The 55,561-nt window shown below is 62.5% G+C and carries 57 protein-coding genes and 3 tRNA genes (1 of these 60 cut by a window edge); 30 read left to right on the top strand and 30 right to left on the bottom strand.

The genetic code is table 11. The features are described from left to right. Positions 1–243, top strand: the 3' portion of a protein-coding gene (locus tag EN990_RS35485; RefSeq protein WP_164753443.1) for a hypothetical protein. The gene continues 105 nt to the left of window position 1, outside the view; the window shows 243 of its 348 coding nt (coding positions 106–348); its start codon lies off the left edge, out of view; the stop codon is at positions 241–243. 89 nt (positions 244–332) lie between these two features. Here the strand turns inward: EN990_RS35485 and EN990_RS13210 are convergent, their stop codons facing one another. Continuing rightward, a complete protein-coding gene (locus EN990_RS13210; protein WP_027162415.1) occupies positions 333–947 on the bottom strand; it encodes a hypothetical protein in 615 nt (204 codons plus the stop codon). Here EN990_RS13210 and EN990_RS36120 point away from each other — a divergent pair. The 4 genes from EN990_RS36120 to EN990_RS13190 all read left to right on the top strand — a co-directional run bounded on the left by EN990_RS36120 (position 928) and on the right by EN990_RS13190 (position 3,910). After that, the gene (locus EN990_RS36120) at positions 928–1,512 is read left to right on the top strand and encodes a helix-turn-helix transcriptional regulator (protein ID WP_245460911.1); all 585 of its coding nucleotides are present in this window, start codon (positions 928–930) and stop codon (positions 1,510–1,512) included. The two genes, EN990_RS13210 and EN990_RS36120, sit on opposite strands and share 20 nt — an antisense overlap. A gap of 187 nt (positions 1,513–1,699) precedes the next feature. Continuing rightward, positions 1,700–2,161 (top strand): YbaK/EbsC family protein, encoded by a 462-nt coding sequence (locus EN990_RS13200; protein WP_127368450.1) that lies wholly within the window; start codon positions 1,700–1,702, stop codon positions 2,159–2,161. A 223-nt stretch (positions 2,162–2,384) separates the two neighbouring features. Continuing rightward, on the top strand, positions 2,385–3,317 hold the full coding sequence (locus EN990_RS13195; protein WP_127368451.1) for a hypothetical protein: 933 nt from the start codon (positions 2,385–2,387) through the stop codon (positions 3,315–3,317). 134 nt (positions 3,318–3,451) lie between these two features. After that, a complete protein-coding gene (locus EN990_RS13190; RefSeq protein WP_127368452.1) occupies positions 3,452–3,910 on the top strand; it encodes a hypothetical protein in 459 nt (152 codons plus the stop codon). A gap of 281 nt (positions 3,911–4,191) precedes the next feature. Here EN990_RS13190 and EN990_RS13185 read toward each other — a convergent pair. The 5 genes from EN990_RS13185 to EN990_RS13165 form a co-directional block, all read right to left on the bottom strand. After that, positions 4,192–4,268 (bottom strand) — tRNA-Pro (locus tag EN990_RS13185). A gap of 56 nt (positions 4,269–4,324) precedes the next feature. Continuing rightward, positions 4,325–5,593 (bottom strand): O-antigen ligase family protein, encoded by a 1,269-nt coding sequence (locus tag EN990_RS13180; protein WP_127368453.1) that lies wholly within the window; start codon positions 5,591–5,593, stop codon positions 4,325–4,327. Next, a complete protein-coding gene (locus EN990_RS13175) occupies positions 5,590–7,125 on the bottom strand; it encodes an undecaprenyl-phosphate glucose phosphotransferase (RefSeq protein ID WP_013532222.1) in 1,536 nt (511 codons plus the stop codon). Before EN990_RS13175 ends, EN990_RS13180 begins: the two co-directional genes overlap by 4 nt. A gap of 94 nt (positions 7,126–7,219) precedes the next feature. Continuing rightward, a complete protein-coding gene (locus EN990_RS13170) occupies positions 7,220–8,350 on the bottom strand; it encodes a glycosyltransferase family 4 protein (RefSeq protein WP_127368454.1) in 1,131 nt (376 codons plus the stop codon). Between the two features lie 10 nt (positions 8,351–8,360). After that, positions 8,361–8,924: a polysaccharide biosynthesis/export family protein gene (locus EN990_RS13165; RefSeq protein WP_013532220.1), complete on the bottom strand. Its 564-nt coding sequence runs from the start codon at positions 8,922–8,924 to the stop codon at positions 8,361–8,363. Positions 8,925–9,184: 260 nt separating this feature from the next. Between EN990_RS13165 and EN990_RS13160 the strand changes: the two genes are divergently transcribed. After that, the gene (locus tag EN990_RS13160; RefSeq protein WP_127388310.1) at positions 9,185–11,455 is read left to right on the top strand and encodes an exopolysaccharide transport family protein; all 2,271 of its coding nucleotides are present in this window, start codon (positions 9,185–9,187) and stop codon (positions 11,453–11,455) included. Between the two features lie 46 nt (positions 11,456–11,501). Here the strand turns inward: EN990_RS13160 and EN990_RS13155 are convergent, their stop codons facing one another. Further along, a complete protein-coding gene (locus EN990_RS13155; RefSeq protein WP_027162411.1) occupies positions 11,502–12,338 on the bottom strand; it encodes a GNAT family N-acetyltransferase in 837 nt (278 codons plus the stop codon). A 4-nt stretch (positions 12,339–12,342) separates the two neighbouring features. Next, positions 12,343–13,566: a GNAT family N-acetyltransferase gene (locus tag EN990_RS13150; RefSeq protein WP_064995436.1), complete on the bottom strand. Its 1,224-nt coding sequence runs from the start codon at positions 13,564–13,566 to the stop codon at positions 12,343–12,345. Positions 13,567–13,657: 91 nt separating this feature from the next. On the opposite strand from EN990_RS13150, the gene EN990_RS13145 reads away from it, so the two are divergent. Continuing rightward, the gene (locus tag EN990_RS13145) at positions 13,658–14,716 is read left to right on the top strand and encodes a polysaccharide deacetylase family protein (RefSeq protein ID WP_064995435.1); all 1,059 of its coding nucleotides are present in this window, start codon (positions 13,658–13,660) and stop codon (positions 14,714–14,716) included. 15 nt (positions 14,717–14,731) lie between these two features. Here EN990_RS13145 and EN990_RS13140 read toward each other — a convergent pair whose 3' ends face one another. Next, the gene (locus EN990_RS13140) at positions 14,732–14,947 is read right to left on the bottom strand and encodes a DUF2842 domain-containing protein (RefSeq protein ID WP_013532215.1); all 216 of its coding nucleotides are present in this window, start codon (positions 14,945–14,947) and stop codon (positions 14,732–14,734) included. Positions 14,948–15,145: 198 nt separating this feature from the next. On the opposite strand from EN990_RS13140, the gene EN990_RS13135 reads away from it, so the two are divergent. Further along, positions 15,146–16,237, top strand: coding sequence for a COX15/CtaA family protein (locus EN990_RS13135; RefSeq protein ID WP_082826667.1), 1,092 nt, complete (start codon positions 15,146–15,148; stop codon positions 16,235–16,237). A 25-nt stretch (positions 16,238–16,262) separates the two neighbouring features. Here the strand turns inward: EN990_RS13135 and EN990_RS13130 are convergent, their stop codons facing one another. The 3 genes from EN990_RS13130 to speB are packed head-to-tail and all read right to left on the bottom strand — an operon-like array spanning position 16,263 to position 19,066. Further along, positions 16,263–17,105 (bottom strand): aminoglycoside phosphotransferase family protein, encoded by an 843-nt coding sequence (locus EN990_RS13130; RefSeq protein WP_198327658.1) that lies wholly within the window; start codon positions 17,103–17,105, stop codon positions 16,263–16,265. Beyond that, positions 17,102–18,028 carry an N-acetyl-gamma-glutamyl-phosphate reductase gene (gene argC / locus EN990_RS13125; RefSeq protein WP_013532212.1) on the bottom strand — a complete coding sequence of 309 codons (927 nt, stop codon included), beginning with the start codon at positions 18,026–18,028 and terminating at the stop codon, positions 17,102–17,104. Before argC ends, EN990_RS13130 begins: the two co-directional genes overlap by 4 nt. A gap of 24 nt (positions 18,029–18,052) precedes the next feature. Then, positions 18,053–19,066 carry an agmatinase gene (gene speB / locus EN990_RS13120; protein WP_127369127.1) on the bottom strand — a complete coding sequence of 338 codons (1,014 nt, stop codon included), beginning with the start codon at positions 19,064–19,066 and terminating at the stop codon, positions 18,053–18,055. A gap of 123 nt (positions 19,067–19,189) precedes the next feature. On the opposite strand from speB, the gene EN990_RS13115 reads away from it, so the two are divergent. Continuing rightward, positions 19,190–20,398, top strand: a complete 1,209-nt coding sequence (locus EN990_RS13115; protein ID WP_024504663.1) for an acyltransferase — start codon at positions 19,190–19,192, stop codon at positions 20,396–20,398. A gap of 96 nt (positions 20,399–20,494) precedes the next feature. Continuing rightward, positions 20,495–21,553 carry a glycerophosphodiester phosphodiesterase family protein gene (locus tag EN990_RS13110; RefSeq protein ID WP_013532209.1) on the top strand — a complete coding sequence of 353 codons (1,059 nt, stop codon included), beginning with the start codon at positions 20,495–20,497 and terminating at the stop codon, positions 21,551–21,553. A gap of 51 nt (positions 21,554–21,604) precedes the next feature. Here the strand turns inward: EN990_RS13110 and EN990_RS13105 are convergent, their stop codons facing one another. Further along, positions 21,605–22,492: an aldo/keto reductase family oxidoreductase gene (locus EN990_RS13105; protein WP_127369050.1), complete on the bottom strand. Its 888-nt coding sequence runs from the start codon at positions 22,490–22,492 to the stop codon at positions 21,605–21,607. Positions 22,493–22,583: 91 nt separating this feature from the next. On the opposite strand from EN990_RS13105, the gene EN990_RS13100 reads away from it, so the two are divergent. Then, positions 22,584–23,483: a LysR family transcriptional regulator gene (locus tag EN990_RS13100; RefSeq protein ID WP_127366943.1), complete on the top strand. Its 900-nt coding sequence runs from the start codon at positions 22,584–22,586 to the stop codon at positions 23,481–23,483. A 191-nt stretch (positions 23,484–23,674) separates the two neighbouring features. Here the strand turns inward: EN990_RS13100 and rpsI are convergent, their stop codons facing one another. The 3 genes from rpsI to EN990_RS13085 all read right to left on the bottom strand — a co-directional run bounded on the left by rpsI (position 23,675) and on the right by EN990_RS13085 (position 25,303). Next, positions 23,675–24,157: a 30S ribosomal protein S9 gene (gene rpsI / locus EN990_RS13095; RefSeq protein WP_023810272.1), complete on the bottom strand. Its 483-nt coding sequence runs from the start codon at positions 24,155–24,157 to the stop codon at positions 23,675–23,677. Between the two features lies 1 nt (position 24,158). Continuing rightward, positions 24,159–24,623 (bottom strand): 50S ribosomal protein L13, encoded by a 465-nt coding sequence (rplM, locus tag EN990_RS13090; RefSeq protein WP_013532205.1) that lies wholly within the window; start codon positions 24,621–24,623, stop codon positions 24,159–24,161. A gap of 215 nt (positions 24,624–24,838) precedes the next feature. Next, complete coding sequence (locus EN990_RS13085; protein ID WP_127369051.1) at positions 24,839–25,303, bottom strand: PaaI family thioesterase; 465 nt, start codon at positions 25,301–25,303, stop codon at positions 24,839–24,841. 154 nt (positions 25,304–25,457) lie between these two features. Here EN990_RS13085 and EN990_RS13080 point away from each other — a divergent pair, with 154 nt between their 5' ends. From EN990_RS13080 to EN990_RS13050, 8 genes are all read left to right on the top strand, one after another. Next, complete coding sequence (locus EN990_RS13080) at positions 25,458–26,279, top strand: enoyl-CoA hydratase (protein ID WP_127369052.1); 822 nt, start codon at positions 25,458–25,460, stop codon at positions 26,277–26,279. 10 nt (positions 26,280–26,289) lie between these two features. Then, positions 26,290–26,712: a VOC family protein gene (locus EN990_RS13075; protein WP_027162400.1), complete on the top strand. Its 423-nt coding sequence runs from the start codon at positions 26,290–26,292 to the stop codon at positions 26,710–26,712. Next, entirely contained in the window at positions 26,712–27,494 is a 783-nt protein-coding gene (locus EN990_RS13070; RefSeq protein ID WP_013532201.1) for an AAA family ATPase, read from the top strand. Before EN990_RS13075 ends, EN990_RS13070 begins: the two co-directional genes overlap by 1 nt. Then, the gene (locus tag EN990_RS36115; protein WP_245460971.1) at positions 27,491–27,946 is read left to right on the top strand and encodes a hypothetical protein; all 456 of its coding nucleotides are present in this window, start codon (positions 27,491–27,493) and stop codon (positions 27,944–27,946) included. The genes EN990_RS13070 and EN990_RS36115 overlap by 4 nt, the downstream gene beginning before the upstream one ends. Positions 27,947–27,966: 20 nt before the next feature. Beyond that, positions 27,967–28,254 carry a GNAT family N-acetyltransferase gene (locus EN990_RS36110; protein ID WP_245465106.1) on the top strand — a complete coding sequence of 96 codons (288 nt, stop codon included), beginning with the start codon at positions 27,967–27,969 and terminating at the stop codon, positions 28,252–28,254. After that, on the top strand, positions 28,241–28,762 hold the full coding sequence (locus EN990_RS13060; protein WP_127385281.1) for a CoA-binding protein: 522 nt from the start codon (positions 28,241–28,243) through the stop codon (positions 28,760–28,762). Before EN990_RS36110 ends, EN990_RS13060 begins: the two co-directional genes overlap by 14 nt. Before the next feature lie 226 nt (positions 28,763–28,988). Beyond that, the gene (locus EN990_RS13055; protein ID WP_024504598.1) at positions 28,989–30,269 is read left to right on the top strand and encodes an O-acetylhomoserine aminocarboxypropyltransferase; all 1,281 of its coding nucleotides are present in this window, start codon (positions 28,989–28,991) and stop codon (positions 30,267–30,269) included. Positions 30,270–30,363: 94 nt separating this feature from the next. Beyond that, positions 30,364–30,711: a cupin domain-containing protein gene (locus EN990_RS13050; protein WP_127369502.1), complete on the top strand. Its 348-nt coding sequence runs from the start codon at positions 30,364–30,366 to the stop codon at positions 30,709–30,711. 397 nt (positions 30,712–31,108) lie between these two features. On the opposite strand, the gene EN990_RS13045 is transcribed toward EN990_RS13050, so the two are convergent. From EN990_RS13045 to EN990_RS13040, 3 genes are read right to left on the bottom strand one after another with little or no spacing between them, the layout of a single operon-like run. Continuing rightward, positions 31,109–31,831 (bottom strand): hypothetical protein, encoded by a 723-nt coding sequence (locus EN990_RS13045; RefSeq protein WP_245461032.1) that lies wholly within the window; start codon positions 31,829–31,831, stop codon positions 31,109–31,111. Next, on the bottom strand, positions 31,779–32,150 hold the full coding sequence (locus EN990_RS36105) for a hypothetical protein (protein WP_245461033.1): 372 nt from the start codon (positions 32,148–32,150) through the stop codon (positions 31,779–31,781). Before EN990_RS36105 ends, EN990_RS13045 begins: the two co-directional genes overlap by 53 nt. Before the next feature lie 51 nt (positions 32,151–32,201). Continuing rightward, positions 32,202–33,452 carry a cytochrome P450 gene (locus EN990_RS13040; RefSeq protein WP_127369503.1) on the bottom strand — a complete coding sequence of 417 codons (1,251 nt, stop codon included), beginning with the start codon at positions 33,450–33,452 and terminating at the stop codon, positions 32,202–32,204. A gap of 103 nt (positions 33,453–33,555) precedes the next feature. On the opposite strand from EN990_RS13040, the gene EN990_RS13035 reads away from it, so the two are divergent. Then, a complete protein-coding gene (locus tag EN990_RS13035; RefSeq protein WP_063167788.1) occupies positions 33,556–34,659 on the top strand; it encodes an FAD-dependent oxidoreductase in 1,104 nt (367 codons plus the stop codon). Positions 34,660–34,684: 25 nt separating this feature from the next. Here EN990_RS13035 and EN990_RS13030 read toward each other — a convergent pair whose 3' ends face one another. Continuing rightward, the gene (locus tag EN990_RS13030) at positions 34,685–36,064 is read right to left on the bottom strand and encodes a pyridoxal-dependent decarboxylase (protein ID WP_127368766.1); all 1,380 of its coding nucleotides are present in this window, start codon (positions 36,062–36,064) and stop codon (positions 34,685–34,687) included. Between the two features lie 49 nt (positions 36,065–36,113). Further along, positions 36,114–36,701 carry a hypothetical protein gene (locus EN990_RS13025; protein ID WP_127368767.1) on the bottom strand — a complete coding sequence of 196 codons (588 nt, stop codon included), beginning with the start codon at positions 36,699–36,701 and terminating at the stop codon, positions 36,114–36,116. Positions 36,702–37,039: 338 nt separating this feature from the next. On the opposite strand from EN990_RS13025, the gene clpP reads away from it, so the two are divergent. From clpP to EN990_RS13005, 4 genes are all read left to right on the top strand, one after another. Next, a complete protein-coding gene (gene clpP / locus EN990_RS13020; RefSeq protein WP_013532191.1) occupies positions 37,040–37,669 on the top strand; it encodes an ATP-dependent Clp endopeptidase proteolytic subunit ClpP in 630 nt (209 codons plus the stop codon). Positions 37,670–37,966: 297 nt separating this feature from the next. Beyond that, on the top strand, positions 37,967–39,241 hold the full coding sequence (gene clpX, locus EN990_RS13015) for an ATP-dependent Clp protease ATP-binding subunit ClpX (protein WP_013532190.1): 1,275 nt from the start codon (positions 37,967–37,969) through the stop codon (positions 39,239–39,241). A 306-nt stretch (positions 39,242–39,547) separates the two neighbouring features. Continuing rightward, a complete protein-coding gene (lon, locus tag EN990_RS13010; protein WP_013532189.1) occupies positions 39,548–41,959 on the top strand; it encodes an endopeptidase La in 2,412 nt (803 codons plus the stop codon). A 298-nt stretch (positions 41,960–42,257) separates the two neighbouring features. Then, on the top strand, positions 42,258–42,530 hold the full coding sequence (locus tag EN990_RS13005; RefSeq protein ID WP_006201846.1) for an HU family DNA-binding protein: 273 nt from the start codon (positions 42,258–42,260) through the stop codon (positions 42,528–42,530). 260 nt (positions 42,531–42,790) lie between these two features. Here EN990_RS13005 and EN990_RS13000 read toward each other — a convergent pair whose 3' ends face one another. Continuing rightward, complete coding sequence (locus EN990_RS13000; RefSeq protein WP_127368769.1) at positions 42,791–43,813, bottom strand: aldo/keto reductase; 1,023 nt, start codon at positions 43,811–43,813, stop codon at positions 42,791–42,793. 177 nt (positions 43,814–43,990) lie between these two features. Here EN990_RS13000 and EN990_RS12995 point away from each other — a divergent pair, with 177 nt between their 5' ends. Both EN990_RS12995 and EN990_RS12990 read left to right on the top strand, forming a co-directional pair. Continuing rightward, complete coding sequence (locus EN990_RS12995; RefSeq protein WP_127385498.1) at positions 43,991–44,557, top strand: SIS domain-containing protein; 567 nt, start codon at positions 43,991–43,993, stop codon at positions 44,555–44,557. Between the two features lie 3 nt (positions 44,558–44,560). After that, on the top strand, positions 44,561–45,304 hold the full coding sequence (locus EN990_RS12990; protein ID WP_063167792.1) for a creatininase family protein: 744 nt from the start codon (positions 44,561–44,563) through the stop codon (positions 45,302–45,304). A 50-nt stretch (positions 45,305–45,354) separates the two neighbouring features. On the opposite strand, the gene EN990_RS12985 is transcribed toward EN990_RS12990, so the two are convergent. From EN990_RS12985 to EN990_RS12975, 3 genes are all read right to left on the bottom strand, one after another. Then, a complete protein-coding gene (locus EN990_RS12985; RefSeq protein WP_013532185.1) occupies positions 45,355–46,272 on the bottom strand; it encodes a carbohydrate ABC transporter permease in 918 nt (305 codons plus the stop codon). A gap of 26 nt (positions 46,273–46,298) precedes the next feature. Beyond that, positions 46,299–47,420, bottom strand: a complete 1,122-nt coding sequence (locus EN990_RS12980) for a sugar ABC transporter permease (RefSeq protein WP_127369901.1) — start codon at positions 47,418–47,420, stop codon at positions 46,299–46,301. 88 nt (positions 47,421–47,508) lie between these two features. Then, complete coding sequence (locus EN990_RS12975) at positions 47,509–49,173, bottom strand: sugar ABC transporter substrate-binding protein (RefSeq protein WP_013532183.1); 1,665 nt, start codon at positions 49,171–49,173, stop codon at positions 47,509–47,511. 290 nt (positions 49,174–49,463) lie between these two features. On the opposite strand from EN990_RS12975, the gene ugpC reads away from it, so the two are divergent. From ugpC to rbsK, 3 genes are read left to right on the top strand one after another with little or no spacing between them, the layout of a single operon-like run. Then, positions 49,464–50,522, top strand: coding sequence for a sn-glycerol-3-phosphate ABC transporter ATP-binding protein UgpC (ugpC, locus tag EN990_RS12970; protein ID WP_127385500.1), 1,059 nt, complete (start codon positions 49,464–49,466; stop codon positions 50,520–50,522). 21 nt (positions 50,523–50,543) lie between these two features. Beyond that, positions 50,544–50,996, top strand: coding sequence for an RbsD/FucU family protein (locus EN990_RS12965; protein ID WP_064995418.1), 453 nt, complete (start codon positions 50,544–50,546; stop codon positions 50,994–50,996). 4 nt (positions 50,997–51,000) lie between these two features. Further along, the gene (rbsK, locus tag EN990_RS12960) at positions 51,001–51,930 is read left to right on the top strand and encodes a ribokinase (protein WP_063171949.1); all 930 of its coding nucleotides are present in this window, start codon (positions 51,001–51,003) and stop codon (positions 51,928–51,930) included. Positions 51,931–52,075: 145 nt separating this feature from the next. On the opposite strand, the gene EN990_RS12955 is transcribed toward rbsK, so the two are convergent. Further along, a tRNA-Asp gene (locus EN990_RS12955) sits at positions 52,076–52,152 on the bottom strand. Positions 52,153–52,368: 216 nt separating this feature from the next. Between EN990_RS12955 and EN990_RS12950 the strand changes: the two genes are divergently transcribed. Then, positions 52,369–52,444: transfer RNA gene (locus tag EN990_RS12950), tRNA-Val, on the top strand. Between the two features lies 1 nt (position 52,445). Here EN990_RS12950 and EN990_RS12945 read toward each other — a convergent pair. The 4 genes from EN990_RS12945 to EN990_RS12930 all read right to left on the bottom strand — a co-directional run. Then, positions 52,446–53,099: a GNAT family N-acetyltransferase gene (locus tag EN990_RS12945; RefSeq protein ID WP_127368910.1), complete on the bottom strand. Its 654-nt coding sequence runs from the start codon at positions 53,097–53,099 to the stop codon at positions 52,446–52,448. Beyond that, positions 53,096–53,866, bottom strand: coding sequence for an SDR family NAD(P)-dependent oxidoreductase (locus EN990_RS12940; protein WP_013532178.1), 771 nt, complete (start codon positions 53,864–53,866; stop codon positions 53,096–53,098). The genes EN990_RS12945 and EN990_RS12940 overlap by 4 nt, the downstream gene beginning before the upstream one ends. A gap of 13 nt (positions 53,867–53,879) precedes the next feature. Further along, positions 53,880–54,875 carry an ABC transporter permease gene (locus EN990_RS12935; protein ID WP_013532177.1) on the bottom strand — a complete coding sequence of 332 codons (996 nt, stop codon included), beginning with the start codon at positions 54,873–54,875 and terminating at the stop codon, positions 53,880–53,882. A gap of 145 nt (positions 54,876–55,020) precedes the next feature. Then, on the bottom strand, positions 55,021–55,561 hold a 541-nt coding region (locus EN990_RS12930), incomplete at its 5' end, for a substrate-binding domain-containing protein (RefSeq protein ID WP_164766113.1).

The following is a 55,561-nucleotide window of genomic DNA, read 5'->3' as shown; positions in this document are numbered from 1 at the left end:
ATGGTGGCGATGATGATGGTGGTGACGATGATGCTTTGCCATCGGCGCCGCATCCGCACTCGTCGCACCGATGACGGGCACCGTGAAAGCCAATGCAACTGCAAGCCCGAGGGCCGAGAGGAGGGACTTCTTCATGGATCGTTTCCTTTTGTTTCGCGGGCGCATATGGATCGGGGCGATAGCCCGCCCGCCGCGAATGGAATTACGCGCCTGAATTTTTTCGTCAGTATTTCCCGATTGTAGAATTTTGTTTCTGGACTGTTTCTGCCCAATCCAGCCTCCCGCCACCATGCACGGCAAGATCGAGAGGCGGCCATTGGCCGCCTGTCCGACTACATCGGCGGCACGACGCCGTTGGTTCCGACCACGACGCGGCTGGCGCTGAGTGCGCCGTCACTGCCCCGCTCAGCGGTGACAAAGACCGTCGCACCCGGCTTGAGGTCGGTCGGCGTCGCCGGCGCGAAGGTGACGACAGGGGTGGTGTCGGGAATCGAAATCTTCTTGGTCTGGCCATTGTCATAGGTCAGCGTGACGGATCGCCCGCTTATATCGGTAACATCGGCGACGGTGCCGTTGGTCATCCGGCTGTTTGGCTGCAGGTCCCAGGGGCGGTCACCCTCGCCAGTGCCTTTCAGCGCGGCCGGGAAGACCACCACCTCCAGGGCGCCGCTGCCGCCATCCGCTTTCGATACGGAGGCAATGCCGAGGAAATCGCCCTGCTTGATGTCCGTTGCCGAGGCGTTGGCGACGCCCGAGATCTTCCAGCCGGCCTTGAGCTTGATCGCGTCGGTATCGCCCTGGCGGGTTTTCACGGTGAGCAGCGTGGGCTTAAAACTGACCACCGTGCCGCGCACACGAAGCGCGCCTGCGGCTTGGGCGGCGCCCGCGCCGGCGACGGAAAGGCTGGAAATCGTGCCGAGCACGACCATGACTGTCTTCAAGTTCATTGCAAAAAATCCTTCCGGGAGAGAACTGGCTGGAACCGGATGGTTTCGCGCCAGCGACCCGGAGATAACGAATGGGCGCGGCGAAACTGCCGGCAAAAGGCCAATCAGGCCTTCAAAACAACTTGATCGCGACGTGTGCGCCAGAGGCCGCGCCAGGCACCCGGTTCACGATCCCGTGACGGCCATTTTGGCCCTTGGCAAATCACCAGTGAGAGGGCATCTTCCCGACCGTCTCAGGCAACACTCCTCATTTGATCAAACTCTTTCAGTCATGGAGTTGCCAATGCCCCATAATGCGAAAAGCGAACCCCACTCCGAACCGGCAACCAACGGGAGCGGGCCAGATTACAACACCCTCAGAGCGATGCGGGAGACCCGCGGTTACAGCGTGGAAGAGCTCTCCCTGACATGCGGCCTGGCGGTGGACGAGATTGAGGATATCGAAAGCGGCAGAGTGACCGATCCGTCGAAGCTGCGTCGTATTGTGTCCGCGCTTCACCTTCCCCAGGAAGCTCTGATCACCCCGGCTGCGCCGCCGGCGGCGCAAGGTCGATCGCTGGCGTAGACCCGCACCAGGCATTCCAGAGAACCCGCCAAGGCCCTCTTGGCGGGTTTCTTTGTACCTGCCGCAGCGTCTGCTTCAGCCTGGCGCTTGCCGATTTGTATGCCGCGCGTGCTTATATGCGCGGCGGCCCCGGCTGCTGGACAGCAATCCGCCGTCCTTCAAGTTTTTGAACCATGGGTTTTTCGATATGAGCCTGGACTCCGTTCGTGCGTTCTTCGCCGCCCACGCGCCTGACATCGACGTCATCGTCACGGAGGCGAGCTCGGCGACGGTGACCCTGGCGGCCGAGGCGCATGGCGTGCTGCCGGCGCAGATCGCCAAGACGATCTGCCTGCGCGTCGGCGACCGCACCATGCTGGTGGTGACCAGCGGCATCGCCAGGCTGGACAACCGCAAGTTCAAGGACCAGTTCGGCGGCAAGCCGCGCATGCTCGACGCGGCGGAAGTTGTCGAAGCGACGAGCCACCCGGTCGGCGGCGTCTGCCCGTTCGGCCTGCCGGCGCCGCTGCCGGTCTATTGCGACGTATCGCTGCGCGAATTTGACGAGGTCGTGCCCGCGGCAGGCGCCACCAATGCGGCGGTGCGGATCAGCCCGCAGCGCATGGTTGAGCTAATCGGCGCCGAATGGGTCGATGTGTGCCAGGGGTAGCCCCTCGACGCTTTGGGATGGAAAGTTCACGACGCATCTCGCGTCATTAACTTGGAGGATACGCCGCCCGGCGCATTGACATCACGGTATCCTGCAGCCAGCAGGGCGGCCGCGACATCGGCGGCTTCTATCCCATCAAGCAGACCCCGATGCTTGATCGATCTGGACTTAGGCTTTGCTTTCCTGCGAGCACAGCTGAGGATCGCGCTGAGGCGCGTTGGGTATGGTCCCTGTTGCGGGGACCCTGTGGAAAGCGTGCGCCCATGACGAATCTCGTCATGTCAGCCAAGTGAATCGGCTATTTGTATTGGTGATTGCCGGCGGCAATCCACCAAAGGATGCGCAGTTCAAGGATTCTTCCGTGGTAAACAGCATTTCGAGGGCGATAATTTTGACGGCCGCAGTCTTTCTTGCTGTTAGCGCCATCTGGCAAGGTGCACATGATGCTTGCAGTCCTGTTGCGCATTACGGACTCTGCCAGTTCTCCTCCAATTTCCACTGGGAGTGGCTGTATGACTACCAAACACTAATCGCGGGCTTGGTTGCTTTGGCTGGCGCCTGGTGGGGCGTGCGCGCAATCAATATGCAAATGAGGCAGGAGATTTGTCTTGAAGCCGAGAGGCTGGCAAGCCGCAGAGCGGCAGCCCGCGCCACTCTGCCGCTATCGCTAAGCCTCCTTTCCGAATACGCCGAAGAGTGCGCCTCGATACTAAGAAGCCTGCTAGACAGGTGTGTTGATGGATCGCTTCCACGATCAGTCAAAGTAAAAGATTTTCCTACGCCTCCGGCCGAAGCAATTCAGGCTTTTAAGGAAATGACGGAGGTGTCGCTTCCGACCGACAGGGAAACATTGGCGGCCACTCTGACGAAAATACAGATTCAGAGGTCGAGGATAAGCTCGATAGTCCCCAAAAGGCGCCCGGAGCGAATGATCGTGGCGGCCGCCAATTTGGAAGAATACATTCTCGACGCTGCCGAAATTTACGCGCGGTCCGCTGCGCTGTACGATTACGCGAGGCGTAAAACCGAAAAAATTCCAGATGCAGTAGTTACCATAGATTCGCAGATCAGCGCGCTCAATAACCTTGGGATTTTTGACGAACTGCGAGAGAGGCTGGTGGCTACGCTGAGAAGACGAGCCAAGCAGCCGGATTAGACCCGCCCTCACTTCCAGGCGGCAAGCTGCCGCTGATGTTGCTATCATTCAAAGAACGGTAACGCCAAGCCAGCGCATTGCCGTTCATCCTGCGCTGAGATCGCCGCGCCATAAGAGATAGGGGCTTCCTAAGCATGCACCCGCTTCAATTCCTCAAGGACTTCGTAGAACCATCGGTTGCCGAGTGGGCGGCCCAGGACCTGAGCGTGCGGCATGCCATAATCGCACTGGGTGAAATTGATAATCTAGCCGAACACTTCATCCGGCACACTAATCCAATCGCGCAAAAAGTCAGCTTGGAGCGGGATTCCCTCGGCTCGGCCGTGCCTGCGTTGGCCATCGCACGGGACATACACGACACTCACAAGCACGGAGCACTAGGCAGAAAAACAGCAACGATCACTCGGGGCCAAAAACCAACCAAAGCTCAGCGCGGTGGGGGATTTTCAGCTGAAACGTTCAGTTCAGGATTCGATATTGGTGAGCCTGCTCTTGTGGTGACAGAGGATGACCAGACCCGGCAATTCTTGGATGACGTTATTGGGGAGGCCATGAGGTATTGGCGAGCCGAGATTGCGAAGCTCCCAGTTTAGCAGGGAATGGATCTCGTAAAATGCTTTGAGCTCCGAGCATCCTGCTCATCTGCAGGCGGCGACCAGCCGACATTCTGAAAATCTGCGGGTGCTTTGAAAGACACTGGTTGAGCAAATCTCAGATCGCCAATGCGCACGGATGCAGAACATCCAACTGTCCAGTTCGGGACTTTTCTCGGGAGTCCTGTTCCGAGACTGGCGATTTGAGTGCCCTTCGTTCCGAAAAGGGAAAAGGCGCTTCCGGCGCCTTCGATAAAAACTAGGGGCTTCAAGGAAACTAATGGTCGGAGTGGCCGGATTCGAACCGACGACCCCTTGACCCCCAGTCAAGTGCGCTACCGGGCTGCGCTACACTCCGGACCGGTCGCGATGTATCGTGATAACCCCGTGCGGGTCAACCGAATTCCGCGACTTTTATCCCGCTGCGATTGCCGGTGCCGGCGAGCCCTGAAAGGCAGGCCGCAACAACCGCTGGTGCCTGTATTCCAGAGCGATGGCGCCCCAGATCAGGCCGAGCAGCAGGTACACGTGGCGCCAGTGGTCGATGTCGATGAAGGTGCCGAGCCCGATATTGCCGATGAAGGCGACATAGGCGCACAGGAGATAGGGCTGCCACGGCCGGTCGCGCAGCAGGATGCGGAAGCCGGCTGCTATCGTCCACAAGACGAGCGCGAGGAACGACACGAAGCCGAGCCAGCCATAATCCATCAGCATCTTCAGCCAGATGTCGTGGGTGTCTTCACCGAAGATCGTGCCGAAGACCAGCGGGCCGATGCCGAACGGATGCTCCATCGCCATCTGGAAGCCGATGCCGTAGCGGGCGAAGCGGCCGAGCCGGGCGGTGTCGTAGCTCTGTTCGAGATGGGCACGGTTGGAGAACATCTCCGACACGCCGGGCAGCTGCAGGATGACGATCATGGCGACGACCAGCAGCGCCAGTGCTGCAATCGTCATCACCACCACGCGCAGCCGGAACATGCCGCTGGCGCTCTGCAGGAACAGGCAGCCGGTGAGCAGGACGGCCGAAACGGCGAACATGCCCCAGGCGCCGCGCGAAAAGGAGAAGAAGATGCCGGCGGTGATGATCAGCAGTGGCACCGCCAGCAGCGGCATGCGCGTCACCGGTCCGGTCAGGAGCAAATAGAGCAGATAGATGCCGGGCAGCACCAGGAACGGTCCAAACACGTTCGGATCCTGGAAGGCGCCGGCGGCACGGTCGTATTTGGTGAACATCTCGGCGCCCGGAAAGGCATGGAAGTAGCCTGCAATGCCAAGCAGCGAGGTGGCCACGGCCGAAACCACATAGGCAATGAAGATCAATCGGTAGAGGCTCGGCTGTACGGCTGTGATCGATGCGAAGAACACCGCGCTGAAGGCGAGAAACAGCGACACGGCGAGATAGAGCGGCGTGTTGGCGAGGTCCGCCATCTGCGTCATGGAGATCATGCCGCCGATGTTCATCGTCACCAGCAGCACCAGCAGCGGCGTTGCCGCGCGGGAAATCCGCAAGCCGAAAAGCGCCCAGATGGCAATCAGCCCCGCCATGTAGAGCTCATAGGGCGCCGGCTCGCTGATGACGAAGCCGGACAGCAGAATGCCGATGAAGACCGCGCCCGAGGAAATCAGCGCGACCAGCTTGGCGTTGACCACGACCTGCGGCAGATCATGGCTGATCGCGCTCAATAGGCGTTTTCCGTATTGAGCAGCCGGAGCGGCGTCAGGAACAGGATCCGCAAATCGAACAGCAGCGACCAGTTCTCGATGTAGTAGAGATCATACTCCGTGCGCATGCGGATCTTCTCGTTGGTGTCCATCTCGCCGCGCCAGCCATTGATCTGCGCCCAGCCGGTGACGCCGGGCTTGACCTTGTGGCGGGCGAAATAGCCGTCGACGACCTCGTTGTAGAGCAGGTTATGCGACTGCGCGGCGATGGCGTGCGGACGCGGGCCGACCAGCGATAGCGAACCCAGAAGCGAATTGAAGAACTGCGGCAGCTCGTCGATCGAGGTCTTGCGGATGAAGCGGCCGACGCGGGTGACGCGAGGATCGTTCTTGGTCACCGTCTGCTTGGCGGTCGGGTCGGCCTTGTCGGTATACATCGAACGGAACTTATAGACCTCGATGATCTCGTTGTTGAAACCGTGCCGCTTCTGATGGAACAGCACCGGACCCTTGCTGTCGAGCTTGATGGCGATGGCGGTCGCCAGCATCACCGGCGAGAACACGACGATGCCGATCAGGCTGAAGACGATGTCGAAGGCGCGTTTGGCCACCGAATCCCAGTCGTTGATCGGCTTGTCGAAGATGTCGAGCATCGGCACCGCGCCGATGTAGGAATAGGCACGCGGGCGAAACTGCAGTGCGTTGGAATGCGCCGAAAGCCGGATGTCGACCGGCAGCACCCACAGCTTCTTCAGCAACTGCAGAACGCGGGATTCGGCGGTCAGCGGCAGCGACACGATCAGCATGTCGATGCGGGCGATGCGGGCGAATTCAATCAGTTCCGAAATGGTGCCGAGCTTGGGGTAGCCGGCGACGATGGGCGGCGAGCGCTTATCGCCGCGATCGTCGAAGATGCCGCAGATGCGGATATCGTTGTAGGGCTGCTTTTCGACCGAGCGGATCAGGATTTCCGCCGCCTTGCCGCCGCCGACGATGACGGCGCGCCGCTCCATGCGGCCATCGCGCGCCCAGGCCCGGATCAGCTTCGACATTACCAGCCTGAGGCCGAAGATGAGAACGAAGCCGATGACGAACCAGCTGCCCAACAAAAGACGCGAATAGTTTTCCGACATCTTCATGACGAACGCCGTCAGCGCCATGAGGGCGAAAGTGCCGGCCCAGACCAGCAGCACGCGGCCGAAATTGGCGATCGGCCGCATCAGGGCGACGATCTGGTAGCAGTCGGTGACGTCGAGCAGCACCACGGCAAGGAACGACGCGGCGGCGATCGTTACCGGATACTGCCAGGCGAGATAATTGAAGAACCCGACATAATGGAAATAGACGGCGAGCCCGGACAGGAACAGCAAGCCGAATTCGACCATGCGCAGGACGCCGCTGACCATGATCGGCGACATCGTATCGCGCCGGTACTGCGAGGCGACCTGGCGCGCGACATCGTTCATGCCGCTTGGCGTGTCGCCATCGGCCGGGCCGTCGAATTTACGCACCGCCTCTGCTGAAAAGCGGCGCGCGGGGTCGATCTCGTTCATGAGGGCTTTCCGCAAGCTTCCCCTCGGTCATAGCAAAAGAGAGCTAAGAAACCCTTGAAACAACATACGGCTTTGGAACGGCTTGGTCCTGCGCCTACCTGTCGAGCGCGGCGAAATAGGCGTTCTCGATGTCGGCGGCCATCACATCGGCGCCGAAGCGTGCCTTGAGGTCGGCCTCATCCGGCATCAGGTCGCGATAGGCGGCCGGGTCGGCCAGCGCCTGGCTCATCCTTTCGGCGAGCTCGATCGGGTCAGGTCGGATCAGGGCAGGGGAACCGGTGTCGAATATCTCCGGAATGCCGCCGACCGCTGTTGCGATCATCGGCTTTCCCGCGGCAAGCGTTTCCAGGACGATATAGGGCATGGCTTCGGCGCGCGAAGGAACGATGATAAGCGCGGCAAGGGCAAAGGCCTCCCTGGCCGGCATCGGCGGTAGGAAGCGGACATGGCGCTCGAGCCCGAGGCGTTTCACTTGCCCGTGGTAACGCGGTAGGTCGTCGCCGTCGCCGACCATCACCGCGGTCAGCGCGCGGCCGAACCGTGGGCCGGCGAGCGCCAATGCGTCGATGAAGATGTCCGGCCCCTTCAGGTCGCGCATCATGCCGATATAAAGCAGGTCGGCTGCGTCCGGCGCGGTGATCACCGGCTCGAATTCAGTGGCGCGCAGGCCGTTATAGACGAGGGTGTTGGGAATGGGCGGCTCGCCGACCTTGTGGCGATAGGTCCGCCGCTCATAGTCCGAGACAAACAGCAGATAGTCGGTGAAGCGAGCCATGAAGCGCTCGAGCGCGAAGAACAGCTTTCCGGTGGTCGTGTTCTCGTCATAGTGGAGGGAGCCGCCATGCGGCGAATAAAGGCGGGCTACGCGAGACCTTGATACCCGCAACAACGAGCCGAACAGACGGGCATAGGCGCCACCCTTGGCGCCGTGCCCGTGCAGTACGTCCGGCCGCAATTCCTTGATGATCCTGTACGTGCGCCAGGCCGAGGCAAGGTCGCCGGGACCGACGTGGCGCTGCATCGGCGTGCGATGAATGCCGAGCGCCAGCATGTTCTTCATCTGCTCGAACAGATGTTCCTCGAACGCGCCGCCCGTCGTCGAATCGCAGACGATGCCGACGGAATGCCCGGCGGCGACCTGCGCCTCGGTCAGGTCGCGCACATGCCGGAAAATTCCTCCGACGGGTGAGCGAAAGCAATGGACGATCCTGAGCCTGTCCGCCACTTGGTATCTGTCAGAACAGGCGTTCGCGGACGTAGACCGTATCGCCCGGCAGCAGCGGGTCGGAGGTGACCACGCGGCCGGTCATCACCTTGCCGTTGATGTCGCGGGTGATGTCGACGCTTTCCTGGTTGGCGCGCGGCGTGAAGCCGCCGGCAATGGCGATTGCCTTCTGCACCGTCAGGCCGGGGACGTAAGAGTATTGGCCGGCGGCACCCACTTCGCCCATGACGAAGATCGGCCGGTAGCGGTCGATCTCGACCGAAACGTCGGGATCGCGCAGATAGCCTTGCCGCAATTTGTCGGCGATCTCCTTTTCCATCTGCTGCGCGGTGTGGCCGCGCGCCGGTATGGCGCCGACAAGCGGGAAGGAGAGATAGCCGGATTGATCGACGCTGTAGGTGTTGGTCAGCCCGTCCTGCTCGAACACGGTGACGCGGACGCGATCGCCGGCGCCAAGACGATAGGGCTGATCGAGCACCTCATGGAAGGCGGCCGGCGTCGGCCGGTAGCTGGAACAGCCAGCCAGCATCGATACGGCAAGCAGCGCGCGAAACAGGGAAGCAGTGCTTTTCATGACCGGACAAGTACCTTCGACTGGGCCGCTGCGGCGTCGCAGCAAACATCAGGGATCGAGGCCCGTTATCATCCTGTTAGGGTTAATGGCCGGTAAAGGGAGCGGCCGACACGTGGCGCATCGGCAAGAGTTTTTGCGATTTCTGGCGGTTTTGTTTGTCGCCCGCCAGTAAACCCTAACGAAAACTTACCGCGATCTTAACGGCTGAGTTACCATAGTTGTTTACGGTGCGTGCTGACCCAGTATCGGAGTAGGGATGCATGTCCGTTCAGTCCGCGGCCGCAGATGTCGATGTCGATCTCAGGCAGCTCTTCGCCAGCCTGGCGAGGAATTGGCTGCGTATAGGCCTCGTCGTCCTGTTGGCGACCGGGCTGGCCTTTGCTTTCGCCTCGCTGGCAACCCGGCACTACAAGGCCGAGACGCAGGTGGAGATCGCGCCGCGCGAATCCATCTACACGCGGCCGGCCAGCAATAACAACGACACCGACAAGCCTATTCTCGACGAGCAGGGCGTCGCCACCCAGGTCCAGATCATTTCCTCCAACGAAATCCTCAAGCAGGTCTCGCAAAAGCTTGGGCTGGAAAAACTGCCCGAGTTCAATGAAGCGCTCGACATGTCGGCGCTGAGCCGCGCTCTGGTCCTGGTCGGGCTGAAAAGCGACCCGATGGAAATTCCGACGGAAGAGCGCGTGCTCAAGAAAATGCACGAGAAGCTCAACGTCTACGGCGTCGAGAAGACCCGCATCATTGCCATCGAGTTCTCATCGGAAGATCCCAAGCTCGCGGCCGCCATACCGGACGCCATCGCTGCCGCCTATATAGCGGGGCAAGGGGCGGCCAAGCTCGAATCGAACAGCGCCGCGGCAGACTTCCTGGCGCCCGAGATCGCCGACCTGCAGCGGCAGGTCAAGGATGCGGAGGCGAAGGTCGCCGCCTATCGCGCCCAGTCCGATCTTCTGATGGGTGGCAACAATTCGGTGCTGGCCACCCAGCAGCTTTCGGAACTGTCGAGCGAACTGTCGAAAGTGCGCGCCAACCGCGCTGCGGCCGAAGCGACCGCCGACGGTGTGCGCAGGGCGCTGCAGAATGGCGGTTCGCTGGACGCCGTGCCGGAGGTTCTGTCATCGGACCTGATCCAGCGCTTGCGTGAGCGACAGGTCGAATTGCGCTCCAACATCGCCGATCTGTCGACGACGCTGCTTGGAAATCATCCGCGCATTCGCGCGCTGAAATCGCAACTGTCCGATCTCGACGCGCAGATCCGCAGCGAGGCCCAGAAGATCATGAAAGGCCTGTTGATGCAGGCCGAGACGGCAAAGGCCCGCGAGAACCAGCTCGTCGCCGACGTCAACACATTGAAAGCCGCTTCGGCGCAGGCCGGCGAACAACAGGTCGACCTCGACGCACTGCAGCGCGACGCGACCGCCAAGCGACAGCAGCTCGAACTCTACCTGACCAACTACCGCGAAGCCGCTTCGCGCCAGGACCGCAACTATCTGCCGGTCGACGCCCGGATCGCCTCGAAGGCGTCGGTTCCCTCCGAGGCCTATTTTCCGAAGGTGGGGCCCATCGTCGGCGCGGCTTTCGCCGCATCGCTGCTGATCATGGCCATCGTGACGCTTCTGCGGGAGCTGTTCTCAGGCCGCGCGATGCGGCCGGCGAGCGGTTCCCGTTTCGAACGGATCGATGAGGTGGCGATGCCCCATGTGGCGCAGACGCCGGCCGCCAAGCCATTTTTCCGCCCCGAGACTGCCGTCTTCCAGGAAGCCGTCATTCACCAGGAACTGCCTGAACCTGCGCATGAAGCCGATGCGGAGCCTTTTGCCGCTGCGATGCCGGCCATGGCCGAGGCGCCGGATGTGGTCGCAATGCCCGCTACGGCGGCGACAGAGCAAACGGTTGTCGAGCCCGAACCGGCGCGTTCCACCCTGGGCGAGATCGATATCGAAAGGGCTGCCGAAAAGCTGATCGCCAGCGGTGCGGCGCGCGCCATATTCGTCTCGCCGGAAGGCGACGAGGCGGCTGCATCGGCGATCCTGGTGGCGCGCGAAGTCGCCGACGCCGGGCTGCGCGTGCTGTTGCTGGACCTCACCGCGTCGGGGGCCGCCTCGCGGCCGATGCTGGACAGCGGACTTTTTCCCGGCATCACCAACCTGCTCGCTTCGGAAGCGCAGTTCAGTGACGTCATCCATGCCGATCTCTACTCGGACTGTCACGTCATTCCGGTCGAAACCGCCGATCCGGTCCGCGCCATGCGCGCCGCCGACCGGCTGCCGATCATCATGCAATCGCTGACAACGGCTTATGATCTGGTCGTGGTCGAATGCGGACCAGCCGACGCGCAGGGCATCGGCCGTCTGACCGGCGACGCCACCGAGGTTTTTCTCTCCATGCTGGAGGCCGACGACGAGGTGACGCAAGCTGCCGTCAAACTGATCGAGAACGGCTATCCCGACCTGACGCTGGTGACGCCGCTCGGCCACGAACCGCCCGGCAATCCGGTGCCGGGACGGCGCACTGCCGCCGCCTGAGAGAGCCGCGGATCGCCTGGCGGAGCCGTTCAGCGGTTCGCCCGATCTAGCCCAGTTCCAGGGTCGTTACGCCGAACACCCTTTGCAGGTCCAGTTCCGGGGCAGGCCCCTTGTACATGCGCGTGGTGGTGAAGGTCGGCGCAAAGCCGGCCGCATCGAGCGCAGTTATGAAACCGGTGTTATCGGCGGGGACGTCGATATGCAGCTCGCCGCCCTCACAGGCACCGGCCAGTCCCTCCAGGAGTTGCAAAGCGATTTCCATGTCGTCGGCAAACAGCGGGCCGATCTTGAAGCCGGATCGACACCGGCGCGCCACGCCAAAGCCGGTCACGCCGCGCGAACCGATTGCCGCCAACCCATGATGCGGTTCCTGCAGCCATCGCTGCAGGAAGGCCCGCCGCGGCGCCGGAAAACAATGGGCGTCATAGGCGACGACATCGGATAGGAGTTGCGTTGTAATCGTCCGCAACCCATCGGCCCTGGCCGTCGGGCCTGCCTTGCGCCCGGTGAAGCGGATGGTCTCGTAGGCCGGCGCGAAGCCCTTGCGCCGGTAATTGGCCTGCTGCTCGGCGACGCCGTCAAGGCCGACGGTCCGGCCTGCAAGCCTTTTCATGCCGGCGTCCCACACCGTCTTGCCGTAGCCCATGCCGCGCATGTCAGGCCGGGAGATGTAGAGGCCGATGAAGCCGAATTCGCTGCCATAGGCCACGGCCGAAATTGCCGCGACCATGTCGTCGCCGACAAAGGCGCCGATGAAGCCTTCGGGGTCCGCCGCCTGGAGCATCGCCGGGTCTTCAAGACCTGGGTTCCAGCCTTCCGCGGCCGCCCAGTCGACGAGAAGCGCCAGTTCCTGCAGGGACAGTGTGCGGATGATCGGCGTCATTGCGTTAGCTATCTTCTTCCGAGGGCGCCGCCTGGCCGGCGGCTTTGCGGCGCAGTACCTTGGTCAGCTTCCAGATCGTCGGGCTGTTCTTGACGAAGGCTTTCAGCCGCGCGCCTTGCCGAAGCGTCAGCGCCAGCATGCGGCCCTTCACGGTCAAGGGGACCAGCACTTCGAAATGCCGCGTTTCGATATCGCACCACAGCCGCTTGTAAGGCTCATCTCCTACCGAAAAGTCATAGACCTCGAAACCGGTCTCGCAGGCTTCCTGGATGTTGTCGAAGAACAGGAAGTCGCCGGGGCTGGCGTGCCCGAGATCGTCCTCGGCGATCGCTCCGAATTCGCAGATCAGGCGTTTGCCCGAGCGGCTTGAACCGGTAATGGCGCGCAGCTTGCCGGCAACCTCGAGCCCGTGCAGCACGAAGGAAGGCTTGTCCTCGCTAAGTGCTTGCGAAAACAGCGCGCGGAAGAAGCCGCGCACCTGCGCGTCGCCGAAGACGTTGGCGATGCCCATCTTGCGGAAGCGGAGTTCCTTCATCTCGAAGAAGGCGTCGAGCAGCCTGTCGACCTCGTCCGGGGTGCCGGCCTCGATGCGCCGGTGGCTGCCGACGGTCTCGAATTTCCGGATCTGCGACCGGTGCTTCTTGCGTTTGCGTTTGCCGCTGGCGCGAGAAAGCAGCGCATCGAAGCCGCCGGCGAGATCGACGGCCAGCGACAGATTCGGGCTGGAAAAATGGTCAAGCGATGCGAGCGGATTGGCGACGCCGTCGAGATCGGGCAGCAACCGCTCGAGCGCGACCAGATCGATGTCCGGGCGTGCCTCGGCGATGGCCGCCAGCACCGATCGGAGGGCCGGCATATCCACCTTGGCCAGCCAGTTCGGGTCCGCGGCGACGAAGTTGCCGTTGGCGTGGCGCCCACCCATGAAGCGGGCGATCCGGAACGGCCCCTTCGAGGCAATCTCCAGCGCCAGCGAAAAAACCGGTTTGCCCTCGGCACTCAGCGTCGCGACGAGCAGGTCCGGTCGTGTCTCGGCCGCCCAGTTCAGGATCCAGGCAGCACCCTGCGCCGGACCAAACAGAGCCGAGCGGCAGAACTCGGCATAGGCCGCCAGTCCGTCCGTGGACGCCACCGAGATCGACAGGCCGGCACGGTCCCGTGGCAAGGCGCGCGACGATGCCTCGGTCGCCGCAAGCCGATTGCCGTCAAATGACGCAGTTGCGTCAACCATACCTCAATCCTTAGGGCGTATTGGTCGCGATTTGGGGGTTCGCATAGGCGCATTCCGTGCTTGGATCAGCCTAGGCGCAAAAGGTGAATGAATGATCGACGGCGGGGAGGCAATCCGGAAACTGGCGCTGAACGTCGCCCGCTATACCGGCCTTGCACCGCTGGCCAAGCCGTTCATCGGCGGCATTGGCGCCATCCTGATGCTGCACCGTGTTACCGCGACGCCGGAAAAGCCGGACGGCGTCAACCGGCATCTGAATATCGCGCCCGGGTTCCTCGATGCCATGATCGCCGACATGAAGGCGCATGGCTATGCCTTCGTCTCCATGGACGAAGCCGTCGAGCGCATCAAGGCGGGCGGCAAAGGCGGTCAGTTTGCCACGATCACCGCCGACGATGCCTATCGCGACAATATGGTCGAGGCGCTGCCGGTGCTGGAGAAGCACGGCGCGCCGATCACCATCTATGTCGCGCCCGGGCTGATCAACGGCACAGCCGACCTGTGGTGGGACGTTGTCGAGGACATCGTCAACGCGCGCGATACCTTGACGCTGACGCGGCCGAAGGGTCCGCTGACGATCGATTGCTCGACCCCCGCGAAGAAGCTGCAGGCCAATGCACGCCTGCACGCCTATCTCACCTCCGAAATCCGCGAGAAGGACCTGCAGGCGGTGTTGCGCGATCTGGCTCGCGCAAATGGCATCGACGCCGACGGTCCGCGCCTGCGCACATTGATGAACTGGGACGAAATCCGCCGCATCGCCGCGCATCCGCTGGTGACGATCGGCGCCCATACGATCAACCACAGCAATCTGAAGCGGCTCTCCGAAGCCGATGCCCGGCACGAGATCGGCGCCGTGCGCGCCATGTTGCTGGCCGAACTGGGCGAAGAGCCCCGCCATTTCGCTTACCCCTATGGCTATGCGAGTGCCGTAGGCTGTCGCGAAGTCGGCTTTGCCCGTGACGCAGGCTACACCTCTGCCGTGACGACGCGCCACGGCGTGCTGCGCGCCGAACATGCCGGGTTCCTGCATGCTTTGCCGCGGATTTCCGTCAACGGCCGCTATCAGAGCCTCGCCCATATTCGCACCATGCTGTCGGGCGTGACGACGCCGCTCGCCAATGCCGGCAAGATGGTCGTCACCATCTGACGCTGGCGGTTTCGCCTAGCGCTTGGCCCTCGGCTCCAGCATCAGCCATTTGATGATGCCCATTGCCGGCAGCACCCAGAGCAGGCCGCTGAGCAGGAAGAACAGGAAATGCACCCACGGACCCGACTCCGACAGCCGGGCGACCGCGAAGATCGATGCGACCAGCGCATAGATGATGACCAGCGCCACCAGCAGAAACATTCCGATCAGCTTTTTCAGGCGCAGGGGCATGGTTGGTCTCCTGATCGAGCATGCCGGAATTTGCACAGGCGGCCTGGCAGGCTCAAGGGGTAACGGCCTCGCATAGGCCTTGAGGCGAGACTGCGCAACCGGTGAGACGCGGCGCGACGGCGTGCCGCGCCGGATGGTCTTGCCAGCACGGGTGCGATGGTCCACCAATCCGCCAAATCAACCTGCCGGGACAAGATCATGGCTGCCATATCAGCTGCCGCGCCATACGTCGCCCGCGACCGCGACCTGCATAACCGGGCGCTGCTGCGCGCCTGGCTCTATGTGGTGCTTCTGGTGCTGTTTGCGCTGGTGCTGGTCGGCGGCGCCACCAGGCTCACCGATTCCGGCCTGTCGATTACGCAGTGGAAGCCGATCCATGGCGTGATCCCGCCGCTCAACGATGCCGAGTGGCAAGAGGAATTCCAGCTCTACCAGCAGATCCCGCAATATGCCGAGCTCAACAAGGGCATGGGCATCGAAGCGTTCAAATCGATCTTCTGGTGGGAATGGGCGCATCGCATCCTGGCGCGCAGCGTCGGCCTGGTCTTCGCCTTGCCGCTGCTGTTCTTCTGGGCGACGCGCCGCATCGAGCGCGGCCTGGGTCGGAAACTCGTGGGCATTCTGCTGCTTGGCGGCCTGCAAGGCGCCATCGGCTGGTGGATGGTGGCCTCTGGCCTGGTCGACCGGGTCTCCGTCAGCCAGTACCGGCTGGCGACCCACCTGACCCTTGCCGCACTGATCTTCACCGCCACCATGGTGGTCGCGCGCGGGTTGGCGCCGCATTCCGAGCCTGCCGCCGATAGGTCGACGCAGAGGCTGGCCGGCTTCATCGTGCTGCTGGCGCTGATCCAGATCTATCTCGGCGGCCTGGTCGCCGGGCTCGATGCGGGCCTGAGCTACAACACCTGGCCGCTGATGGACGGCAAGATCATTCCCGGCGATCTGCTGATCCTCGAGCCGGCATGGCGCAACTTCTTCGAGAGCCCGAAGACGGTGCAGTTCGTCCATCGGCTTGGCGCTTACACGGTATTCGTCGTGGCCTTGTGGCACATGATCGCCACGCGCCGGCGGCTGCCAGGCTCGACGCATGCGCGCCGCGCGACGCTGCTGTTTCTACTGGTGCTGGTGCAGGCCTCGATCGGCGTCGGCACGCTGCTCATGCATGTGCCGTTGCATATGGCGCTGACCCATCAGGGATTTGCGCTGATCGTGCTGGGCTTTGCAGCAGCCCATTGGCGCGGCACCAAGGGCGCCTATCCCTTGCCGACGGGAATAGCGCTCAGGGGCTGATCCCGAGCCGATCTACTGGGTCGGATCAGAAGCTTGCCCGCACCGCCCGGATCGCCTTGACGATCGACATTTCGCGATTCTCCTCGACCGCATTGTCGTCCTCGTGATGCCAGGACGCCGACAGGCATCCATAGGCAATGGCATGATCGAGGATAGCGGTCGGTGTCTGGCTCAGTGTTCTGGCAAAGATCTCGGCCATATCAGCGATCCGCTTCGGATCGAGGCAGAGATCGTCCCGGTCGAGCGGGTTGTAGAACATGTTCGCCGCGTCGAAGCCGGGATCGCCGAGCACGCCCTTCGGATCGATCGCCAGCCAGCCGCGCGGCCCGTGCAGGATGTTTTCGTGATGCAGATCGCCATGCAGGGGCCTGATGTCGTGCGGATCGGCCAGCAGCCGCTCGGCGATGACGGCTGCCTCGACATAGAGGCTGTCAAGGCCGGCGTCGCGATCGGTATTCGCCTTGTCGAACAGGCTGGCGAAGCGTTCCCGGAGCGGCTGAAGCTCGGGCGGGTAGGGGGCTTTCCCCCGTGAAAACAGTTTTGCCATCAGCTCCGCCGCGATTGCGGTCGCGGCAAAGTCGCCCTGTTCGTCGAGAACCTGCTGCAGCAGGGTTTCACCGGCATATTCGAGCAGCATGCTGTGGCCGTCGCGGCCGAGCAGACGCACCGCGCCTTCGCCGCGCCGCCAGGCGAGATAGTGCTCTCCGCGCAACTCGTCGGCGACGTCATCGAAAGGCTTCAGCGCCTTGACGATCGCCGGCGATCCGTCTTCGCGCAAAACCTTCCAGATGCGGCTCGAAAAGGTCTCGGCAATGAGTTCGGGCGCGCTGACTTTCCAGCGCGCCGGAAAGGCTGGCGTGTCCATCAGAGGCCGAGCATCAGATCCATGTTCTGGACGGCGGCACCCGAGGCGCCCTTGCCGAGATTGTCGTAGACCGCCAGCAGCAGGGCCTGCGCCCGTTTGTCGTTGGCGAAGACATAGACCTTCATCCGGTTGGTGCCGTTGTAGATCTCCGGATCGATCTCCGGCATGCGCTCCGAATGCGCATAGGGCGCCACCTCGACCACACCGCCCTTGATGGCGGCGAAATGGTCGGCAATCGCCGCATGCAGCTCCGCACCGGTCGGCACATGGTCGAGGCCGCCGAGTTGCAATGGCACCACGGTGATCATGCCTTGCGCGAAATTGCCGACCGCCGGCTGCATGATCGGATCATGCGACAGCCTTGCATAGGCCCTCAATTCCGGCACGTGCTTGTGCTGCAGGGTGAGGCCGTAAGGCAGGAATTCCGAGGCGTCCTCGCCCTTGGCGACGTAGTCCTCGATCATCGGCCGTCCGCCGCCCGAATAGCCCGAAATGCCGTTGACGGTGATCGGAAAATCCGCCGGCAGCAGGCCTGCTGTGACCAGCGGCCGCAGCGTCGCGATCGGTCCCTGCGGCCAGCAGCCTGGGTTGGCGACGCGCTTTGCCGAGGCAATCGCCTTTGCCTGGTCCTTGTCCATCTCGGCGAAACCATACGCCCAGCCCTCCGCCACGCGATGCGCGGTCGACGCATCGATGACCCTGGTGGTGTCGTTGGCGATCAGCGAGACGCTTTCCTTCGCCGCGTCGTCGGGCAGGCACAGGATAGCGACATCGGCGGCATTGAGGAACTCGGCACGTGCCGCCGTTTCCTTGCGACGCTCGGTGGGGATGGAAATGATCTCCAGATCACCGCGCTCGGCAAGCAGCGCCCTGATCTGCAGGCCGGTGGTGCCGTGTTCGCCGTCGATGAAGATTTTCGGTTTCATGGGTTGTTCAAATTCCCTGAGTTTTCAATACTGTATGCCCTGGCCTTGAATCACTGCGGCACCATTGTGATTGCCGTTGTTCAGCTCTTCAAGCCGGGCTTTCCGTTCAGCAAGCAGACCGAGATACTGCATGGCCACCATCGAGCCGGCGATTGCCGTTATATCGGCGTGATCATAGGCCGGCGCAACCTCTACGACATCGGCGCCGACAATATCGATCTGGTTGAGCTGGCGCAGCGTCGACAGGATCTTGGCCGAGGACGGCCCGCCGGCAACCGGCGTGCCTGTGCCGGGCGCATAGGCCGGATCGAGGCAGTCGATGTCGAAGGTGAGATAGGTCTTTTTGCCGCCGGTGCGGTCGACAATGGCGTAGGCAATGTCGGACGCCCGCATCTCCTCGATTTCATGGCCATGGAGGATCTTGATGCCGAACGTGTCGGGCGCATGGGTGCGGATGCCGATCTGGATCGACCGGTCGGGATCGATGATGCCTTCCTTGACGGCGCGACCGACGAAGGAGCCGTGGTCGATGCGCTTGCCGTCGTCCGGCCAGGTGTCCTGGTGGGCGTCGAACTGCACCAAAGCGAGCGGACCATGGATGGCGGCATGCGCCTTGAGTAGTGGCCAGGTGACGAAATGATCGCCGCCGAGCGTCAACAGGAAGGCGCCTGATTTGAGGATCTTCGCCGCTTCGCGCTCGATCGTGCCGGGCGTCTTCTGATGGTTGCCCGAATCGAGCAGGCAATCGCCATAGTCGACGACCGCCAGATGCTCGAACAGATCGCGTGAAAAGGGATACTGCGGGTCGTTGTCGAGGATCGCCGAGGCACGGCGGATCGCCTGCGGCCCGAAGCGGGCGCCAGGCCGGTTGGTGACGGCGGCATCGAAGGGAATACCCCACACCACCGCATCCGCGCCCTTCACGTCCTTGGTGTATTTGCGCCGCATGAACGACAGCGCGCCGGAATAGGTCGGCTCGAACGCGGCGCCCGTTTTGGAACGGGCGGTGAAGGCGTTGTCGATGGTGTGGTTCGCCATTACGGATCCTCGTTTTTCATCGGGTTGCAACAACTACAGAACCGGCACGGAAGATGCCAGTCATAGCTTGGCGAGACGGAATGGCGCTGCCCGAGTGCCACGGCAAGACAGGATTGTATCATCATGACCCAGACCGCGTTTCTCAACCCCACCCGTGCCGCGGCGTCGACCCACACCGGCACGGTCGCCGGCGAACGCTTCCTGGTCCTCGATTCGTGGCGCGGCATCTGCGCGCTTCTGGTGGCGCTGTTTCACTTTCCTACCGGTTCGACGATTTCGCAAAGCGCCTTCATCGGTTCGTCCTACCTGTTCGTCGATTTCTTCTTCGTCCTTTCCGGCTTCGTCATCGCCAGCAGCTACGGCGATCGGCTCAACCAGCCGGGACAGGTCGCGCGTTTCGCCCTGGTCCGTTTCGGCCGCATCTACCCGCTGCATCTGCTCATGCTTGCCGCCTTCGCCGGTTTCGAGCTGCTGCGGCTGATGCTGCCGCAATTGCACGGCACGGGGGCTGCCCCCTTCACCGGCGGCTTCGACCTCAACAGCCTGCTTGCCAATCTCCTTCTGCTGCAGGGTGTCGGCTTCGAGGATCAATTGACCTGGAATGCGCCGAGCTGGAGCATTTCGGCCGAGTTCTTCGCCTATCTCCTGTTTGCCGGCGTGGTCTTCGTCGCCGGCGCGCGCGCCTGGATATGGTTCGTCGCGGCCGCCGTCACCGCGCCGCTGTTCCTGCTCGGCTTCTCGACCCATCATATGGATGTGTCCTTCGATTTCGGCTTCATCCGTTGCCTGTACGGCTTCTCGCTCGGCGCCTTGCTGGCCTGGTTTCAGCATGATTCCATCGCAGGGGCGCGACAGGCTCTCGCCAGGGGCGGCCCGCGGATGGACTGGACCCTTGCCGAAATCGTCATGGTGGCCGTCATCGTGCTTTTCGTTTCGCTGGCGGGCGACAATGACTTCGGCATCGCGGCACCCCTGGTGTTCGCGCTGGCGCTGTTTCTGTTCGCCCATGAGGGTGGCTGGATCAGCGCCTTGCTCAGAGCCCCGTTCATGCTGACGCTCGGCGCGCTGTCCTATTCGATCTACATGGTCCACATCTTCGTCCAGGCGCGCCTGATCAACGTCGCGGGGCTCGTCGAGCGCAAGCTCGGCCTTGGCCTGATCGGCGACTTCATGCTGCGCGGCCAGCCTGCCACCGGCTTCGGTGCCGGCTGGACGGGGGCGGTGGCGATCGTCGTCATGCTCGCCGCTACCATTGCCGCCTCCTGGATCACCTGGCGTTTTGTCGAGATGCCGGCCATGGCGTGGTTCCGCAGGCTCTCGAAACGCATCTGACGCACCTGCTGCGAGTATTCCGCTAGCCGGCTTCGTTCACCCAGATGTCACGGGCGTCGCCTATCCGGGTGTCGATCCGGCAAGGAGCGATTCTCGATGCGGACCATCTGGCTGAGTTTTCTGCTTTACACGGCCGTGGCAGCCGCCTCTGGCCAGGCCTTGGCCGGCGAGACCCGCGCCAGACAGATCCTCGACCGCTTCGAGCATGCCAACCAATGGCGCGATCACGTCATGGTGGCTGCGCATCGCGCCGGCAGCATGCAGGCCGGCAAGACGCTCTACGCGGAAAATTCGATTGCCGCCGTGGAGGGCTCGATCGCCATGGGCGCCGAAATCGTCGAGGTCGACATCAGGCGCTCGAAGGACGGCGAGTTCGTCGTCATGCATGACAGCTGGCTCGACCGCACCACGACCTGCAAGGGCGAGGTGGTCATGTACACGCTGGCCGAACTGAAGACATGCCGGCTGGTGGTCGAGGGCACCGGTGCGGCGACAAGTGAAACAGTCTCGACGCTGCACGAGATGCTGATGGCGACCAGAAACCGCATCCTCATCAACCTCGACAACAAGCTCGACGTCGGCGCCCTCCCGGGCATGATTGCGGTCGCTCGCGGTCTCGGCATGGCCGAACAGGTCATCGTCAAGGAGAACCTGTGGAATTCACAACGGATTTCCACGGTCAAGGCCGCCATGGAGACCATTGGCGGCGGCTTCCAGTTCATGCCGATCATCGCCGATGACGCGGTGCATGACGCCGGTTTCGCCGGGACGGTCGACCGCGCCTTCTCGCCGCGCGCGATCGAGTTGATCAACTGGCGGGCAGGCGCCGAGACGCTGACCGAGACGGGCGGGCCGCTGTTCAGCACGCGCATGCGCGCGGCCGCAGTCAGGGGCAACTGGCACATCTGGGCCGACACCTACGCCATCGCCAACAAACCGGGCGGCTTCCTCGCCGGCGGCCGCGGCGACGAACTGGCGGTGCAGGCCAGCCTGCCGCGCGAAAGCTGGGGTTTCTGGGCCGATCGCGGCGCCACCATCATCCAGACCGACGAGCCGAAGGCGGCAATCGACTGGCTGGCCGCGAATGGTTTTCGCGTGCCTTATGCCGACGAGGCGCGGCCGGTTGAGCCGGCGAATACGGCGAGCATCAATTAAGCGGCGGCTGACGCTGCCAATCTCCCTCACGAGGGGGGAGATTGGTTAGCTTCAAGCCGCTAGCGCCACGCCGTCCAGTTCGCTAAGCGCATCCTGTGGCAATTCCAGTTCAGCCGCAGCGAGGTTCTCCCCGAGATGCCCGACCGACGATGTGCCGGGGATCAGCAGGATGTTGGGCGCGCGGCGCAGCAGCCAGGCGAGCGCGACCTGCATTGGCGTGGCGCCGAGGCGCGCCGCGATTTCCGACAGGGTGGAGGATTGCAGCGGGTTGAAGCCGCCGAGCGGGAAGAACGGCACATAGGCGATGCCATCGCGGGCAAGATCGTCGATCAGGGCATCGTCGCCGCGATGCGCCAGATTGTACTGGTTCTGCACGCAGACGATCTCGGCGATCCCCCGTCCTTGCGCGATCTGCGCCGGCGTCACGTTGCTCAGCCCGATGTGCCTGACCAGACCCTGTTGTTGGAGCTCGGCCAGCACGGTGAGCGGCGCTTCGATCGATCCCTCGGCGGGGCCATGGGTATCGAACATGATGCGTAGGTTGACGACATCGAGCACCTCGAGCCCGAGATTGCTGAGATTGTCGTGTACCGCCTGGGTGAGCTCTTCCGCGGAAAAGGCCGGCAGCCACGATCCATCCGCGCCGCGCCGGGCACCGATCTTGGTGACGATGACGAGATCTTGGGGGTAGGGCGCCAGCGCCTCGCGGATCAGCCGGTTGGTGACGTGCGGACCGTAGAAGTCGCTGGTGTCGATATGGTCGACGCCTTGCGCAATCGCCTCGCGCAGCACGGCCAATGCCGCGTCATGATCCTTGGGCGGCCCGAACACGCCGGGTCCCGCGAGTTGCATGGCACCGTAGCCGAGCCGCTTCACGGTGCGGCTGCCAAGCTTGAAGGTGGCGGGGGCGAAGGTGCCGGATTGTTGGATGTTGGACATGATTGATCTCCTATGAGGAGGCAGAGATAGGCGCTGCCCAACCTCGTGATAATCCGGTACAATCCACACAGGCCGTGCGGAATGGCGAACAATGATGGACCTCAGCGATCTGAATGCTTTCGTGGCGGTGGCGCGCGCCGGCGGCTTTCGCGACGGCGCGCGTGCGAGCGGCGGCAGCGCCTCCGGCCTGAGTGAGGCGGTGCGTCGCCTGGAAGTGCAGCTCGGTGTCAGGCTGTTCAACCGCACGACGCGCAGCGTTGTCCCAACCGAGGCGGGCCTCAGCCTTCTGGAGCGGCTCGGCCCGGCGCTGTCGGAGGTGGAGGCGGCGCTGGACGTGGTGAACGGTTTTCGCGACAGGCCGGCGGGCTCGTTGCGTCTCAACGTGCCGGTCAGTGCTGCGCGGCTGATATTGCCCGACATCGTCCCTGGTTTCCTCGCCGCCTATCCTGGTATCCGGCTGGAGGTGATCGCCGACGAGAACTTCGTCGACGTGCTGGCGGCCGGCTGTGACGCCGGCATCCGCTATGACGAGCGGCTGGAACAGGACATGATCGCGGTGCCGATCGGGCCGCGCGTGCAGCGTTTCGCCACCGCCGCCAGCCCTGCCTATCTTGCTCGCCATGGGCGCCCGCAACACCCGAGCGACCTGCTTGGCCACTCCTGCGTGCGTGGGCGCTTTGCCAGCGGTGCGATGCTGCCGTGGGAATTCGAGCGAGACGGCGAGGTGGTGCGGGTCGATCCGACAGGCCCCTTGATCGTGCGGATCGGCGGGGCGACGGATCTTGCCGTCGACGCCGCTATTGCCGGCACCGGCATCATCGGCCTCTTCGAGGGCTGGCTGCGCCCTTACTTCGACAGCGGCGCTCTTGAGCCCGTGCTCGAACCGTGGTGGCAGAGTTTTCCCGGACCGTTTCTCTATTATCCCGGCCGGCGCCTGGTTCCGGCCCCGCTGCGGGCGTTCATCGACTATATCAAGGGCGGCAAGGCCTGACCTGTTTCCGGCGCCATCACCCCACCCGGCGCTTCGCGCCGACCTCCCCATTGGGGAGGTAGGGCGCCGCGCTCTTCTAGCTCCCCTCGATGGGAAGGTCGCGCCGTAGGCGTGGGTGGGGTGACTGCCGAGCCGCAAACAAAAAGGCCGCCCGGAGGCGGCCTTTTCGATTGTCTGAAGCTGCGAAGTGCTTAGCGCTTGGAAAACTGGAAGCTACGACGGGCCTTGGCCTTGCCGTACTTCTTGCGCTCGACGACGCGGCTGTCGCGGGTCAGGAAGCCGCCCTTCTTGAGCACGGCGCGCAGCGTCGGCTCGTAGTAGGTCAGCGCCTTGGAGATGCCGTGACGCACGGCGCCAGCCTGGCCGGAGAGACCGCCGCCGACGACTGTCGCGACGATGTCGTACTGGCCGGCGCGGTTGGAGGCGATGATCGGCTGGTTGAGGATCATCTGCAGGACCGGACGCGCGAAATAGGTCGCGAATTCCTTGTCGTTGACGATGATCTTGCCGGAACCCGGCTTCACCCAGACGCGCGCAATGGCGTTCTTGCGCTTGCCGGTGGCATAGGCGCGGCCCGACTTGTCGAGCTTCTGGACGTGGACGGGGGCCGCCGGCTGGGTATTGGTGTTGCCGGTGGCGGCGCCCAGTTCTGCGAGCGAGGAAAGCTCAGCCATCTTATGCGACCTTCTTGTTCTTGGCGTTCAGCTTGGCCACGTCGAGCACGACGGGCTGCTGGGCGACATGCGGATGCTCGGCGCCTGCATAGACGCGCAGGTTCTTCATCTGGCGACGGCCGAGCGGGCCACGCGGGACCATGCGCTCAACGGCCTTCTCGACGACACGCTCGGGGAAACGACCCTCGAGCAGCTGGCGCGCGGTGCGCTCCTTGATGCCGCCTGGGTGGCCGGTGTGCCAGTAATAGACCTTGTCGGTGAATTTCTTGCCGGTGAACACCACCTTGTCGGCATTGATGACGATGACGTTGTCGCCGTCGTCGACGTGCGGGGTGAAGGTCGGCTTGTGCTTGCCGCGGAGATGATTGGCGATGACAGTGGCCAGACGACCGACGACGAGACCTTCGGCGTCGATCAGGATCCACTTCTTCACCACATCCGCAGGCTTCTGCGAAAAGGTTGTCATGTTTTCTGCTCTCGGTTTTGACCTTCATAAGAGAAGGCGTTTCTTGTTGCTTGGATTGGCGAAAGGCGCTTGCCCGCCGCCAATAACAAAACGGCGGCCTTTGCGGGCCGCTGCTTCGTGGAGGCTTATAGGCGAGGGTGGTGACCGCGTCAAGGCGAACGAAAAGGTAGATATCAGGTAAAATGTAGCAAAAACAATAACTTGAACAAAAGGTATTATTTTACCACATCACCATTCCGCTTCGGCGGGATCGAATAGGTGCCGGTGGCATGCGCCACCGTGTCTCCGTCTGGGCCGGCAACGATGTCGATGTCGAACACCATCAGGCTCTTTCCCAGCTTCAGGATGCGGCAATGGCCGTCGATCGGTCCTGCCTCGGCCTTGCGCACGAAATTGATGTCGAGGTTGACGGTGACCGAAAGCGCATCCGGCCCGGCATGGCTGAGCACGCAGACGTAGCCGCCAATGTCGGCCAGCGTGAACAGCGAGGGGCCGGACACCGTGCCGCCGGGACGCAAATGCCGTTCGCCGGCGTTGAGCCGCACGGTGCAGCCGCCCGGGAACACGTCGATCGCCTCGAAATATTTGAACTGCTCATTGAGCTGCGGATAGACGGTTTCCATCAGCGCATTGACTTGTTGCGCGGTCAGCACGGGCTTGAGGTTGGTCTGAGCGGGCATGTCTTAGTCTCTCGCTTTGCGCCAGGCCTGTATGAGCGCAGCGCGGCATTTCTGACAACCTTCGTCCCCTGGCGCAAGCGATCGGTGTTGGACGAAACCTGATCCGGTATTAAATAGTCTGGCAGCCCCAGCGGAATCGCGGAGAACCTTATCCATGGCCGAAATCCTTGCCATCAAGCCTGCCGCCGTTGAGGGTCCGGTGGTTGCACAACTGGACAAGGGCGTGCTGCGCCTCACACTCGCCAATCCGCCTGCCAACGCGCTGTCGCTGGCGGTGATGGCGGCGCTGACGGCCGAACTCGAGCGCGCCAGGGCCGACAAGGCCGTTCGCGTCATCGTCTTGTCGGCTGCCGGCAAGGTGTTCTGCGCCGGCCACGATCTCAAGGAAATGACCGCGCGCCGCACTGACGCCGATCATGGCAAGGCCTTTTTCGCAGAGACGTTTGCCGCTTGTGCGACGCTGATGCAGGCGATCGTGCGTCATCCAGTGCCTGTCATCGCCGAGGTTGACGGCCTGGCCACCGCCGCCGGGCTGCAACTGGTCGCCAGCTGCGACCTGGCGATCGCTTCGCATGAGGCGACCTTCTGTACGCCGGGTGTCAACATCGGCCTGTTCTGCTCGACGCCGATGGTGGCGCTGTCGCGCAACGTCTCGCGCAAGCATGCGATGGAGATGCTGTTGACCGGCGAGACCATCGATGCGGCAACCGCCAAGGAATTCGGCCTGGTCAACCGCATCGTGCCGCGCGAATACCTGAATCAGATCGTCACCAAATACGCGCAAACCATTGCTTCCAAATCATCTTTGGTGGTCAAGACGGGCAAGGAGGCGTTTTACGCGCAGGCCGAAATGGGGCTGGCGGATGCTTACACCTATACCGGCCGGATCATGGTCGAAAACATGCTCGCGCGCGACGCCGAGGAAGGCATCGGCGCCTTCATCGGCAAGCGCAAGCCGGAATGGACGGACGAATAGGAGCAGCACCATGGAGCCGCGAATCTCTATCATTACCATCGCCACCGATGATCTGGACCGCGCGGTGCGCTTCTACGAGGCTATGGGCTTGAAGCGGCATGCCGGTATCACCGACGGTGTCGCCTTCTTCCAGATGGGCGGCGTCATTCTTGGTCTGTTCCCACGTGCCAGCGCAGAAGAGGATTCCGGCATCGCCTTCGCCGCGGCGCCATCGGCGGTCTACCTCGCCTACAACACCCGCTCCGACGCCGAAGTCGACGACGTGCTCGCCAGGGCGGAAAAAGCCGGCGGCCGCATCGTCAAGCCGGCCGGCCGCGCCTTCTGGGGCGGCTGGTACGGCTACTTCGCCGACGCCGACGGGCATGTCTGGGAAGTGGCGCACAATCCGGCCTTTCCGATCGCCGAAGACGGCACGATTTCGCTACCTGGCTGATGGCCCATCGCAAGCAGCTGACGCGGCTCAAGGCTCCCTATCTGAAGCGCATCCTGCTCGATGCCGTGCGGGTCGAGGATTGGGAAAAATATCCATGGAACCTGCCGCTGTTTCGCGGCCACGACTTCGAACTCGAATTCACCACGCCGATCACCATCATCGTCGGCGAGAACGGCACCGGCAAATCGACGCTGCTCGAGGCGATCGGTGCGCTGGCCGGCTATGACGAAGCCGGTGGCGGCAAGGGATATAGGCCGGTCGACCATTCCAGCGCCATCGACAAGAGCGGTGCTGCGCTGGCAAACACGTTCCGTGGCCACTGGCTGCCGAAAGTCACTGCCGGCTGGTTCTTTCGTGCCGAATCCTTCTACTCCGTGGCCCGATATCTCGATCAGGCGGCACTGGAAGACCCTTTCAGGCCCCCGCCGCCGGACTTCCTGTCCTGGTCGCATGGCGAGGGCTTTATCCGTTTTTTCGAGGAGCGCTGCCGCAGGCAAGGCATCTACATCCTCGACGAACCCGAAAGCGCACTGTCGCCGACGCGACAGATCGAGCTGCTCAAGATGCTGCGGCGCATGGACCAGTCGGGCACCGCGCAAGTGATCATGGCGACGCATTCGCCGCTGCTGATGGCTTGTCCTGGCGCGCGGCTGTTCCGCATCAGCCGGTTCGGGCTCGATCCCACGGATTTCAGCGATACCGATCATTTTCGCATGATGCGCGACTTCTGCACCGATCCGCAGGCCTTTATGGAGGAAGCGCTGCGGGAGGATGACGCGTGAGCGCCGGCGATGATGACCTCAACTGGCGCGTCGAGCAGGCGTGCCGCGAAGGCTGGCCGGCGGCGACCGAGACGTTGGTTGATGGCTGGCTTCTGCGGCGATCGGGCGGACGGATCCGGCGTACCAATTCGGCCAATCCCTTGCGCGGCGAGCGTGGCGCGCCTGATGCAGTCATCGACGCCGCCGAGTCCTTCTACATCGGCCACGGCCAGACGCCCTTGTTTCGGGTTCCAGGCATCGCCGGCGAGCTCGAAGCCGCTCTCGACCATCGCGGCTACCAGCCGGAAGGCGGCACGATCCATCTCCATGCCGGGATCGGCGACCTGGCTGAATTTCGCGATGAGCAGGTCACCGTTTTGAAGGTGCCGGGCGAGGACTGGCTCGCGGCGCGGTTCCGCATGGGAGCCTTTGACGACGCCGAGCGCCGCATCTTTCGCGAGATGACGGGCTGATCGTCGGCGACCGGGCGTTTGTGTCCTATGAACGCGACAGCCAAATTGCCGCCCTGGCCTATGGTGTCATCCGCAATGGCCTGCTTGTGGTGGAATCGGTTGAAACCGATGGCCGTTTCAGGCAGCAAGGCCTGGGCCGCAAAACCGTCGGCGGCCTCATCGGCTGGGCGCGGCGGGCAGGGGCTCACGCCGCATGCTTGCAGGTGGTGGCCGACAACACACCGGCCCGCGCACTCTATGCCTCGCTTGGGTTCAGCCGTGAACTTTACCGATACCACTACCGTAGGAAGCCGCATGAACCACGATAGCTACGACAACACTTACATTGCCGGCATCCTCAATTCGGTGAAGACCGTTGCCATGGTCGGCGCGTCCGCCAATGATGTGCGGCCAAGCTATTTCGTGCTGAAATATCTGCTGGCCAAGGGATTTTCGGTGTTTCCGATCAATCCTGGCCAGGCCGGCAAGGAGATCCTCGGCCGGATGACCTATGCGAGGCTCGCCGATATTCCGGAGCCGATCGACATGGTCGACATTTTTCGCGCGCCGGCGGCGGTGCCCGGCATCGTCGACGAGGCGTTGCGGCTCGATCCCTTGCCGAAAGTGATCTGGATGCAGCTTGGCGTGCGCCATGACGAAGCAGCCGCGCGCGCCGAGGCCGCCGGCATCAAGGTGGTGATGAACCGCTGCCCCAAGATCGAATATGGCAAGCTGTCCGGCGAGATCGGTTGGACCGGCGTCAATTCCGGCGTGCTGTCGTCGAAGAAGCCGCTGATGCGGTCGGGATTCCAGAGTTTTGGCGTGCGGCAGAAGTAGTGCACGTCGCTCAAAAGTGCGCAGCGGTTTTGGGATAACGACGTGCACCAAAAGCAAGGCCTGACGCGCGATGCGCCTTAGGCGCAAAATTATTCCTTAGGCCAGCGCATTTTCTCGGGCCTCGGCCGCAGATCGCTAGCCGAAGGGTATTTTCTTCTTTGCATTCGCGCTCATGCTTCGCCAAGAATGCCCGGCGATTTCAAGAGTTTCAAAAGGGAGGTTTTCAGTGACCCGCACGCCAGGTTTCAACACGCTCGCCGTCCACGCCGGTGCCAAGCCCGATCCGGCGACCGGCGCGCGCGCCACGCCGATCTACCAGACGACCTCCTTCGTCTTCGACGATGCAGACCATGCCGCGTCGCTGTTCGGGCTGAAGGCCTTCGGCAACATCTACACCCGCATCATGAACCCGACCCAGGCGGTGCTGGAAGAGCGCATGGCGGCCCTTGAAGGCGGCACGGCGGCACTCGCGGTCGCCTCCGGCCATGCGGCGCAGGTGATCGTGTTCCACAATCTGATGCAGCCGGGCGACAATTTCGTCGCGGCCAACAAGCTTTACGGCGGTTCGATCAACCAATTCGGCCATGCCTTCAAGAATTATGGCTGGGAGGTGCGATGGGCCGACACCAACGATATCTCGACCTTCGAAAGCCAGATCGACGACAGGACCAAGGCGATCTTCATCGAAAGCCTCGCCAATCCGGGCGGCACCTTCGTCGACATCGAGAAGATCGGCGACATCGCGCGCAAGCACGGCCTGCCGCTGATCGTCGACAACACACTGGCCTCGCCCTACCTCATCCGGCCGATCGAGCATGGCGCCGACATCGTCGTCCATTCGCTGACCAAATTCATCGGCGGTCACGGCAATTCGATCGGCGGCGCCATCGTCGACGGCGGCACCTTCGACTGGTCGAAATCGGGCAAATACCCGATGCTGTCGGAACCGCGCCCTGAATATGGCGGCCTCGTTCTGCACGAAACCTTCGGCAATTTCGCCTTCGCCATTGCCGCGCGCGTGCTTGGCCTGCGCGACCTCGGCCCGGCGATCTCGCCGTTCAACGCATTCCTGATCCTGACCGGCCTGGAAACCTTGCCGCTGCGCATGCAGCGCCACTGCGATAACGCCGTGACGGTTGCTGCCTGGCTGTCCAATCATCCCAAGGTCGCGTCGGTGAACTACCCCGGCCTGCCCTCGGACAAGAACAATGCACTGCAGAAGAAGTACTCACCACTTGGCGCCGGCGCCGTGTTCACCTTCGCGCTGAAGGGCGGCTATGACGCCGGCGTCAAATTCGTCGAGGCGCTCGAACTGTTCTCGCATCTGGCCAATGTCGGCGACACCAAGTCTCTGGTCATCCACCCGGCCTCGACCACGCACCGCCAGCTATCCGACGAGCAGAAGGTCAAGGCTGGCGCAGGACCGGACACGGTGCGGCTGTCGATCGGCATCGAGGACGTCAACGACATCGTCGCCGACCTCGAACAGGCGCTCGCCAAGGTCTGATTCTTTTACCCTCCCCCTTGTGGGGAGGGTCGGCGCGCAGCGCCGGCGTGGGGGTGAGCCGGCGGATTGCCGGCTCTTTCATGGAGAACAAGTCTTGTCCGTGCACTACTTGACGATATCGACCGACAGCGTCGAACCCGAATCTGGCGCGCCGGCGCCGGATCGGCTGATCTCGGGCGATCCCAAATTCCGCACCTGGAATGTCGAGGAGCGGGAGGGCGGCCTCTACGCCGGCATCTGGGAATCGACCCCCGGCAAATGGCGCATCGCCTATGACGAATGGGAGTTCTGCCACATCCTGTCCGGCGTTTCGGTGGTGACGGAGGACGATGGGCAGGCGCGCACCGTCAAGGCCGGCGACAGTTTTGTGCTCAGGCCCGGCTTCAAGGGCAGCTGGGAAGTGCTTGAAACGACTCGCAAGGAGTATGTGATCAAGCTCTGATCGCTTTCATGAACAATAACAGCGGAGAGCTTGCGCTAGTTTGAAATTCCAGTACAATTAGGTATGGATGCATATAAAATAGCTGTCACTATTGCTTGTATATTTGCGGATGTCTGGATCATAAATTTTTGCATTTCAGTTGTGTTTCCAGCGATCAAATCAGGAATCTATCCTGCGCCCGGTAGGGTCTACCTGCGAGAAATGCACCCGAAGAGATTTTGGTTGGCGATAGTGTTCTTTCCAACGTTGGCGGTTTTTGCGGTGGCCTCGACGATACTGCTGGTATTTAGCATTTGAGGGAAAGTATCGGCCTCCAATAGAGGTTTCCCGCAAGAATCCGAATTTCATTGTCCCGGCTATCTCGGCTCCTCGGTCTGTCGCCAGCGTGCCGGTTTGTCTACTTCGCCGGAAACTGGCTAAGGTAGGCTTCCGAGGCCTTGTCGTGGAAAGTCAGCACGTCGGCGTCCTGCGCCTCGATGTCCGCGTCGGAGATCTCGTCGCGATAATACTGCACCATGAGATCGAGTCCCTCCTGGCTGATGCCCTGCGTCGGCATCTCGCGGGCGAGGCAGCCGCACAGGGTGAGCGCACGGTCCGGTGATCCGATCTTGTGGTTGGTGAGAATGAAATCCTGCGCCGGACAGGCATCGAGAAAGCCGTCAAAACTCAACTTCTGCTGCGGCTGGTCGCCATGGTTGAAATAGGCTGGCGGCCATTGGTTCTTGCCGCTGGCGACATCGCAGCCGGTGCCGACATCCTTGGCACTGTTCTGGACGGCAAGCAGCGCCGTCCACTTTTCACCCGTCGGATATTCGAAGTTTTCTGCCAGCGACGCGGTGTACATGTCGAGATCGGCCTGCGTGAGGCTGGTTACCTGAAACCGGTTGAGCTGGCACTGGCATTCGGCGCTCACGCGCTCGGCTTCGCCCTCCGCCGGCTGCTCGTTGGATTTGCTTTTCTGGCAAGCCGCCAGGAAGGCCGCGCCGTCGAGCGACGAGGCCGGGAAGGCGGAGGCGTCGAGATAGCGCTTGCCGTCCCAGCCGATCGTCATCTGGTCGGACTGCATGTCAAGAAAACCGTTTCGCTTGAAGGCGCTGAGCCCGATCTTGTCCTGCGGCACCAGCCTCGCCCCCGGAATGTCGCCGAGAACCCTCCTGGTAGCTGTCGCCTTCCAGGACAAACAGGAAGTTGCCGCAGTTGGTGCCATCACAGCCGGGCGCATGGCGATAGGCGAAAATCTCCGGAAAACCGTCGAGGTTGAGATCGACCTCGATGGCAAAGGATGTCGGCGGCAGGCCCTTCGACCCGGTCTGCCGCTCCAGCAGAACCGTCGCCATTTTCTGGGCGATGGCCATGCTGTTTTGCCACGGGATGTTTTCCGGCTGCTGCTGGGCGGCCGCGATCTCAGGGAATGCGCACGCCAGCGCCAGGGCAAACAACGTCGCCCGTATCGAAAACAATCTCATATCGCAGCCCCTGGCTCGCGATCGTCAGAAGCCGACGGCAAGCGTCTCCAGCCCGTGGAAGTGATAAGTGTCGCGGAAGCTTGGGGTTTCGGCAAGATGCAGCTCTGGGTGGCGTTCGAACAGGGTTTTCAGCGACACCTGCAATTCGAGCCGGGCCAGCGGCGCGCCGATGCAGAAATGGATGCCGGCACCGAACGATACGTTCTTCTGGTCCGCGCGATCGGGCCGGAAGGCTTGCGGTACTGCAAAGGCGCGCGGATCGTGATTGGCCATCCCCAGCAGCAGCCCGATCGTCTGGCCCGGCTGCACGACGATGCCGGGCGAGAGTTCGATCTCCTGATAAGCGTAGCGTGTGAACATATGCAGCGGCGCATCGAAGCGCAGGCATTCCTCGACCGTTGCCGCGGTCGCTTCGGGTGAGCCGAAGAAGCGGCTGACATCGCCGCCTTGCATAAGGATCGAACGGACGGCGTTGCCGGTCTGATGCACGGTCGCCTCATGACCGGCATTGAGCAGCAGGATCGTCGAGGACACCATCTCGTCCTCCGACAGTTTCTGGCCGCCCTCTTGCGCCGAGATCAGCAGCGACAGCAGGTCGTCGCCGGGGTTCTTGCGGCGCTCGGTGACGTAGCCGCGCAGGAAATCGGCGAACTCGCCAGCGGCTCGGTTGGCCGTCTCTTCGATCTCGCGGGTGCGGCCATGGATGTACATGGCGACCATCTGGTGCGACCAGTCGAGCAGTTGCGGCCCCATCTCGACCGGCACGCCGAGCATTTCGGCAATGATGGTGATCGGCAAGGGCGCCGCGAAGGCCGGCAGCAGGTCGACTGTCTTGCCCGGGTCGAAACGGTCGATCAGTTCGTTGGCGAGCGCTTCGACGCGCGGCCGCAGCCGTTCGACCTGACGTGAGACGAAGGCACGGTTCACCAGTGTTCTGAGCCGCGTGTGCACGGGTGGCTCCAATTCCAGCATCGAATTGGCTTCGATGCCGTCGAAAGCCCTGAGATGGCTACGGTCCTGTCCGATACCGCGACTGTCTGGAATGCCGGCCGGATTCTGGCGGCCGAAACGGCGGTCGCGCAGCAGCCGGTTGACGTCGTCGAAGCCGCCAAAGCACCAGAAGCCGAATTCTTCCCAGAAGAAGGCATTCGATAGGCCGTGGAGGAAAGCATAGGCATCATAAGGGTTTTGAAAAAAAGCCGGCTCGTGCGGGTCGAGCCGCAGATGTCGAGTGGCTGGATCAAAGGCCAGGGCAGGTGGCGTCAATTTGCTCATGCCAGACCAATAGCGCGGCTTGCCAGCCTGGTTCCAGACCGTATGTTGGCGCCCGCAATCCAATACGTTGAGCCAGCCGACCGGCTGCGGAAAGTCTGATTTGATGAAGGTGATCGTTGTCGGTGCGGGTATTGCCGGCCTCTCGACCGCGTGGTCGCTGGTCAAGGCGGGTCACAGCGTTTCGATCGTCGAGCAGGGGCCGATCCCAAACCCGTTGGCCGCCTCGGGCGACCACCACCGCATCATCCGCCGCGCTTACCGCGCGGGGACCGGCTACGGCCGGCTGATCACCGAAGCCTACCAGGCCTGGGACGAGATGTGGGCCGACCTCGGCGAAAACCATCTCGATCCCAGAGGATTTGTCTGCATTTCGCGCGAGCCCGGCGACGAGGCCGAGGAATATCGCGAGGGCCTGGAAGAAGGCAATTTTCCGTTCGAACTGCTGGAGCCCGATGCAGCCGTGAAACGCTGGCCGTTTCTGGAAGCCGGGTCGTTTCGCTACGCCTATTTCTCGACCGAAGGCGGCGCCCTGCATTGCCGCAAGATCGCGTCCGGCCTGGCAAAGTGGCTGCGCGCCAACGGCGCCAATGTCTACGAAAACAGCAAGGTCGTCGAGGTCGACGCCGAAGCCGGCCACATCGTGCTCGAAAGCGGCGAGACGATGCAGGCCGACCGCATCGTCGTCGCCGCAGGCGCCTGGGTGCTAAAACTGTTTCCGGAACTGGACGGAGAATTGAAGACCTATCGAACCGCACTTGCCTATGTCGAACCGCCGGCCGACCTCAAGGCGGCCTGGCAGGCGGCACCGGTCGTGCTCGATGTCGGCGGCGCGATCGACGGCTATGTGATCCCGCCCTCCGGCGGCGCCGGCATGAAATTCGGTTCCGGGCTGCACAGGGTGCCGACCAGCGACGCCGACTGGAACCGTCAGCCGGTGGCGGGCGAGGGCGAGGCGATCCGCAACCTGTTTTCGCCGCCGATCGCCCGCATCGCGGAGTATCGCGTGACCGAGGTCGTCACCTGCGCCTACACTTTCACATCAGACGAAAAATTCATGGCGCATGGAAAGGGCAAATGCCTTGTTGTCTCGGCATGCTCCGGCCACGGCTACAAGTTCGGCGCGGCGGTCGGCAGGCGCGTTGCCGCTGCTGTCGGCGATGGGGATATCGCCGGTCTGAAGGCATGGCTGCGGGCGGAGGTCGCCTGAAACACGAGGCCAAATCCGCAGCGGTTCAATGATTGAGTTCGTCTGCGGCGGCAATGACTTCGGACACAATCGCCCGAACGTCATCCAAGGTCGTCCTGTGATTGACGAAACACGCCCGCAGCGCGAATTGACCGTTGATCGTTGCATTCGACAGATACACGCGGCCGCGCGCGATCACACGGCGCAGGATCGCTTCATTGTCCTTAGAGCGGTGACGGAAACAGACCGCGCTTAGCGATACCGGCGCAAGCTGCTCAAGCTCCGGCTGTGAAGCGATTGCCTGTGCCAGCATCTGGGCATGGTAGAGATCGCGCGCGATGGCTTCGCGATAGGCACGGCGCCCGTGATACTGCAGCGACATCCAGAGCTTCAGCGCACGGAAGCGCCGAGACAGTTCGATCGACTCTTCAAAGAATGCAAATGCTTCCGTTGGGTCTTCGCTCAATATCCTGACGTAGTCGTCGCTGTGCGAGAAAGTCGTGCGCGCAATGTCTGGGTGGCGATTGAGCAGGCAGCCGCAATCGAGTGGCTGATAGAGCCATTTGTGCGCATCGAGCGACAGCGAATCCGCCAAAGACAGTCCCTGGAACTTTTCCGGGACGGTCAGGGCCGCCAGTCCCCCATAGGCCCCATCGACATGCATCCACAACGCTTCCCTGCGGGCAATGTCTGCGATTTCGGGAAGGGGATCGATCGCACCGGAGATGATGGTGCCGGCCGTGGCCACGATGGCGATGGGCATGTTGCCGATGCCGCGGTCGGCTGCAATAGCTGCCTGGAGGGCATCCGTCCGCATCCTGAATTTGTCGTCGACAGGGATCAAACGGAGATTTTTTCTACCGATCCCCAACAGCGCGACGGCCTTGGGAATGGACATGTGCACTTGCTCGGAAGCATAGATCACGCACGGTCGCACGCCTGTTTCGTTGGCTGGCAGCTTCGCTTCCCGCGCCATCGCCAGGGCCATGAGGTTCGCCGTCGAGCCGCCGCCGCACAGGCTGCCTGTAAATCCGGGGCAACCGACAGCCTCCGCCAACCATTCGACGACGGCGCGTTCGATCGATGTCGCAGCCGGTGCCGAGCGCCACGACGTCACATTCTGATTGAGCACCGCAGCCAGCAATTCCCCCAGCGCGCCGATCGGTTCGCCGGAGCCGACGACATAACCGAAGAACCTGCCGGTTGAAGGCCGCACATGCTCCGCTATCGACTTGAAATCCTGCAAGACTTCCCGACCACGACCGCTCTCCTGCCAAGGCCGCGAGAAGAGTTCCGTCGTCTGTTTGCCGCTGGTCGTGGGATACGTCCGACGTTCCTCGAGGGAGGCCCAATAGCCTTTGGCAAGCGCCAAGGCTTCTTCGGCAAGGTCTGACAATTCCTGATTGGAAATTTCCAGGTCGCGCATGCCCTCAGCCCAACGGAGATCCGCTGCGAAGCAGGGTACGCCATGCGCGCTAATCCTGGCAATGCCTGGGAATATGCACCCGCCGCCAACTGGATGAGCCTTCCCGGACCAACACACGACGCGCGACGGTCTGGTAGGAGGCGGGGACATCGATGACGCGCCTTTGTTCCGGCCGCACCAGCACCTCCTCGGCGATGCTGTCATATTGTGCGGGAATGACGACGCGCCGCGTGCGTTCGGGCTGGATCACGACGGTCTCTGCGACGCGTTCGTAGCGCGCCTTGTGCCATACCTTGCACAGCACCTTGCGGCCATGGATGACGCGCCATTCCCAGGAATAGCCGCCATCGACCCGGACCGTACGGTAGACGGTGCGGGTGACGGCCGGTACGATCTGGTAGGTCACTTGCGCCGGAACGGTCATCACGACGCGCTCGCGCGTGCCATAGATAGGGGCGATATAGTCGACCTGCTGACCGGGCGGACTGATCATCACGTCTTCATAGACCGTGTCATAGACGGCCGGACTGCGGACCGGCTCATAACATTCGACGGCGCGGCCGCCGGCCGCCGTCTGCGAAATCGTGCCGAGCACGGTCAGGCCGGCAATGGTGAAGCATGCGGTTTTCCCGGGCATGGCACTCCCCCTGTTGAACTCTATGCATAAGTTCAACGTTGAATTGTAGAGGAAGCCGTCTCGGAAAAAAGCGGTTTCGGCGCATTTCGTTAAGTGACGCGGTTAAGAAACTGCTACGTTGCGGGGCCGGCGATGCGGCTCCGGACCCGCGGAAGCATCCGCCGCCGCGAATCCTTGGTCAGAAAGCTTGATTCGACTTACCCAGATGGCTAGGAGGGGTCGGCCTTGCACAAGGACGAGCCGGCATCCTATTTACGGAATAACGATCCAGAACCGATTCTGCCCGATCTGCCGGCATTCCCGGCGCCGGAATCCCACCGCGAGATAAGAGATACCTGATGAAGAACCCCGTCGAAACCTACATGAACCTCGTTCCGATGGTGGTCGAACAGACCAATCGCGGCGAGCGGGCCTACGACATTTTCTCGCGCCTCCTCAAGGAGCGCATCATTTTCATCACCGGTCCGGTCGAGGACGGGATGGCGACGCTGGTCTGCGCGCAGCTTTTGTTCCTCGAAGCTGAGAATCCGAAGAAGGAAATCAACCTTTACATCAATTCGCCGGGCGGCGTCGTCACCTCGGGCATGGCGATCTACGACACCATGCAGTTCATCAAGCCGGCCGTGTCGACGCTCTGCATCGGCCAGGCGGCTTCGATGGGTTCGCTGCTCCTGACTGCCGGTCACAAGGACATGCGCTTTGCCACGCCGAACGCCCGCATCATGGTTCACCAGCCTTCCGGCGGCTTTCAGGGCCAGGCATCCGACATCGAGCGCCATGCCCTGGATATCATCAAGCTGAAGCGTCGCCTCAACGAGGTCTACGTCAAGCACACCGGCAAGAGCTATGAAGAGATCGAGAAAACGCTCGACCGCGACCATTTCATGACCGCCGACGAAGCCAAGGATTTCGGCCTCATCGACAAGGTCATTTCGTCGCGCGAGGCGGCCGAAGGGGCGCTGGCATAAAGGCAAGTTGGCAGTTGGATGGCACCATCACGCGCTTTTGGCGCGTCTTGCGGCATTTCGGCCACAATTGGCTGTTCCCTCGGGGGACAGGATTGCCTACGTTAAGGCTATGTTGAGTTTCGGCGGCTTAGCTTTATGCGGGGTTGTCGCGAATCATTGCCACGTTTTCTGATTTGTGTTTCGTACGGAATGCGTTGCGGGAGCCGGGACACACTGGCGGCGGCGGATTCCCGCGATAGATAGAGTATGCGCCCTTTCAGCCAGACCATCGGCGGGCGGCCATGAAAGGACATGAAAATGAGCAAGGTCGGCAACAACAGCGGCGATTCCAAGAACACGCTTTACTGCTCGTTTTGCGGCAAAAGCCAGCACGAAGTGCGCAAGCTGATCGCCGGTCCGACGGTCTTCATCTGCGACGAGTGCGTCGAACTCTGCATGGACATCATCCGTGAAGAGAACAAGACCTCGATGGTGAAGTCGCGCGAAGGCGTGCCGACACCGCAGGAGATCCTCAAGGTTCTCGACGACTATGTCATCGGTCAGCCCTACGCCAAGCGCGTGCTGTCGGTGGCGGTCCACAATCACTACAAGCGCCTCGCGCATGCCGGCAAGAACAACGATGTCGAACTGGCGAAGTCCAACATCCTTTTGATCGGCCCGACCGGTTGCGGCAAGACGCTGCTCGCGCAGACGCTGGCCCGCATCATCGATGTGCCGTTCACCATGGCTGACGCGACGACGCTGACCGAAGCCGGCTATGTCGGCGAGGACGTCGAAAACATCATCCTGAAGCTGTTGCAGTCGGCCGACTACAATGTCGAGCGCGCCCAGCGCGGCATCGTCTACATCGACGAAATCGACAAGATTTCGCGCAAGTCGGACAATCCCTCGATCACCCGCGACGTGTCGGGCGAGGGCGTGCAGCAGGCGCTCTTGAAGATCATGGAAGGCACCGTCGCCTCCGTGCCGCCACAGGGCGGCAGGAAGCACCCGCAGCAGGAATTCCTGCAGGTCGATACAGCCAACATCCTGTTCATCTGCGGCGGCGCCTTCGCCGGGCTGGACAAGATCATCTCGGATCGCGGCCGCAAGACGTCGATCGGCTTCGGCGCGGTCGTCGCTTCGCCGGAGGATCGCCGCACTGGCGATGTTTTCCGCCTGGTCGAGCCCGAGGACCTGTTGAAGTTCGGTCTTATCCCTGAGTTTGTCGGCCGTCTGCCGGTCTTGGCGACGCTGGAAGACCTCGACGAACCGGCGCTGATCCAGATCCTGACCGAGCCGAAGAACGCGCTGGTCAAGCAGTATCAGCGGCTATTCGAGATGGAAAATGTCGACCTGACCTTCCATGAGAACGCTCTTTCGGCGATCGCCAAGCGCGCCATTGAGCGCAAGACCGGCGCGCGCGGCCTGCGTTCGATCATGGAGGCGATCCTGCTCGACACGATGTTCGAGCTTCCCGCACTCGAAGGCGTGCGCGAAGTGGTGATTTCGGAGGAGGTGGTGACCGGCAGTGCCCGGCCGCTCTACATCTACTCCGAGCAGAAGGAAAAGAAGGGCAATGTCAGCGCCTGACATGAGCCCGCAGCGAAATTCTGAAACGGCGCCGCAAGGCGCCGTTTTGCTGTCGCACAGCGGTTTTGCGCGGCGTACGGGCTGGCGTCGCAAATGTGTCACTCGCGGACGGGTTGGGAGTGCGGATTTGGACACGCCCCTTGATCTTTGGGGGTCGTGCATCCAACTAACTGGAGAAGGCCGAGGTGCCCGATTTCTGTGCTGTAAAACTCCCGTCACAAACGGTGGTAGGCGGAACGATCCCCGGTCGTTAATATAAGATTCGCGGTTGGCTCAATTAGCGGCCGCGACATGAAAGGTTGGACAATGGCCAAAGTATCCAAGGCACCCAGCGACGGCGTCTTCGCAGTTCTCCCACTGCGCGACATCGTGGTGTTCCCGCATATGATCGTTCCGCTCTTCGTCGGGCGTGAGAAGTCGATCAAGGCGCTGGAAGAGGTGATGGGTCAGGAAAAGCAGATCCTGCTTGCCACCCAGATGAATGCCGCCGATGACGATCCCGAGCCCGATGCCATTTTCGACATCGGCACGCTCGCCAATGTGCTGCAATTGCTCAAGCTGCCCGACGGCACCGTCAAGGTTCTGGTCGAAGGCGCTTCGCGTGCGAAAATCGTCTCGTTCACTGACCGTCCCGATTTCCACGAGGCCCGCGCCGCGGCGCTGGTCGAGCCGGAAGAGGAAGAGGTCGAGGTTGAGGCGCTGGCGCGTTCGGTCGTCACCGACTTCGAGAATTACGTCAAGCTGAACAAGAAGATCTCGCCCGAAGTGGTGGGTGCTGCCAGCCAGATCGACGACTACTCCAAGCTCGCCGACACGGTTGCCTCGCATCTCGCCATCAAGATCCCCGAGAAGCAGGAGATGCTGGCCACGCTTTCGGTCAAGGAGCGGCTGGAAAAGGCGATGGGCTTCATGGAAGCCGAAATCTCCGTCCTGCAGGTGGAGAAGCGCATCCGCTCGCGTGTCAAGCGCCAGATGGAGAAGACGCAGCGCGAGTACTACCTGAACGAGCAGATGAAGGCGATCCAGAAGGAACTCGGCGAAGGCGAGGACGGCCGCGACGAGGCCGCCGAGATCGAGGCGCGCATCAAGAAGACCAAGCTCTCCAAGGAGGCCCGCGAAAAGGCGGAAGCCGAGTTGAAGAAGCTCCGGACGATGTCGCCGATGTCGGCTGAATCGACCGTCGTGCGCAACTATCTCGACTGGATCCTGTCTATCCCGTGGGGCAAGAACTCCAAGGTCAAGCAGGATCTGGCTTTCGCGCAGAACGTGCTCGATACCGACCATTTCGGCCTCGACAAGGTCAAGGAGCGCATCGTCGAGTATCTCGCCGTGCAAAGCCGCCAGAAGAAGCTGAAGGGGCCGATCCTGTGCCTCGTCGGCCCTCCCGGTGTCGGCAAGACCTCGCTCGGCAAGTCGATCGCCAAGGCGACTGGACGCGAGTTCATCCGCATGGCGCTGGGCGGCGTGCGTGACGAGGCCGAGATCCGTGGCCACCGGCGCACCTATATCGGCTCGATGCCCGGCAAGGTCATCCAGTCGATGAAGAAGGCCAAGAAGTCCAACCCGCTCTTCCTGCTCGACGAGATCGACAAGATGGGCCAGGACTTCCGTGGCGATCCGTCATCGGCGTTGCTCGAGGTCCTCGATCCGGAACAGAATTCGACGTTCATGGACCACTACCTCGAGGTCGAATACGATCTGTCGAGCGTCATGTTCGTGACGACGGCGAACACGCTGAACATCCCGGCGCCCTTGATGGACCGCATGGAGATCATCCGTATCGCCGGCTACACCGAGGACGAGAAGATCGAGATCGCCAAGCGGCACCTGATGCCTAAGGTGATCCGCGATCACGCGCTGCAGCCGAAGGAGTTTTCCGTCGGTGAGGACGCGATCCGCGCCATCGTCCAGACCTACACCCGTGAAGCGGGCGTCAGAAGCCTCGAGCGCGAGCTGATGAAGCTCGGGCGCAAGGCGGTGACCGAGATCCTGAAGACGAAGAAGAAGACGGTGAACATCACGGCGGCGAACCTCGCCGATTACCTCGGTGTTGAACGCTTCCGCTTCGGTCAGGTCGAGGCTGACGATCAGGTCGGTGTCGTTACCGGACTCGCCTGGACGGAAGTCGGCGGCGAGCTGCTGACGGTCGAAGGCGTCATGATGCCCGGCAAGGGCCGCATGACGGTGACCGGCAATTTGCGCGACGTGATGAAGGAATCGATTTCGGCGGCGGCCTCCTATGTCCGCTCGCGCGCCGTCGATTTCGGCATCGAGCCGCCGCTGTTCGACAAGCGCGACATCCACGTGCACTTGCCGGAAGGCGCCACGCCGAAGGACGGCCCGTCTGCAGGTGCTGCCATGGCGACAGCTATTGTGTCGGTACTGACGGGTATTCCGGTCCGGGCGGATGTGGCGATGACCGGCGAGATAACGCTTCGCGGCCGCATCCTGCCGATCGGCGGGCTCAAGGAGAAGCTGCTCGCCGCACTGCGCGGCGGCATCAAGAAGGTGCTGATCCCGGAAGACAATGCCAAGGATCTGGCGGAGATTCCGGACAATGTGAAGAACGGCATGGAGATCATTCCTGTCTCACGTGTCGGCGAGGTGTTGCGCCACGCGCTGGTGCGTATGCCGGAGCCGATCGAATGGGTCGAGCCGGTCAATCCGCCGGCTGCGACAGACAGTGCCGACGACGCTGGAAAGTCCCTGGCGCATTAGAGCGCCGGGCGTCCATCTGGACGCACAAAGGACGCTCTAACGCTTAGACTTGCGCATGGCCCTTGCCGCAAACCGGCTACGGTTTTCGGGGCCATGCGTTGGTTTTCGTCGAGGTTGCAGCGCACAAACGGAGAGCCGGGCCTGACGCCCGGCTTTTTCATGTGAAAAACCCCGGAATTCCGGGCTTTTTCCGCTTTTTTCCTGCCTTTTCGACTTGGTTGCGGGAGCGCTTCTTTCTAAAGTCCGTTTCCTGCCGGATGAGTCGATAGTTCCGGTGTTCTCATGGAAGGGAATTTTTATGAACAAGAACGAACTGGTGTCCGCTGTCGCCGACGCCGCGAGCATTTCGAAGGGTGACGCGCAGTCGGCGGTCGATGCGGTATTTTCCGTGATCACCGGCGAACTGAAGAAGGGCGGCGATGTCCGGCTTGTCGGCTTTGGCAATTTCACCGTGTCAAAGCGTGCCGCCTCGACCGGCCGCAATCCTCAGACCGGCGCCGAAGTGAAGATCCCGGCGCGTACCGTGCCGAAGTTCTCGGCCGGCAAAGGCCTCAAGGACGCAGTCAACTAAGCGTTTTTTCTTTTCAGAGACCTCAGAAAAGCCGGGCTTGCCCGGCTTTTCATTTTGGTGCCCTACGTTGGTTCATGCGACCAGAAAAGCCGGGCTTGCCCGGCTTTTCATTTTGGTGCCCTACGTTGGTTCATGCGACCAGAAAAGCCGGGCTTGCCCGGCTTTTCATTTTGGTGCCCTACGCCGGTTCATGCGACCAGAAAAGCCGGGCTTGCCCGGCTTTTCATTTTGGTGCCCGACGCTGACGCGACGCGGCCGGCTTATGCGGTCGGCGCATCAGTGCGCATAAGACCTTCCTCCTTGAGGTCCGCCCAAAGTGCTGCGGGCAGTTTCGCATCGAGCAGCGAGCGATTGCTCTCGACTTCGCTCGGCCGTTGGCCACCGGGGATCACCGAAACGACTGAAGGATGCAGCAGCGGGAATTGCAGGGCGGCCTCGATCAGCCTGACACCATGACGCTTGCAGACGTTCTCGATCCCGGCGACCCGGTCGAGTATGTCCTTCGGCGCTTCGGAGTAGTTGTAGTAGGATCCGGGCTTCGGCCCTGTTGCGAGGATGCCGGAGTTGTAGGGTCCGCCGAGAACGATGCCGATGCCGCGTGCCTGGCAGAGCGGCAGGAAGGACGTCAGCGCCTCCTGTTCCAAGAGCGTATAGCGCCCCGCCAGCAGGAACAGGTCGAAGTCGCCGCGCTCAGCCAGCGTCTGCGCGACCTGCCACTCATTGATGCCGCCGCCGAACGCCTTGATCACGCCCTGGTCGCGCAGCGACAGCAGGCCGTAATAGCCCGAGCGCATGAACTCCTCGATGCGCCGGTCGGAGGCTTCCTTGCTGCCATGCGTGAAGATGTCGACATCGTGCACGAAGAGGATGTCGATCCGGTCGACGCCGAGGCGCTCAAGCGAGGCTTCGAACGAGCGCATGACACCGTCATAGCTGTAGTCGTACACCTCGCGGCGTGATGGCGTGTCGAAGAACTTGCCGATGCCGGTGCGCTCTTCGGGCGGGCAGGCACGCATGATGCGGCCGACCTTGCTCGACAGCACATAGTCGTCGCGCTTCTTGCCGCGCAGGAACGGGTTGAGCCGCGTTTCCGAGAGGCCGAGCCCATAGAGCGGCGCGGTGTCGTAGTAGCGGCAGCCGGTCGCCCAGGCGGCCTCCAGCGTGGCGTTGGCGTCCTCGTCGGAGACGGCACGGTAGAGATTGCCGAGCGGCGCCGCGCCGAAGCCGAGCTCGGTGAAACTGATGCCGCCATTGCCGATGCGGTCGAAATGCCGTGTCTTCATATCCTGCCGTTTGCCTCGCTTGATTTGTCTGACATGACACTATCACGCCTGTGATCAGGCAAAAGCATAGCTGCGCGTTGGACACGCATTTTCACGGTTGCTAGCATAACGAAATCAAGCTGTTCGTGGCAGCAAGAGCGGCAAATACCAGGGTGATTTTTCAATGGCGGGTTTGCGGTGAGCGACAAGAGCAAAAGCCTGTTCGAGACCTCACTTGAGGAGCTGGGTGGCGTGCTGGCACGCATCGACGAAAGCCGGATCAACGCCGCCTGCAAAACGCTGGCCGGCGCGCGACAGATCGTCGTCTATGGCTGCGGCCGCGAGGCCTTGCAGTTCAAGGGTTTTGCCATGCGGCTCTACCATTTGGGCCTGCCGGTTTCCGTGGTCGGCGACATGAACACGCCGCCGCTGGGGCAGGGCGATGTCTTCCTGGTCAGTTCCGGGCCGGGAGAAACCTCGACCGTGCTGACCCTGATGCAGGTCGCGCGCCAAGCAGGTGCAACCAATCTCCTGCTGACCGCCCAGGCCGAAGGCAGCGCGGCAAGGCTTGCCGACTTCACGCTGCTCATTCCCGCGCAGACCATGGCCAACGATCAGGGGGCGCAAAAAACATCGGTCCTGCCGATGGGCTCGGTGTTCGAAGGCGCGCTGTTCCTGCTGTTTGAGGTGATGGTGCTGAAGCTTAGGGAATTGACCGGCGCGTCGCCCGAAGCCATGCGCGCCCGCCACACCAACATGGAATAGATCATGCGCTATGAACTGATGCTGCCACACCAGATCCGCAGGGCGATCGCCGAGAATTGGCCGGTCGCTCTGCCGCTCGGCGTGCTGGAATACCATGGCGAGCACATGGCCGTCGGCATGGACACGCTGGCCGTCATCAAGACGCTGGAGCTGTTCGAAAAGGAGAAGGACGTCGTCATCCTGCCGCCCTTCTACTACGGTGCGGCAAGCTATGCGGTGGCGCCGCCGGAAGGCAGCGGCTCGGTGCAGGTCGGCGGCAATGCGCTGGCGCCGTTCGGCGAGGAACTGTTCTACAGCCTGCTGCGCATCGGCTTCCGCAACATCCACGCCATTATCCACCACCAGACCGAGAACTTTGTCGCCGGCATGCCGACCGATCTGGCGTTCAAGGCCGCCGGCCGACAGGCGATCTTCCGCTTCCTCGAAAAGGAGCGCGGCGAGGGCTGGTGGGGGTCGCAGGCGATGGCGGACTATTATTCAGGACACGCGGCGGGTGAAAATTTCTTCAACTGGGTGCAGGTGCATCCGCTGATGTCGGCTGACATGAACGGCAAGTACCCGTTCGACCATGCCGGCATTGGCGAGACCTCGCTGATGCTGGCGCTATGCCCGGAGGCTGTCGATGCCAATCACTTCGCCGACAATACCGGCTGGTACACGGCGAGCGCCAAGGATGCTTCGGCAGAGCTCGGGCAGAAGGGCGTCGCCATGATCATGGACCACCTGCGGGCAATATTGGGACGCTAGCGCGCGGCTTCCCTTCTCCCACAAGGGGGAGAAGGTAAGAGGGCGCCATGCTACTTCACCGCGCCCGCGGTCATGCCCATGATCAGATAGCGCTCCAACGCGATGCCAATGACGGCGAGCGGCGCGATGGCCGCCGTCGCTAGTGCCGCCATCGACCACCAGTTGATGCCTTGCGAGCCGGTCTGGCTCGCCACCATGACCGGAATTGTCTTGGCGTCGGTCGAGGTCAAAAGGGCGGCGAAGAAATACTCGTTCCAGCACAGCACCATCGCCAGGATGAAGGCGGCGACCATGCCCGGCAGCGCGATCGGCATGACGATGCGGAAGAACGCGCCCCAGATCGACAGCCCGTCGACCAAGGCTGCTTCCTCGAGCTCGACCGGGATCGAGTTGAACTGGTCGCGCATGATCCAGATGACGATCGGCAGCACCATCAGCGTGTAGAGCAGGATCAGCCCGATGCGCGTGTCGAGCAGGCCGACCTCGCGGTAGAGCACCAGGAAGGGCAGCGCCAGCACCACCGGCGGCAGGATCAGCTGCGACAGGAAGAAAAACGAGATGTCCTCGTTCTTGAACCAGGCGAAATGGTAGCGATAGCGGGTGAGCCCGTAGGCGGCGAGGCTGCCGATGATGATGGCGAGGCTCGACGCGCCGACCGAGGTGATCACCGAATTCATAAAGCGCTTGAGGAACTCCTCGCGCACGGTCGAGGTCTGGAAGATCGAGTCCGGCGACAGGCCGAGCGAACGCCAGCCCTTCCAGTCCGGCTGGAAGTCGACGAAGGGGATGAGATGGCCTTGCGTGACGTCGACTGCGGTCTTGAACGAGGTCGTGATCGTCCAATAGATCGGGAACAGGCAGATGAACGCCCAGAAGGCCAGCGCGCCATAGATGAAGACGCGGCTGGCGAGGAAGCTCGCCGGCGAGCGGATCTCCGAGGCGACATATTCGGTGGTCTGAACGCTCATCGGGCTCAATTCACCCCCATCTTGCTTTAATTGACATTGCGGACAAAACGGTTGGCAAATTTCAACAACCACGTGACGAACACGACGATGATCACCAGATAGGCCATCGCCAGCATGGTTCCGTAGCCGACATTCGAGCGGTCGCGGTATTCGCGGTAGATGAAGCTCGACACGGAATCGGTGGCGCCGCCGGGGCCGCCGGACGTCACGGTGATGATGATGTCGGCAAGCTTCAGCTTGAAGATGATGCGCAGGACCACCGCCGTCACCGACACCGGCAGCATCAGCGGGAAGGTGACCTGCCAGAAGGTCTGCCACGCATTGGCGCCGTCGACGCGTGCGGCTTCGAGCACCTCGCGCGACATCGCCTGCAGCCCGGCCAGCAGCATGATCATCATGAACGGAATGAAGGTCCAGGCATCCAGTATCATGATCGATATGCGCGCGATGATCGGATCGGAGAAGAAGGCGGGATTTTCCCAACCGAGATGGCGCGCCAGCGTTGCGGCCGGTCCGAACCTGTATTCCATCAGCGATTTGCCGATCATCCACGACACCGCGACCGGCGACAGCATCAGCGGCATCAGGAAGACGACGCGGAAGAATTTTCGCGCCCGGATCTGGGCATTGAGGAGCAGCGCCAAGCCGAAGGCAATGACATATTCGACCGCCACCGCCAGCACGTAGAGCACCATGTTGAACAGCGCGTTGCGGTAGTAGGGATCGCCCAGCATCTGCCAGAAATTGTCGAGCCCGTTGAACCGGCGGCCGCTGAAGGAACTGAGGTTCCAGTCGGTGAGCGCGATGTAGAAACCGAACAGCGTCGGGAAGATCACCATGGCGATGGTGAACAGCAGCGCCGGCAGCAGGAACAGGGCACGCTGGCCGTCTTCGCCGCGCGTCAGCACCTGGCCGACACCGATCGCCACGCCCCACAGAACATAGGCATAGACGACGGGGCGCCAGGTCTCGAAGCCGATCGTATCGGGGCTACCCTTGTAGAGGATCTCCAGCACGATCGTCGCCAGCAGGCCAAGCGTCGCAGCGGCCATCAGCGCCCAGCCAAGGCGTTTACGGCCTGGAGAGATCAGATCGGAAGTGCCGGCATCTGCCGGCCACGGGTTCGCGGTCGATGTCTGGTCAGCCACAAATCTCGCCCGTTTGAAGGCTCTCGAGGAGCCGGAGCCTGTCTAAAGTGGTCCGGCGTTGCCGCCGGACCACGGTTCATAGGCCAGCCTACATGCCGAGCGAAGCTTTGTAGAGCTTGATCTGGTTGTCGCGGCCGATCTGGTCGGTCAGCTTCTCCCATGCCGCCGCGATGGCGTCGGCGCCTTCCTGCGCCTTCATCTTGCCCGCGAAAGTGTTGGCCAGGATGTCCTCGGCGGCGCTGTAGTACTGGAAGATGCCGGGGATGCGTGGCTCGATCGCCGCGTTCGGATGGTTGTAGCTGTCGGATTCCGATTTGAGGTAGGAGGTGATGAAGGCCTCGTCGTAGCCGGCCGCCACCCATTCGGGAATGTCGAAATGCGAGTTGCGGTAAGGCTGGAAGCCCGACGGATACATCGCCGTCCAGATCGACAGGTCCTTGCCGCCGAGATGGGCTGCAGCGGACCATGCCGCCTTCTTCTTCTTTTCGTCGGCATCGACGCGGGCCATGACATAGACGCCCCAACCGAGATAGGCGCAGTTGGGCGCATAGTTCGGGCCGCTGGCGAGCTTGTCCCAGGCGCCGGTCTTCGCATTGTAGACATCGTCCGAGCCCGGCAGGATCGAGAAGCCGGTGACGTCGCCGACGACGGAAGAGTCGTTGGTCTTGACGTTGGAGCCGACGTCGCCCCACCAGGTGACCATCGAGCCGGTGCCGGCCAGGAACTGCTGGAAGGCGGTCGTGTTCGGATCGGCGTTGATCTGGTCGGCGGGTTCGGAGGGCAGCGCGTCGATGACGTCCTGGATTGCGCGCACCCAGGCCGGATTGTTGACGCGCGGCTTCATCGTGTCGGCGTCGAACAGCCAGGCCTTGTCGTCGGGGTGCTTGGCATAGGCGGTGGCGCGGCTGCCAAGGAAATAGAAGCCGAAGCCGCCCCAGGGCTTCGGCGCGTCGAGATAGCCATAGACGTCCTGGTCCTTGAGCTTCTTGCCCTTCAGGAACTTGGTCACCGCCTGAACCTGCTGCCAGGTCTTCGGCACGCCCCATTCACCTTCGCCGCCGCCGTCCTTCCAGGCCTTGGCGAGGTCGGCATCGGCGAACACGTCGGTGCGGTAGTTGAAGTTGTGCGCGTCGCCGTCGACGGTCACGCGGTATTGCTTGCCGTCCCAGGTGCCGACCGGCGGCTTCAGATAGCTGACCAGATCGTCGAAATCGATCTGGGTCTTGACCCAGTCGGGCATTTCCGACGTCAGGCCCTTGCCGCAGACATCGCCTTCGAACGGCGCGCCCATTTCGATGATGTCGAAGTCGACGGTCCCGGTCGCGATCGACTGCTGCAGGCGGGCGTTGTAGTCGGCCTGCGCCAGGTCGATCCAGTTGATCTTGGCGCCGGTATAGGTCTCCCATGGCTTCAGGAAGCCGCGGAACAGCACATTGTGCAGGTTCTGGTTGTTGAGACCCATGAAGGTCAGCTCGACGCCGGCGAATTCGCCTTCCTTGACATTGGCCTTGGTGGCTTCGAGGCAGAGTTCACCGACCTTCTGGAAATCGGCGTCCGTCGGCTGGCCTTTGCCGACGCCGGGGATCTGCAGGATTTTTGTGCGCAATTCGCTTGCCGCGGAGGCCGGGCGCGTCAAGGCGCCAAGTCCGGCGCCGGATGCGGCTGCGATCGCGGCCATGCTTGCCGCACCCTTCAATATGTCGCGCCTTGTGGCGCCGGCTCGAACCAGTTTGTCGTAAAGACCCGTTCTCATCGCCTATTCCTCCCAGAACATCAGTGTGAATAAATCGGCCAACTGTCGGACGCCGGAGCGCCAACGATGCTCCCGTTTCGGAAACGAATTAGGCAGGACCCCACCCTGCGTCGATTGAGGTTCCGATTGCGGATCGGGCACCGACATTTTTGACCAGCGCCTGCCACTATTCTCACAACCCAACGCCGTGTCAACGAGAGCTGGTTTTTATCTATAAGGGACCGACTTGCCCTGGCAGGTCGCGTTGGTTAGCTTCTGCGCCTACGGCTAATGGAGCCGATGGGGGAGACATGGCGCAAGTCGCGATCAGCAAGGTGGCCAAGGCCTTTGGAACGGTCAAGGTTCTGCACGAAGTCAGCGTCGATATATCGGACGGACAGTTCGTGGTGCTGGTTGGCCCCTCGGGTTGCGGCAAGTCCACGCTGCTCAGGATGGTGGCCGGGCTGGAGACCGTCTCCGCCGGCACGATCGCCATCGGCGACCGCGTCGTCAATCATCTGCCGCCGGCCAAGCGCGACATCGCCATGGTGTTCCAGAACTATGCGCTCTATCCGCATAAGACGGTCGAGCAGAACATGGCCTTCGCGCTCAAGCTCAGGAAAACCGATCCGGCCGTGGTCGCCGAGCGGGTCAAGCGCGCCGCCGACATCCTCGACCTCAATCCCTATCTGAAGCGCTATCCCCGCCAGCTTTCCGGCGGCCAGCGCCAGCGCGTGGCCATGGGCCGCGCCATCGTGCGCAATCCGCAGGTGTTCCTGTTCGACGAGCCGCTGTCCAATCTCGACGCCAAGCTGCGCGTGCAGATGCGCACCGAGATCAAGGAACTGCACCAGAGGCTGAAGACCACCACCATCTACGTCACCCACGACCAGATCGAAGCCATGACCATGGCCGACAAGATCGTCGTCATGCGCGACGGCCGCATCGAGCAGGTCGGCGCGCCGCTGGAACTGTTCGACCGCCCGGCCAACCTGTTTGTCGCCGGCTTCATCGGCTCGCCTTCGATGAACCTGCTCAAGGGCACCATGCGCAAGGGCGACAAGCCAGGGGTCGACATCGCAGGCACGCTGTTCCCGATCGGATCGGGCAATGCCGCGCAGGACGGTCAAGCGGTCGTCTATGGCGTCCGACCGGAGCACCTCGAGATCCATCCCGACGGGGTGCCGGCGAAGATTTCGGTGGTCGAGCCGACCGGCTCGGAAACGCTGGTGTTCCTGCGCTTCGGCGAAGGCGAGATGGTGGCGCTGTTTCGCGAGCGCCACGACTTCAAGCCGGGCGATACGCTGAAGCTGAAGCCAAGGCTCGACCAGATCCATCTTTTCGACGCAGAGACCGGCAAGCGTCTCTGATCTCAACTCACGAGGAATACCATGCTCAAAGGCATCAACCCGCTGCTCAATGCCGACGTGCTGCAGGCATTGCGGGCAATGGGGCATGGCGATGATCTGATCATCGCCGACACCAATTTTCCGTCCGATTCGGTGGCGCGCCAGACGGCGCTCGGCCGCGTGCTGCGCATCGATGCCTCGGCCGCGCAAGTGGTCAAGGCGGTGCTGTCGCTCTACCCGCTCGACACCTTCGTCGACGATTCGGCCGCGCGCATGGAAATCGTCGGCAAGCCGGACGAGATTCCTGAAGTGCAGAAGGAAGTGCAGAAGGAAGTCGATAAGGCCGAGGGCAAGTCGTGGCCGATGATCGCGGTCGAGCGCTACGCCTTCTACGAGCGCGCCAAACAAGCCTATTGTGTCATCCAGACCGGCGAACGCCGCTTCTATGGCTGCTTCGCCTTCCGCAAGGGCGTCGTGCCGCCGGATGCGGAGTAGCGGCATGGCTTCGGGCAAGCCGGTCGTCATATTGGGTGTGTTCGTCGCCGACACCGCCTACAGGGCGCAGCGGCAGCCGCGCATGGGCGAAACGATCCTCGGCACATCCTTCGCGCTGGGTCCCGGCGGCAAGGGCTCGAACCAGGCGGTGGCCGCCGGCAAGCTCGGCGCCGACGTCACCTTCCTCACCCGCCTCGGCGTCGATCCCTTCGCCGACATGGCCAGGCAGACCTGGGCGCAGGCGGGCGTCAAGGATGCCGTCATCGATACGCCGGAAAGCTACACCGGCGCGGCCTACATCTTCGTCGAGGAGACGACCGGCAACAACGCCATCATCGTCAGCCCCGGTGCTGCCATGCTGATCTCTCCAGCCGATATCGAAGCCAATGCCGCATTGATCAGCAATGCCGGTGTCTTTGTCACGCAGCTCGAACAGCCGATCGAAGCAGCCATGCGGGCGTTGGAGATCGCGCGTGGGGCAGGGGTGACGACGATCCTCAACCCAGCCCCTGCGGCAAAGCTTCCCGACCGCATCTACACGCTCTGCGACTACCTCACGCCCAACGAGACCGAGACGGAGGAACTGACCGGGATGAAGGTGTCCTCGGTCGACGAGGCGCGAGCCGCCGCCGACAGTCTGCTCAAAAAGGGGGTCGGCACAGTCATCGTCACGCTCGGCGACAAGGGCGCGCTTTTGCACTCGAAAGATCGCTCCGACCACGTTCCAGCCGTCAGCGCCGGCCCGGTGGTCGAAACCACGGGGGCAGGCGATGCTTTCAATGGCGGGCTTGCCGCTGCACTTTCGAGGGGCGTGGAGCCGCTGCAGGCGGTGCGCTTCGCTTGCGCCGTCGCCGGAATCTCGGTGACCCGGCCAGGGACTGCGCCATCCATGCCGACGCTGCAGGAGGTCGAGGCGCTGCTGGCGAGAGGATGATCTTGCGCGGCAAGACGTCTGCATGGGCCGAACGGACCTGAGTGACCTCAGGTCTCTTGGACCTCAGGTCTCTTGCAAGACAACATTTTTGACAATCAATGTCGACATTTCTCCAAAGCCAAGGGCTTGATACCCTTGAGAGAAATGGCGCGAGTGACGGGGCTCGAACCCGCGACCTCCGGCGTGACAGGCCGGCACTCTAACCAACTGAGCTACACCCGCGCATGGCGAACACGTGTCAGCCGTGTTCGTCGTTGGGGCGCTGGATAAGGGGTTCGCCACCGGGTGTCAAGCGCACCAAACCATCATAACAGCAAACAGGAGAAGGTTTTTTGACAGCCGGCGTTTTGTTGGCAAAACCGGCATCCAACCAGGGCGTCCTGCGCTCATTTGGCCTTGCGAAGCGGACCCTGACCGCTTAAAGGTCCGGCCCGGAGCGGGCGATTAGCTCAGTTGGTAGAGCGCTTCGTTTACACCGAAGATGTCGGCGGTTCGAGCCCGTCATCGCCCACCATTCACACGATCTCCGGTGCGGTTGTCAGCCGTTTGGCGACATAGATGCTGTGGTCGGGCAATCCCGGCTCCCGCAACACTGCGAATCCGATGGCCCTGTAGAAGCGCAGCGCGTTGTGATTGTCCGGCATCACTTCGAGGCAAAGCCCGCGTGATCCGAGCGCGGCGAGCCTTTGCTCGAGAAAAGCCATCGCCCGCCGGCCGATGCCTTTTCCACGCGCTTGCGGCAACAGGTCGATATGACCGTGCGAAGGGTAGGCAGCCAGGGCCGGCGGAATGGTGAAGTCGCGATGATGGATCTGGTGGCGAGCCCAGTCGCTGCCGCTCCAGCGCGTGCGGTCGGGTCCGGGATCGGTCACCTGCGCGCGAAGGCGCGGATACCACCTTGCTGCCAGGCCTGCATTGAAAGCCTTTGTGTCTTTTGCACCCAGCAGATAGCCCGCGGCGCCCGTTGGCCCATCGACGATGAAAGCGAGGTCGGGCTCCAGCACCTGGTAGGGGATGGTGTAGATTTGGCCCAACAGATCCGGAGCGTCTTCGCGACCGGTTGCATCCTGGCCGGCATCACCGGTCTTGAGGCAGATCATGGCAAGTGCTGGATGGTCGGCCTCGGTCGCCTGGCGCAGGAAGAAGCCATCGCCGAAATCGATGATCATGGCGGAACGAGCCGGAAATCGCTGCCTTCGGGCAGCAACTGCCCACCATCGACGACGATGGTCGTGCCGGTGATGTAACTGGCATCGTCCGAGGCGAGGAACAGGAAGGCATTGGCGACGTCGCGCGGGCTGCCGAGGCGGCCAAGCGGGATGGAATCCTCCATGTTCTTGATGAACGCCTCGCCGCGATGCAGCTCGATCGCTTCGGTCAGGATGTTGCCGGGCTCGACGCCGTTGACGGTGATGCCGTAGCCGGAGAATTCCAGTGCCGCGGCGCGGATGAAGCCGTTGATGCCGGCCTTGCTGGCCGAATAGTGGCCATGGCCCGGGCTGGTGACATGCGGACCGGTGATGGAGGAGGTGTAGAGCATGCGGCCGAAGCGTTGCGCCTTCATCGGCACCAGGGCCGCGCGGCTGGCATTGAAGGTGCCGCGCAGATTGACCGCCATGACGCGGTCCCAGTCGTCGGCGCTGGTGTTCTCGATCAGCTGCCAGGGATAGATGCCGGCATTCTGCACGATGATGTCGAGACGGCCATGCTGCTTCAGCGCCAGCGCCACGGCGGCCTCGGCGTCGCTCATTTGCGAGATGTCGGTGCGGATGAAGGGGACGCCCAACTCGCCAGCGGTCGCTTGCCCGGCTTCGACTTCGGTGTCGGCGAGCACCAGCCGCGCTCCCTCTTCGGCAAAGCGGAGCGCAATGCCCTTGCCGATGCCGCGGGCGGCGCCGACGATGAGCGCCACCTTGTCTTTTAGCCGTCCTGTCATGCGAGCCGTCCTGTCATGCGAGTCTTTGGCGAATGGTTTGCTTGAAGGCGTCGAGCAGCACCGCGGCCAGCACCAGCAGGCCATGAATCACCTGGGTGAAATTGGCCGGCAGGCCCATCAAATTGATCGCCGTGTTGATGGCCGAGAGCAAAAGCACGCCGGCATAGACGCCGGGGAGGGTGCCGACGCCGCCTTTGAGGCTGACGCCGCCGATGACGACCGCGGCGAAGGCGTTGAACAGCAAGCCGACGCCGAGATTGGCGGTGGCGCCCGACGTGCGGATCGCCAGCAGCCAGCCAGCGAGGCCGGCGATGGCGCCGGCGAGCACGAAGGCGATGATGAGATTGCGGTTCACCCGGATGCCGGCGCGGAAGGTCGCCGTCTCGTTGCCGCCGATCATCACCAGATGCCGGCCGAACGGCGTCTTGGCCATGATCAGCGAAAAGACCACGAAACAGCCAACCGCGATCCAGGCGGTGAGCGGCAGGCCGACAAGGCGCTGAATGCCGAACCAGCGGATGGCCGGCGCCAGGTCCTGCGCCGAGCGGCCGCCCGACACGACCAACACGAGGCCGCGCACCCAGATGTAGGACGCCAGCGTGATGATGAAGGCGCTCATCTTCACCTTGACCACCAGATAGCCGTTGAAGGCGCCGATGAGACCCCCGACTGCCAGCGCCAGCAGCAGCGAAACCGGAACCATCAGCCACTCGGGATGCAGCTGCACGCCCATGCCGATGCCCGACGAGCAAAACAGGATGCCGACCGCCATGGCGCTGAGCGCTGCGACGGATTCGACCGACAGATCCATGTGACCGGCGATGATCACCAGCGCCAGGCCGATCGACATGACGCCGAGCACGCTCGAAGCCTCGATGATGTTGGCGAAGATACCGAGCTGAAAGTAGTTCGGGACGAAGATGGAGAAGACCACCAGCACGAACAGCAGCATGAACCAGACGAGGTTGTCGAGTACGAACTCCAGGGCTTTGCGTGTGCGCGGGTTCATGGGCTGATCCGGTTGGCGCCCCCGCGAAATCAACTCGATTCCGTCGGGTTCAGGCGCGGATTCAAATTCGCCACGGCATCCTTTCGGACGCGGCGTTGTGAAAAGGCAGGCTCCGGGCCGCTACGGCCCGGAGCGCTTCAGATGACTATTCGACCGACTTGACGGTGTCCGTCGGCGGCTTCTGGTTGCCCCAGAAGGCCGGATTATCGACGTTTTCCTTGGTGATCGCGGCACCGGGGATCTTGATGTTCGGACCCCAGGATTCCTTGGTCACGGTCGATTTCAGGCCGAGCACGTCGTATTCGCCGGGCTTGATTTCCTGCTTCTTGACGATCTTGTCCATGAACATGGCGACAGCCGCGGCCTGCGCGTAAAGCGGCTGCTCGATTTCGGCGTTGAGCCAGCCCTTGCGGATCAGGTCGAGGCCGACCGGAGCGCCGTTCGAGCTCATCAGCATGACGTCGCCCGGCTTCTTGCCGGCCGCCTCGAGCGAGGCGACGGCGGCGACCGATAGGTGCGCGGCATGGCTGAAGATCAGGTCGATGTCGGGGTTGGCCAGCATCTGGTCGGCAACGATTGTGCCGGCATTGCTGGCTTCCCATTGCATGGCCGGAAGCGAGATGATCTTGACGTCCGGAAATGCCTTCATCTTCTCCTCAAAACCCTTCTGGATGTCGAGCGTGTAG

It is taken from the genome of Mesorhizobium sp. M7A.F.Ca.US.005.03.1.1, assembly GCF_003997975.1.
Lineage (GTDB): Bacteria > Pseudomonadota > Alphaproteobacteria > Rhizobiales > Rhizobiaceae > Mesorhizobium > Mesorhizobium ciceri.
The sequence above is the reverse complement of the archived record's forward strand: the minus strand, read 5'-3'. Positions and strand labels throughout refer to the sequence as shown.

Excerpts from the sequence above, each read along its gene's own strand:
- EN990_RS36120 (WP_245460911.1), top strand. The coding sequence starts at position 928 with ATGACTGTCTTCAAGTTCATTGCAAAAAATCCTTCCGGGAGAGAACTG.
- EN990_RS13210 (WP_027162415.1), bottom strand. The coding sequence starts at position 947 with ATGAACTTGAAGACAGTCATGGTCGTGCTCGGCACGATTTCCAGCCTT.
- EN990_RS13200 (WP_127368450.1), top strand. The coding sequence starts at position 1,700 with ATGAGCCTGGACTCCGTTCGTGCGTTCTTCGCCGCCCACGCGCCTGAC.
- EN990_RS13195 (WP_127368451.1), top strand. The coding sequence starts at position 2,385 with ATGGTCCCTGTTGCGGGGACCCTGTGGAAAGCGTGCGCCCATGACGAA.
- EN990_RS13190 (WP_127368452.1), top strand. The coding sequence starts at position 3,452 with ATGCACCCGCTTCAATTCCTCAAGGACTTCGTAGAACCATCGGTTGCC.
- EN990_RS13175 (WP_013532222.1), bottom strand. The coding sequence starts at position 7,125 with ATGAACGAGATCGACCCCGCGCGCCGCTTTTCAGCAGAGGCGGTGCGT.
- EN990_RS13165 (WP_013532220.1), bottom strand. The coding sequence starts at position 8,924 with ATGAAAAGCACTGCTTCCCTGTTTCGCGCGCTGCTTGCCGTATCGATG.
- EN990_RS13160 (WP_127388310.1), top strand. The coding sequence starts at position 9,185 with ATGTCCGTTCAGTCCGCGGCCGCAGATGTCGATGTCGATCTCAGGCAG.
- EN990_RS13155 (WP_027162411.1), bottom strand. The coding sequence starts at position 12,338 with ATGACGCCGATCATCCGCACACTGTCCCTGCAGGAACTGGCGCTTCTC.
- EN990_RS13150 (WP_064995436.1), bottom strand. The coding sequence starts at position 13,566 with ATGGTTGACGCAACTGCGTCATTTGACGGCAATCGGCTTGCGGCGACC.
- EN990_RS13145 (WP_064995435.1), top strand. The coding sequence starts at position 13,658 with ATGATCGACGGCGGGGAGGCAATCCGGAAACTGGCGCTGAACGTCGCC.
- EN990_RS13140 (WP_013532215.1), bottom strand. The coding sequence starts at position 14,947 with ATGCCCCTGCGCCTGAAAAAGCTGATCGGAATGTTTCTGCTGGTGGCG.
- EN990_RS13135 (WP_082826667.1), top strand. The coding sequence starts at position 15,146 with ATGGCTGCCATATCAGCTGCCGCGCCATACGTCGCCCGCGACCGCGAC.
- argC (WP_013532212.1), bottom strand. The coding sequence starts at position 18,028 with ATGAAACCGAAAATCTTCATCGACGGCGAACACGGCACCACCGGCCTG.
- speB (WP_127369127.1), bottom strand. The coding sequence starts at position 19,066 with ATGGCGAACCACACCATCGACAACGCCTTCACCGCCCGTTCCAAAACG.
- EN990_RS13115 (WP_024504663.1), top strand. The coding sequence starts at position 19,190 with ATGACCCAGACCGCGTTTCTCAACCCCACCCGTGCCGCGGCGTCGACC.
- EN990_RS13110 (WP_013532209.1), top strand. The coding sequence starts at position 20,495 with ATGCGGACCATCTGGCTGAGTTTTCTGCTTTACACGGCCGTGGCAGCC.
- EN990_RS13105 (WP_127369050.1), bottom strand. The coding sequence starts at position 22,492 with ATGTCCAACATCCAACAATCCGGCACCTTCGCCCCCGCCACCTTCAAG.
- EN990_RS13100 (WP_127366943.1), top strand. The coding sequence starts at position 22,584 with ATGATGGACCTCAGCGATCTGAATGCTTTCGTGGCGGTGGCGCGCGCC.
- rpsI (WP_023810272.1), bottom strand. The coding sequence starts at position 24,157 with ATGGCTGAGCTTTCCTCGCTCGCAGAACTGGGCGCCGCCACCGGCAAC.
- rplM (WP_013532205.1), bottom strand. The coding sequence starts at position 24,623 with ATGACAACCTTTTCGCAGAAGCCTGCGGATGTGGTGAAGAAGTGGATC.
- EN990_RS13085 (WP_127369051.1), bottom strand. The coding sequence starts at position 25,303 with ATGCCCGCTCAGACCAACCTCAAGCCCGTGCTGACCGCGCAACAAGTC.
- EN990_RS13080 (WP_127369052.1), top strand. The coding sequence starts at position 25,458 with ATGGCCGAAATCCTTGCCATCAAGCCTGCCGCCGTTGAGGGTCCGGTG.
- EN990_RS13075 (WP_027162400.1), top strand. The coding sequence starts at position 26,290 with ATGGAGCCGCGAATCTCTATCATTACCATCGCCACCGATGATCTGGAC.
- EN990_RS13070 (WP_013532201.1), top strand. The coding sequence starts at position 26,712 with ATGGCCCATCGCAAGCAGCTGACGCGGCTCAAGGCTCCCTATCTGAAG.
- EN990_RS13060 (WP_127385281.1), top strand. The coding sequence starts at position 28,241 with ATGAACCACGATAGCTACGACAACACTTACATTGCCGGCATCCTCAAT.
- EN990_RS13040 (WP_127369503.1), bottom strand. The coding sequence starts at position 33,452 with ATGAGCAAATTGACGCCACCTGCCCTGGCCTTTGATCCAGCCACTCGA.
- EN990_RS13035 (WP_063167788.1), top strand. The coding sequence starts at position 33,556 with ATGAAGGTGATCGTTGTCGGTGCGGGTATTGCCGGCCTCTCGACCGCG.
- EN990_RS13030 (WP_127368766.1), bottom strand. The coding sequence starts at position 36,064 with ATGCGCGACCTGGAAATTTCCAATCAGGAATTGTCAGACCTTGCCGAA.
- EN990_RS13025 (WP_127368767.1), bottom strand. The coding sequence starts at position 36,701 with ATGCCCGGGAAAACCGCATGCTTCACCATTGCCGGCCTGACCGTGCTC.
- clpP (WP_013532191.1), top strand. The coding sequence starts at position 37,040 with ATGAAGAACCCCGTCGAAACCTACATGAACCTCGTTCCGATGGTGGTC.
- clpX (WP_013532190.1), top strand. The coding sequence starts at position 37,967 with ATGAGCAAGGTCGGCAACAACAGCGGCGATTCCAAGAACACGCTTTAC.
- lon (WP_013532189.1), top strand. The coding sequence starts at position 39,548 with ATGGCCAAAGTATCCAAGGCACCCAGCGACGGCGTCTTCGCAGTTCTC.
- EN990_RS13005 (WP_006201846.1), top strand. The coding sequence starts at position 42,258 with ATGAACAAGAACGAACTGGTGTCCGCTGTCGCCGACGCCGCGAGCATT.
- EN990_RS13000 (WP_127368769.1), bottom strand. The coding sequence starts at position 43,813 with ATGAAGACACGGCATTTCGACCGCATCGGCAATGGCGGCATCAGTTTC.
- EN990_RS12990 (WP_063167792.1), top strand. The coding sequence starts at position 44,561 with ATGCGCTATGAACTGATGCTGCCACACCAGATCCGCAGGGCGATCGCC.
- EN990_RS12985 (WP_013532185.1), bottom strand. The coding sequence starts at position 46,272 with ATGAGCGTTCAGACCACCGAATATGTCGCCTCGGAGATCCGCTCGCCG.
- EN990_RS12975 (WP_013532183.1), bottom strand. The coding sequence starts at position 49,173 with ATGAGAACGGGTCTTTACGACAAACTGGTTCGAGCCGGCGCCACAAGG.
- ugpC (WP_127385500.1), top strand. The coding sequence starts at position 49,464 with ATGGCGCAAGTCGCGATCAGCAAGGTGGCCAAGGCCTTTGGAACGGTC.
- EN990_RS12965 (WP_064995418.1), top strand. The coding sequence starts at position 50,544 with ATGCTCAAAGGCATCAACCCGCTGCTCAATGCCGACGTGCTGCAGGCA.
- rbsK (WP_063171949.1), top strand. The coding sequence starts at position 51,001 with ATGGCTTCGGGCAAGCCGGTCGTCATATTGGGTGTGTTCGTCGCCGAC.
- EN990_RS12945 (WP_127368910.1), bottom strand. The coding sequence starts at position 53,099 with ATGATCATCGATTTCGGCGATGGCTTCTTCCTGCGCCAGGCGACCGAG.
- EN990_RS12940 (WP_013532178.1), bottom strand. The coding sequence starts at position 53,866 with ATGACAGGACGGCTAAAAGACAAGGTGGCGCTCATCGTCGGCGCCGCC.
- EN990_RS12935 (WP_013532177.1), bottom strand. The coding sequence starts at position 54,875 with ATGAACCCGCGCACACGCAAAGCCCTGGAGTTCGTACTCGACAACCTC.